General features: G+C 71.9%; 53 protein-coding genes (1 of these 53 only partly in view). 17 read left to right on the top strand and 36 right to left on the bottom strand.

Annotated features, from left to right (window positions below; all coding sequences use genetic code 11):
* The 3 genes in view from AOA12_RS01480 to AOA12_RS01470 are tightly spaced (each overlapping or abutting the next) and all read right to left on the bottom strand, a layout consistent with a single transcriptional unit that may run on beyond the window.
* Positions 1–156, bottom strand: the beginning of a protein-coding gene (locus AOA12_RS01480) for a dipeptide ABC transporter ATP-binding protein (protein WP_054679151.1). The gene continues 1581 nt to the left of window position 1, outside the view; only the first 156 of its 1737 coding nucleotides appear in the window; the start codon lies at positions 154–156; the stop codon falls past the left edge of the window.
* Positions 153–1097 carry an ABC transporter permease gene (locus AOA12_RS01475; RefSeq protein WP_054679148.1) on the bottom strand — a complete coding sequence of 315 codons (945 nt, stop codon included), beginning with the start codon at positions 1095–1097 and terminating at the stop codon, positions 153–155. The genes AOA12_RS01480 and AOA12_RS01475 overlap by 4 nt, the downstream gene beginning before the upstream one ends.
* Positions 1094–2239, bottom strand: coding sequence for an ABC transporter permease (locus tag AOA12_RS01470; protein WP_082405851.1), 1146 nt, complete (start codon positions 2237–2239; stop codon positions 1094–1096). The genes AOA12_RS01475 and AOA12_RS01470 overlap by 4 nt, the downstream gene beginning before the upstream one ends.
* Positions 2240–2481: 242 nt before the next feature.
* Between AOA12_RS01470 and AOA12_RS01465 the strand changes: the two genes are divergently transcribed.
* The 5 genes from AOA12_RS01465 to AOA12_RS01445 all read left to right on the top strand — a co-directional run bounded on the left by AOA12_RS01465 (position 2482) and on the right by AOA12_RS01445 (position 7849).
* Positions 2482–3504: a PLP-dependent cysteine synthase family protein gene (locus AOA12_RS01465; RefSeq protein WP_197281032.1), complete on the top strand. Its 1023-nt coding sequence runs from the start codon at positions 2482–2484 to the stop codon at positions 3502–3504.
* Between the two features lie 14 nt (positions 3505–3518).
* Entirely contained in the window at positions 3519–4580 is a 1062-nt protein-coding gene (locus tag AOA12_RS01460; protein ID WP_054679142.1) for an LLM class flavin-dependent oxidoreductase, read from the top strand.
* A gap of 220 nt (positions 4581–4800) precedes the next feature.
* Positions 4801–6276: a long-chain fatty acid--CoA ligase gene (locus AOA12_RS01455; protein ID WP_054679138.1), complete on the top strand. Its 1476-nt coding sequence runs from the start codon at positions 4801–4803 to the stop codon at positions 6274–6276.
* Positions 6273–7535, top strand: coding sequence for a beta-ketoacyl-[acyl-carrier-protein] synthase family protein (locus tag AOA12_RS01450; protein WP_054679135.1), 1263 nt, complete (start codon positions 6273–6275; stop codon positions 7533–7535). Before AOA12_RS01455 ends, AOA12_RS01450 begins: the two co-directional genes overlap by 4 nt.
* 110 nt (positions 7536–7645) lie before the next feature.
* Complete coding sequence (locus AOA12_RS01445) at positions 7646–7849, top strand: hypothetical protein (protein ID WP_054679132.1); 204 nt, start codon at positions 7646–7648, stop codon at positions 7847–7849.
* 269 nt (positions 7850–8118) lie between these two features.
* Here the strand turns inward: AOA12_RS01445 and AOA12_RS01440 are convergent, their stop codons facing one another.
* The 4 genes from AOA12_RS01440 to AOA12_RS01425 form a co-directional block, all read right to left on the bottom strand.
* Complete coding sequence (locus AOA12_RS01440; protein WP_054679129.1) at positions 8119–9495, bottom strand: FAD-binding oxidoreductase; 1377 nt, start codon at positions 9493–9495, stop codon at positions 8119–8121.
* 78 nt (positions 9496–9573) lie between these two features.
* Positions 9574–10944, bottom strand: a complete 1371-nt coding sequence (locus tag AOA12_RS01435) for an L-serine ammonia-lyase (RefSeq protein ID WP_231637157.1) — start codon at positions 10942–10944, stop codon at positions 9574–9576.
* Positions 10941–12305, bottom strand: coding sequence for a DUF3100 domain-containing protein (locus AOA12_RS01430; protein WP_054679126.1), 1365 nt, complete (start codon positions 12303–12305; stop codon positions 10941–10943). The genes AOA12_RS01435 and AOA12_RS01430 overlap by 4 nt, the downstream gene beginning before the upstream one ends.
* Positions 12306–12347: 42 nt before the next feature.
* Positions 12348–13574 carry an amidohydrolase gene (locus AOA12_RS01425; RefSeq protein WP_054679123.1) on the bottom strand — a complete coding sequence of 409 codons (1227 nt, stop codon included), beginning with the start codon at positions 13572–13574 and terminating at the stop codon, positions 12348–12350.
* Positions 13575–13713: 139 nt separating this feature from the next.
* Here AOA12_RS01425 and AOA12_RS01420 point away from each other — a divergent pair, with 139 nt between their 5' ends.
* Complete coding sequence (locus AOA12_RS01420) at positions 13714–14694, top strand: Lrp/AsnC family transcriptional regulator (RefSeq protein ID WP_054679119.1); 981 nt, start codon at positions 13714–13716, stop codon at positions 14692–14694.
* 129 nt (positions 14695–14823) lie between these two features.
* Here the strand turns inward: AOA12_RS01420 and AOA12_RS01415 are convergent, their stop codons facing one another.
* Positions 14824–15756, bottom strand: a complete 933-nt coding sequence (locus AOA12_RS01415) for an NAD-dependent epimerase/dehydratase family protein (protein WP_054679116.1) — start codon at positions 15754–15756, stop codon at positions 14824–14826.
* Between the two features lie 142 nt (positions 15757–15898).
* A complete protein-coding gene (locus tag AOA12_RS01410; protein WP_054679114.1) occupies positions 15899–16588 on the bottom strand; it encodes a TetR/AcrR family transcriptional regulator in 690 nt (229 codons plus the stop codon).
* Between the two features lie 106 nt (positions 16589–16694).
* Between AOA12_RS01410 and AOA12_RS01405 the strand changes: the two genes are divergently transcribed.
* Positions 16695–17390, top strand: a complete 696-nt coding sequence (locus AOA12_RS01405) for a DUF4386 domain-containing protein (protein ID WP_054679111.1) — start codon at positions 16695–16697, stop codon at positions 17388–17390.
* Positions 17391–17427: 37 nt separating this feature from the next.
* On the opposite strand, the gene AOA12_RS01400 is transcribed toward AOA12_RS01405, so the two are convergent.
* From AOA12_RS01400 to AOA12_RS01380, 5 genes are read right to left on the bottom strand one after another with little or no spacing between them, the layout of a single operon-like run.
* A complete protein-coding gene (locus tag AOA12_RS01400; RefSeq protein ID WP_054679107.1) occupies positions 17428–18516 on the bottom strand; it encodes a trans-sulfuration enzyme family protein in 1089 nt (362 codons plus the stop codon).
* 43 nt (positions 18517–18559) lie between these two features.
* On the bottom strand, positions 18560–19072 hold the full coding sequence (locus AOA12_RS01395; protein WP_054679103.1) for a MaoC family dehydratase: 513 nt from the start codon (positions 19070–19072) through the stop codon (positions 18560–18562).
* A 3-nt stretch (positions 19073–19075) separates the two neighbouring features.
* Positions 19076–20227 (bottom strand): acyl-CoA dehydrogenase family protein, encoded by a 1152-nt coding sequence (locus AOA12_RS01390; RefSeq protein ID WP_054679099.1) that lies wholly within the window; start codon positions 20225–20227, stop codon positions 19076–19078.
* A 33-nt stretch (positions 20228–20260) separates the two neighbouring features.
* The gene (locus tag AOA12_RS01385; RefSeq protein ID WP_082405848.1) at positions 20261–22366 is read right to left on the bottom strand and encodes an ATP-binding protein; all 2106 of its coding nucleotides are present in this window, start codon (positions 22364–22366) and stop codon (positions 20261–20263) included.
* Positions 22367–22370: 4 nt separating this feature from the next.
* The gene (locus AOA12_RS01380) at positions 22371–23975 is read right to left on the bottom strand and encodes a carboxyl transferase domain-containing protein (RefSeq protein WP_197281121.1); all 1605 of its coding nucleotides are present in this window, start codon (positions 23973–23975) and stop codon (positions 22371–22373) included.
* 96 nt (positions 23976–24071) lie between these two features.
* Here AOA12_RS01380 and AOA12_RS01375 point away from each other — a divergent pair, with 96 nt between their 5' ends.
* The 3 genes from AOA12_RS01375 to AOA12_RS01365 all read left to right on the top strand — a co-directional run bounded on the left by AOA12_RS01375 (position 24072) and on the right by AOA12_RS01365 (position 27606).
* Positions 24072–24671, top strand: coding sequence for an SACE_7040 family transcriptional regulator (locus AOA12_RS01375; protein ID WP_054679094.1), 600 nt, complete (start codon positions 24072–24074; stop codon positions 24669–24671).
* Positions 24672–25082: 411 nt separating this feature from the next.
* Positions 25083–25763 (top strand): PhzF family phenazine biosynthesis protein, encoded by a 681-nt coding sequence (locus tag AOA12_RS01370; RefSeq protein WP_054679092.1) that lies wholly within the window; start codon positions 25083–25085, stop codon positions 25761–25763.
* Between the two features lie 109 nt (positions 25764–25872).
* Positions 25873–27606: an ATP-binding protein gene (locus tag AOA12_RS01365; RefSeq protein WP_054679089.1), complete on the top strand. Its 1734-nt coding sequence runs from the start codon at positions 25873–25875 to the stop codon at positions 27604–27606.
* A 22-nt stretch (positions 27607–27628) separates the two neighbouring features.
* On the opposite strand, the gene AOA12_RS01360 is transcribed toward AOA12_RS01365, so the two are convergent.
* The 8 genes from AOA12_RS01360 to AOA12_RS22915 all read right to left on the bottom strand — a co-directional run bounded on the left by AOA12_RS01360 (position 27629) and on the right by AOA12_RS22915 (position 36849).
* Complete coding sequence (locus AOA12_RS01360) at positions 27629–28453, bottom strand: MOSC domain-containing protein (protein ID WP_054679086.1); 825 nt, start codon at positions 28451–28453, stop codon at positions 27629–27631.
* Positions 28454–28859: 406 nt separating this feature from the next.
* Complete coding sequence (locus AOA12_RS01355; RefSeq protein WP_054679083.1) at positions 28860–29573, bottom strand: response regulator; 714 nt, start codon at positions 29571–29573, stop codon at positions 28860–28862.
* Positions 29570–32065 carry an ATP-binding protein gene (locus AOA12_RS01350; protein WP_054679079.1) on the bottom strand — a complete coding sequence of 832 codons (2496 nt, stop codon included), beginning with the start codon at positions 32063–32065 and terminating at the stop codon, positions 29570–29572. The genes AOA12_RS01355 and AOA12_RS01350 overlap by 4 nt, the downstream gene beginning before the upstream one ends.
* Positions 32066–32068: 3 nt before the next feature.
* Complete coding sequence (gene kdpC / locus AOA12_RS01345; RefSeq protein WP_054679076.1) at positions 32069–32683, bottom strand: potassium-transporting ATPase subunit KdpC; 615 nt, start codon at positions 32681–32683, stop codon at positions 32069–32071.
* 38 nt (positions 32684–32721) lie between these two features.
* The gene (gene kdpB / locus AOA12_RS01340; RefSeq protein ID WP_054679073.1) at positions 32722–34884 is read right to left on the bottom strand and encodes a potassium-transporting ATPase subunit KdpB; all 2163 of its coding nucleotides are present in this window, start codon (positions 34882–34884) and stop codon (positions 32722–32724) included.
* Positions 34885–34886: 2 nt separating this feature from the next.
* Positions 34887–36560: a potassium-transporting ATPase subunit KdpA gene (gene kdpA, locus AOA12_RS01335; protein ID WP_054679070.1), complete on the bottom strand. Its 1674-nt coding sequence runs from the start codon at positions 36558–36560 to the stop codon at positions 34887–34889.
* Positions 36560–36649, bottom strand: coding sequence for a potassium-transporting ATPase subunit F (locus tag AOA12_RS22450; protein WP_082405847.1), 90 nt, complete (start codon positions 36647–36649; stop codon positions 36560–36562). The genes kdpA and AOA12_RS22450 overlap by 1 nt, the downstream gene beginning before the upstream one ends.
* Positions 36646–36849: a hypothetical protein gene (locus AOA12_RS22915; protein ID WP_156366345.1), complete on the bottom strand. Its 204-nt coding sequence runs from the start codon at positions 36847–36849 to the stop codon at positions 36646–36648. The genes AOA12_RS22450 and AOA12_RS22915 overlap by 4 nt, the downstream gene beginning before the upstream one ends.
* A gap of 163 nt (positions 36850–37012) precedes the next feature.
* Between AOA12_RS22915 and AOA12_RS01330 the strand changes: the two genes are divergently transcribed.
* The 4 genes from AOA12_RS01330 (at position 37013) to AOA12_RS01315 (ending at position 40770) form a co-directional block, all read left to right on the top strand.
* Entirely contained in the window at positions 37013–38410 is a 1398-nt protein-coding gene (locus AOA12_RS01330; protein ID WP_231637156.1) for a TrkH family potassium uptake protein, read from the top strand.
* A 124-nt stretch (positions 38411–38534) separates the two neighbouring features.
* Positions 38535–39038 (top strand): hypothetical protein, encoded by a 504-nt coding sequence (locus tag AOA12_RS01325; RefSeq protein ID WP_054679063.1) that lies wholly within the window; start codon positions 38535–38537, stop codon positions 39036–39038.
* Positions 39039–39055: 17 nt separating this feature from the next.
* On the top strand, positions 39056–39976 hold the full coding sequence (locus AOA12_RS01320) for an ABC transporter ATP-binding protein (RefSeq protein WP_054679059.1): 921 nt from the start codon (positions 39056–39058) through the stop codon (positions 39974–39976).
* On the top strand, positions 39973–40770 hold the full coding sequence (locus AOA12_RS01315; protein WP_054679056.1) for a hypothetical protein: 798 nt from the start codon (positions 39973–39975) through the stop codon (positions 40768–40770). The genes AOA12_RS01320 and AOA12_RS01315 overlap by 4 nt, the downstream gene beginning before the upstream one ends.
* Before the next feature lie 204 nt (positions 40771–40974).
* Here AOA12_RS01315 and AOA12_RS01310 read toward each other — a convergent pair whose 3' ends face one another.
* From AOA12_RS01310 to AOA12_RS01300, 3 genes are read right to left on the bottom strand one after another with little or no spacing between them, the layout of a single operon-like run.
* The gene (locus tag AOA12_RS01310) at positions 40975–42225 is read right to left on the bottom strand and encodes a DUF3500 domain-containing protein (RefSeq protein ID WP_054679053.1); all 1251 of its coding nucleotides are present in this window, start codon (positions 42223–42225) and stop codon (positions 40975–40977) included.
* Positions 42226–42280: 55 nt separating this feature from the next.
* Positions 42281–43822 carry a sensor histidine kinase gene (locus AOA12_RS01305; RefSeq protein ID WP_054679049.1) on the bottom strand — a complete coding sequence of 514 codons (1542 nt, stop codon included), beginning with the start codon at positions 43820–43822 and terminating at the stop codon, positions 42281–42283.
* Positions 43819–44550, bottom strand: coding sequence for a response regulator transcription factor (locus tag AOA12_RS01300; protein ID WP_156366344.1), 732 nt, complete (start codon positions 44548–44550; stop codon positions 43819–43821). Before AOA12_RS01300 ends, AOA12_RS01305 begins: the two co-directional genes overlap by 4 nt.
* Before the next feature lie 157 nt (positions 44551–44707).
* Here AOA12_RS01300 and pucL point away from each other — a divergent pair, with 157 nt between their 5' ends.
* Complete coding sequence (gene pucL, locus AOA12_RS01295; RefSeq protein WP_054679043.1) at positions 44708–45625, top strand: factor-independent urate hydroxylase; 918 nt, start codon at positions 44708–44710, stop codon at positions 45623–45625.
* 128 nt (positions 45626–45753) lie between these two features.
* On the opposite strand, the gene AOA12_RS01290 is transcribed toward pucL, so the two are convergent.
* From AOA12_RS01290 to AOA12_RS01245, 10 genes are all read right to left on the bottom strand, one after another.
* Entirely contained in the window at positions 45754–46527 is a 774-nt protein-coding gene (locus AOA12_RS01290; RefSeq protein ID WP_054679039.1) for an ABC transporter permease, read from the bottom strand.
* The gene (locus AOA12_RS01285) at positions 46524–47306 is read right to left on the bottom strand and encodes an ABC transporter ATP-binding protein (protein WP_054679036.1); all 783 of its coding nucleotides are present in this window, start codon (positions 47304–47306) and stop codon (positions 46524–46526) included. Before AOA12_RS01285 ends, AOA12_RS01290 begins: the two co-directional genes overlap by 4 nt.
* Entirely contained in the window at positions 47303–47698 is a 396-nt protein-coding gene (locus AOA12_RS01280; RefSeq protein WP_054679033.1) for a DUF1048 domain-containing protein, read from the bottom strand. The genes AOA12_RS01285 and AOA12_RS01280 overlap by 4 nt, the downstream gene beginning before the upstream one ends.
* A complete protein-coding gene (locus AOA12_RS01275) occupies positions 47695–48030 on the bottom strand; it encodes a PadR family transcriptional regulator (protein ID WP_054679030.1) in 336 nt (111 codons plus the stop codon). The genes AOA12_RS01280 and AOA12_RS01275 overlap by 4 nt, the downstream gene beginning before the upstream one ends.
* A 368-nt stretch (positions 48031–48398) precedes the next feature.
* Positions 48399–48656 (bottom strand): hypothetical protein, encoded by a 258-nt coding sequence (locus AOA12_RS01270; RefSeq protein ID WP_054679027.1) that lies wholly within the window; start codon positions 48654–48656, stop codon positions 48399–48401.
* A 121-nt stretch (positions 48657–48777) separates the two neighbouring features.
* The gene (locus tag AOA12_RS01265) at positions 48778–49239 is read right to left on the bottom strand and encodes a YdeI/OmpD-associated family protein (protein ID WP_054679024.1); all 462 of its coding nucleotides are present in this window, start codon (positions 49237–49239) and stop codon (positions 48778–48780) included.
* Positions 49240–49278: 39 nt separating this feature from the next.
* On the bottom strand, positions 49279–49569 hold the full coding sequence (locus tag AOA12_RS01260) for a DUF3303 domain-containing protein (protein ID WP_054679021.1): 291 nt from the start codon (positions 49567–49569) through the stop codon (positions 49279–49281).
* Between the two features lie 166 nt (positions 49570–49735).
* Positions 49736–51184, bottom strand: coding sequence for an amidohydrolase family protein (locus AOA12_RS01255; protein WP_197281031.1), 1449 nt, complete (start codon positions 51182–51184; stop codon positions 49736–49738).
* On the bottom strand, positions 51181–52191 hold the full coding sequence (locus AOA12_RS01250) for a fumarylacetoacetate hydrolase family protein (RefSeq protein ID WP_054679018.1): 1011 nt from the start codon (positions 52189–52191) through the stop codon (positions 51181–51183). Before AOA12_RS01250 ends, AOA12_RS01255 begins: the two co-directional genes overlap by 4 nt.
* Complete coding sequence (locus tag AOA12_RS01245; RefSeq protein WP_197281030.1) at positions 52188–53225, bottom strand: MBL fold metallo-hydrolase; 1038 nt, start codon at positions 53223–53225, stop codon at positions 52188–52190. Before AOA12_RS01245 ends, AOA12_RS01250 begins: the two co-directional genes overlap by 4 nt.
* Before the next feature lie 65 nt (positions 53226–53290).
* Here AOA12_RS01245 and AOA12_RS01240 point away from each other — a divergent pair, with 65 nt between their 5' ends.
* On the top strand, positions 53291–53860 hold the full coding sequence (locus AOA12_RS01240; RefSeq protein ID WP_054679013.1) for a TetR/AcrR family transcriptional regulator: 570 nt from the start codon (positions 53291–53293) through the stop codon (positions 53858–53860).
* Here AOA12_RS01240 and AOA12_RS01235 read toward each other — a convergent pair.
* A complete protein-coding gene (locus AOA12_RS01235; protein WP_054679010.1) occupies positions 53844–54809 on the bottom strand; it encodes an NADP-dependent oxidoreductase in 966 nt (321 codons plus the stop codon). The two genes, AOA12_RS01240 and AOA12_RS01235, sit on opposite strands and share 17 nt — an antisense overlap.
* A 138-nt stretch (positions 54810–54947) precedes the next feature.
* Between AOA12_RS01235 and AOA12_RS01230 the strand changes: the two genes are divergently transcribed.
* Positions 54948–55760, top strand: coding sequence for a 3-keto-5-aminohexanoate cleavage protein (locus tag AOA12_RS01230; RefSeq protein WP_054679006.1), 813 nt, complete (start codon positions 54948–54950; stop codon positions 55758–55760).
* Positions 55761–56065 lie beyond the last annotated feature (305 nt).

Below are 56065 nucleotides of genomic sequence, written 5' to 3'. Positions count from 1 at the left end.
GTGCGCCGTCGTCGACTTGCCCGAGCCCGACTCGCCCACGAGGGCGACGGTCTCGCCGCGCGCCACCTCGAACGAGACGTCCTGCACGGCGTCCACGGATCCGCGCGGCGTGCGGTAGCTGACGCTCAGCCCTTCGACGGTGAGCACGGCGGTCATCGGTCGCTCCGATCGGTGTCGAGGGCGCGGGAGAGGCGGTGGGCGGAGAGCACGGTGAGCGCGATGGCGATGCCCGGGAAGGTGGTGAGCCACCACGCCGAGCGCAGGTGGTCGCGGCCGCCCGAGACGAGCGAGCCCCACTCGGCGAGCGGCGGCTGCGCGCCGTAGCCCAGGAAGCTGAGCGACGACACCGCGAGGATCGCGCCGCCCAGCTCGAGCACCGCGAGCACGAGCACGGGGCCGATCGCGTTCGGCAGCACGTGCCGCAGCAGCACCCGCAGCCAGCGGTTGCCGGAGGTGTAGGCGGCCTCGACGAACGGCGACGAGCGCACGCGCAGCACCTCGGAGCGCATGATGCGCGACACCGAGGCGACGCTCGCGGCGCCCACGGCGATCGCGACATTGACGGTGCCGAAGCCGAGCACCGTGATGATCGCGAGCGAGAGCAGCAGGCCGGGGATCGCGAGCAGCACGTCGGCGAAGCGCATGATGAGGTCGTCGACGCGGCCGCCCGTGAAGCCGGCGACGAGACCGAGGACGGCGCCGACGAGCATGCCGATGCCGACGGCGATCGCCGCGGCCGACAGGGTGAGCGACGCGCCGTGCACGGTGCGGGTGTAGAGGTCGCGGCCGATCTGGTCGGTGCCGAAGAGGTGCTCGGCCGACGGCGGCAGCAGCTTGTCGGCGGGCACGCCGAGCAGCGGGTCGCCGGGGGCGAGCAGCGACGGGGCGATCGCGGCGACGGCGACGATCACGAGCCACACGGCGGCGACCACCACCGTGGGCCGGCGCAGCACGGCGAGCGCACGCGAGGGACGGCGCGTGCCGGTGTCGCCCGCGCGGTCGGCGACGGCGTCGTCGAAGCGGGCGCCCGCGGTCTGCGCGAAGGTGTCCTCCGCCTGCTCGCGCGCGGCGGGAAGGAGCGCTGTGCTGTCGCTCATCGGGTGCCTCCTGCGGTGAGGTGCTTCTCGGGCGCGGACGCCGGGACCTGTGCGGATGCCGAACTCTGCGCGGACGCCGGAGCCTGGGCGGATGCCGCAGCCTGCGGCGCCCCGGACGCCGGAGGCGAGCCGGGACCGGACCCCGGGGACGACGCGGACCCAGATCCCGCCGACGCCCCGGGCGCCCCCGCCGCCGGACCCCGCCCGCGACGGCCCGCGAGCACGATGCGCGGGTCGACGAGCGGGTAGACGAGATCCACGACGAGGTTGGCGAGCACGAAGACGACCGCGGCGAACAGCACGACGCCCTGCACGACCGCGATGTCCTGCTGCTGCACGGCGGCCGCGGTCACCCGGCCCACGCCGGGCCGCGAGAACACCGTCTCGGTCACGACCGTGCCCGAGAGCAGCTGGCCGACGACGAGGCCCGTCATCGTGAGGGCGGGCAACGCCGCGTTGCGCAGGGCGTGCCGCACGTGCACGCGCCATCGGCTCGCGCCCTTCGCCCACGCCGTGTCGATGTACGGCTCGCGCAGCGCGCCGTCGAGGCTCTTCGCGAGCAGCTGCGCGATCGTCGCGCCGGTCGGCACCGCGAGGGTGATCGCGGGGAGCACGATCGCGATGGGACCGCCGTCGCCGACGGCCGGGAACAGCGGGATCGAGAACGAGAACCACTGGATGAGCAGCAGGCCCAGCCAGAACGACGGCACCGCGACGCCCAGCGGCGGCAGGCCGATGAGCACGTTCGCGAGCGCGCGGCTGCGCGTGAACGTCGCGAAGAAGGCGAGGGTGCCGCCGACGAGCACGGCGATCACGAAGCCGACCGCGGCGATCTGCACGGTGGGCCCGATCGCCTCGGCGAGGATCTGCGCCACGGGGCGGCCGCTGACGATCGACGTGCCGAGGTCGCCGCGCAGCACACGGCCGAGCTGTCCGAGATATTGCAGGATGAGCGGCTGGTCGAGTCCGTACCGGGCGCGCAGCTCGTCGAACTGCTCATCCGTGATGTCGGTCGCATCGCCGCCCGCGAGCAGGCGCACGGGGTCGGCGGGCAGCGCGAACAGCACGAGGAACGAGACGGTGTACGCCGCCCAGAGCACGCCGAGTGCCTGCAGCAGTCGCCTGCCGATGTAGCCCGCCATCCGTGTCCTCCGTGCTGTGGTGAATTCGGTGCTGTGGTGAATTCGGGTCGTCGTGAACGTTCGGCGCTCTGCCGCGCCGAGGCCACAGACTCGCAGAGGGCGACGCCCGTGCCTTCCCCGGCATGTCACCCACGGTCACGGCGTGACACGCGGCGTCACGTGAGCGCCGTGCCGGGCCCCACGATGTCGGCATGTTGCGCGGCCGGCGGCGCGGCTCGGGGCGGCGCGCCTACCGTCGGCGCATGACCAGCTACCCCGACGCCGCGCTCAGCCGCACGTACGACAGCGTGCTCGAGCTGATCGGCAACACGCCCCTCGTGCGGCTGAACGTGCTCACGCGCGGCCTGCCGGCATCCGTCTACGTCAAGCTCGACCACTTCAACATCGGCGGCTCGTCGAAGGACCGGATCGCGGTGAACATCCTGCGCGAGGCGGTCGCGAACGGCGAGCTGCAGGGCGGCGCGCGGATCATCGAGACCGGTCAGGGCAACACGTCGATCGCCCTCGCGCTCGCGGGCGTGCTCACGGGGCATCCGTCGACCGTCATCGCCAAGCCCGACCTGTCGCCCGGCAAGCTCAACCTGCTGCGCCTGCTGGGCGTCGACGTCATCCCGGGGCGGTTCGACGTCGACAAGGACGACCCCGAGCACGCGTGGTCGGTCGCCGAGCGCGAGGTCGCCGCGCACGACGACCTGTGGTGGTCGCGCCAGCAGTCGGTGCGGAGCAATCCCGCGGCGCACTACGCGTCGACCGGGCCCGAGCTGTGGCACCAGACCGAGGGGCGCATCACGCACTTCATCGCGGCGATCGCGACGGGCGGCACGGTGAGCGGCACGGGACGCTTCCTGCGCGAGCGCACCCCCGGCATCCAGGTCATCGGCACGACGTTCGACCTGCCCGAACGGCCGTGGGCGGACGCCGCGCTGAACAAGGTGTTCCACCGCGCCCCCGGGCACGAGGAGCTGGAGCAGGACTGGGCCGACAACGTCGACCTCGAGCAGCTCGACGCGCTCGAGGCGCGCACGAAGGGCGAGGTCATCGACTTCGCGTTCCGGCTCGCCCGCACCGAGGGCCTGCTGCTGGGCCTCAGCTCGGTGCTGAGCATCAAGGTCGCGCTCGAGCGCGCCGAGAGCGCGAACCCCGGCGACGTGATCGTCGCGTTCTCCGCCGACCACGCACGCGACTACACGGCCGCGGAGTACGACGAGCAGTGGCTGCGCACGCACGACTTCGGCGACATCGCCGACCGCTGGTTCACGAACTGAGGGAGAGAAAGCACATGGTCACCGTCATCGGACTGGACATCATCGCCAACGGGCCGGGGCCCGACGGGCGCGTCCCCACGCAGAAGGAGCGGCTCGACGGCGTCGTCGAGAACGCCGTGCTGTTCGAGCAGCTGGGCTTCGACGGCTACGCGGTCGGCGAGCGGCACCACGCCCCGTTCATCTCCAGCTCGCCGCCCGTGATCCTCTCGGCGATCGCGCAGCGCACCTCGACGCTGCGCCTGTTCACGGGCGTGACGCTGCTGTCGGTGCTCGACCCCGTGCGCGTCGCCGAGGACTACGCGACCCTCGACGTGCTGTCGGGCGGCCGCGTCGAGCTCATCGTCGGCAAGGGCAACGGCCCCGAGCAGTCGGAGCTGTTCGGCATCGGCCGCGAGGAGGCGTGGGACACACAGCGCGACAACTACCGGCTGCTGCGGCAGCTCTGGTCGGGCGAGCCCGTCGACTGGGACCCGCCGACCGGCCGCCCGCTCATCCGGCACTCGCCGCTGCGGGGCGCGACCGTGCACCCCGCGCCGCTGCAGCCGCGCATCCCCGCATGGCACGGCTCGTCGACCTCGAAGGCGACGGTCGAGCTCGCCGCCGAGTACGGCGACCCCATCTGGGTCGCCAACGCGCAGAAGTCGGTCGAGGGATACCTGCCGCTCGTGCAGCACTACCGCCAGGCCTGGGCGGATGCCGGACGCGATCCCGCCGACGCCCGCGTGGGCGCGGGGTTCAGCGTGTATCTGGCGAAGCGCTCGCAGGACGCGCTCGAGATCGCGCGTGCCGCGTACGACCGGTTCTTCGGCCGCGTCGACACGTTCAACGACTTCGACCCGGCCGTGACCTTCCACTCGTTCGAGGACTGGCTGGAGCGGGGCTCGGCGCTCGTGGGCAGCCCGCAGCAGGCGCTCGACAAGCTGGCCCGCTACCACGAGGCCTACGGCTTCGACGCGATCTCGATCCCCGGCCACCACGACCTCACGCCGCGCACCCAGTGGCTGGAGCAGCTGGAGATCCTGCGCGCCGACGTGCTCCCCGGCCTCCGCGACATCGTCGCCCCGGTCCCGGCGTAGGCCTCGCACCCGCCGGCATCCCTCCTCCCGGCATCCCTCCTCCCGCCATCCTTCCTCCGCCCGACAGCGAGAGTGCATCTGTGCGCCGAGACTGCACGTGGGAACTGCACTCTCGGCGCACAGATGCATTCTCGGCGTGCAGATGCACTCTCGGTGTGCGAGGGGACGCCGCGGGGCGCGCCGCACTACACTGAACGGTGTTCAGGTGGGAGGTGCGCGGATGATCGCGGAGGCCGTGGAACGCGTCGCTGCGGCGCAGCCCGGCCGTGCGGCCATCGTGACGGCCGAGGCGGCGCTGACCTACGGGGAGCTGCGCGAGCGGTCGTGGCGCACCTGGGCGGCGATCGGCGACGGCGTCGCCGCGATCAGCCTCGCGTCGGCGTTCCACACGGCCCGCATCGTCGCCGCGCTCGCGGCGCACGGCGGCATCGTCGCCGCGCTCGATCCCCGCTGGCCGCTCGCGCAGCGCGTGCAGACGATCACGACGTGCGGCGTCGCCGTGCTCGTCACCGACGACGCGGAGCTCGAGCGCGCTCTGCGGGATGCCGCGTGGGCCGGCCGCACGCTCGACCTCGAAGCGCTGGAGCGGACGGAGCGGGCGAGCACCACGGCATCCCGCACCACCGCACCGGGCACCACGGCACCCAGCACCACGGCACCCATCGCCCGGCCGCCGTGCGAGCGCCCCGACGACGAGCCGTTCCTGCTGCTCTTCTCGTCGGGCACGACGGGCGCGCCGAAGGCGTTCCTCAAGACGTGTGGGCAGTACCGGGCCAACGTCGCCGTCTCGCGCCGCCGCCTCGGCGCGCACGACGGCACGGTCACGTTCGCGCCGGGGCCGCTCTCGTCGAGCCTCACGCTGTACACGCTCCTCGAGGCCCTCGCGACGGGCGGCACCGTGCACCTCGCCGACGCCCTCGACGACCTCTGGCTCACGCCGCAGGCGGCAGGCGTCACACGACTCGTGACGATCCCGGCCGCGCTGCACGCCCTCGTGCACGCGGCCCGCCGCGATCCGCACCGGTTCGCGGGCCTCGAGCTCATCGTCACGGGCGGGGCGTCGCTGCCGCCGCCCCTGCACGCCGCGGTCGGCGAGGCGCTGCCCGCCGCGCGGCTCGTCAACTACTACGGGGCCGGCGAGCTCGGCTTCATCGGCAAGACACGGCACGGCGCCGAGCTGCGGCTGTTCGACGGGGTCGAGGCGCAGGTGCGCGACGGCGACGAACGACTGCCAGAGGGCGGGCTCGGCACGCTGTGGATCCGCTCGGCGTCGTGCTCCGACCGCTACCTCGTGCCGCCGCAGCCGATCATGGATGCCGGCGGCTGGGCGACCGTGCACGACCGGGCACGCCTGCGCGGGCGCACGCTCGAGCTCGCCGGCCGCGACGGCGACGTCGTCACGACGGGCGGCCACACCGTGTCGCTGCTGCACGTCGAGCAGGCCTTCGAGGGGATGCCGGGGCTCGGCGCCGTGTGCGCCGTGCCGCTCCCCCACCGCCACCTCGGCATCGCGATCGCACTCGTCGTCGAGGGCGACGCGCCACCGACGCCCGCGCTGCGCTCGTGGGCCGCGGAACGGCTCGCCCCGGCATCCCGTCCCCGGCGATGGCTGCGCGTCGAGCGCCTGCCGCGCACGACGGGCGGCAAGATCCGCCGCGCCGAGACGGCCGCGCTCGTTCGCGAGGAGGCCTCGTGAACGAGGTCGTCGTCACGGGCGTCGGCGCGATCACGCCGAGCGGGCTCAGCGCCGCAGCGTTGTGGGATGCCGTGGTGCGCGGCGAGAGCGCGATCACGGCGCTGCCGGAGCCGGTCGCGGGGGTGAGCGTGGGCGGGGTCGTGCGAGGATTCGTGCCGCCGGAGGCGTCGTTCGGGACCGTCCGCACGGCACGCGGCGGCTCGACCGAGGCCCCGTCGGGCGGGATGCGGCACCTGAGTCCCGTGCAGCTGTGGGCGATCGCGGCGGCCGACGAGGCGATGCCGCCGGAGTCGCCGGCACCGCCGTGGGACCCGCGACGCGTCGCGATCGTCGTCGCGACCGGCTCGGGACCCGTCGACATGCTGCAGCACGCGACGCGCGCGCTCGACGCGCACGGGCCGCGACGCGTGCCGCCGGCACTCAGCGCGTTCGGAACCTCGGATGCCGTCGCCGCCGCGCTCAGCCGGCGCTACGGCACGCGCGGGGCGACGCACGCCGTGTCGGCGGCGTGCGCGAGCGGCGCGGTGGGCATCGGCGAGGGACTGCGCCGCATCCGTCACGGCTACGCCGACGCGGTGCTCGTCGTCGGCATGGAGGACTGCCTCGGGCCGCTGCACCTCGCGGCGGGCGCCAACCTGCGCGCGCTCGCGCCGGGCGATCCCGCGAACCCCGCCGCCGCGAGCCGCCCCTTCGACCGCGGCCGCACGGGATACGTGATGTCGCAGGGCGCCGCCGCGGTGCTGCTGGAGAGCGCCGCGAGCGCGTCCGCGCGGGGCGCTCGCGTGCTCGGGCGCGTCGCCGGATACGGCGAGTCGAGCGACGCGCACCACGCCACGGCCCCCGACCCCGAGGGCGCCGGTGCGGCCGAGGCGATGCGCGCGTGCCTCGCGGATGCCGGTGTCGCGGCGCGCGAGGTCGACCACGTCAACACGCACGGCACGGGGACGGTGCTCGGCGACGCCGCGGAGATCGCGGCGCTCGGAGCCGTGCTCGGTGCGCGCCGCGAGGCCGTGCCGCTCACCGCCACGAAGTCGAGCACGGGGCACCTGCTGGGCGCCGCGGGCGTGGCCGAGGCGATCCTCGCCGTGCAGACGATGCGCGAGGGCCTGATCCCCCCGACCCTCAACCTCGACGACCCCGCGTTCGACGGCTGGGACATCGTCCGCGGCGCCGCCCGCCCCCATCGCTCGGAGCACGTGCTCTCGACGTCCTTCGGCTTCGGCGGCCACAACGCCGCGCTGCTGCTCGCGCGGGCGTAGGGCGGCAGACGCGGGAGGGGATGCCGCTCGACTTGACACGGCGAAATACCCCGGGGAGTATTTACTCATATACCCCCGGGGTATCCCCCCTCAGAGCAAAGGACATCACCATGTGCCGACCCGTGACCTGCCGCGTGTGCGGAAAGACCACCTGGGCGGGCTGCGGCCAGCACGTGCAGTCGGTGCGGCAGAGCGTTCCCGCCGCGCAGTGGTGCAACGGAAAGCACACCCCCGCAGAGATCGCCGAGGCCGAGGCGAACCGCGGCGGCTTCTTCTCGCGCCTCTTCGGCCGCAAGGCCGGCCAGTCCTCCTGACCCCCTTCCCCTTCCCCGCGAGGGTGCCAGTTATCCCCGCGAGGGTGCTGGTTGTCCCCGCGAGGGTGCTGGTTGTCCCCGCGAGGGTGCTGGTTGTTCCCGCGAAGGTGCTTTCGCCTGTGCGGTGGTGACACCCCCGGCGAGACAGCTGGCATCCCCGGCGAGACAAGTGGCACCCTCGCGAGAACTACGAGCACCCTCGGCGAGACAACTGGCACCCTCGCGAGAACTACGAGCACCCTCGCGAGAACAACGGGCACCCTCGCGGGTCACTCCAGGATCGCGCCCGGGTTCAGGATGCCGGCCGGATCGAGCGCCGTCTTGATGCGCCGGGTGAGCTCGAGCACGTCGTCGCCGAGGTAGTCGCGCAGCCAGGGGCGCTTGAGGCGGCCGACGCCGTGCTCGCCCGTGATCGTGCCGCCCAGGGCGATCGCGAGGTCCATCACCTCGCCGTACGCGGTCTCGGCGCGCGCCTGCTGCGCGGCGTCCGCCGGGTCGACGACGAGCAGCGGATGCGTGTTGCCGTCGCCCGCATGCGCGATGACCGCGATCGTCACGTCGCGTCGCTCCGCGATCGCGGCGATGCCGAGCACGAGGTCGGCGAGACGCGGGATCGGCACGCCCACGTCCTCGAGCAGCAGCGTCCCCAGCCGCTCGACCGCGGGGATCGCGACGCGACGCGCGTGCACGAACGCGGCGCCCTCGTCGGGATCGCTCGTCGCGACGCACTCGACCGCGCCGTGCTGCTCGCAGAGGGCCTGGATCGCCGCGATCTCGCGCTCCGCGGCATCCGTCTGCTCGTCGGACTGCACGACGAGCATGGCCTCCGCCGTGCGGTCGAGGCCCATGCGCAGCTCGTCCTCGACGGCGCCGATCGTCACGCGGTCCATGAGCTCGAGCATCGACGGACGGGCCGAGCGCGTGATGTCGATGACCGCCTGCGTCGCCCCCTGCAGCGTCGGGAACGTCGCGACGAGCGTCGTCGGTGGACGCTGCGCGGGCACGAGGCGCAGCACGACCTCGGTGATGATGCCGAGCGTGCCCTCGCTGCCGACGAACAGCTTCGTGAGCGACAGGCCCGCGACGTCCTTCACGCGCGGACCGCCGAGCCGCACGGCCCGCCCGTCGGCGAGCACGACCGTCATCCCGAGCACGTAGTCGGTGGTCACGCCGTACTTGACGCAGCACAGCCCGCCCGCGTTCGTCGCGACGTTGCCCCCGATCGAGCAGAACTCGAACGACGACGGATCGGGCGGATACCAGAGCCCGTGCGCCGCGGCGGCCGCCTTGACCTCGGCGTTGAAGGCCCCCGGCTGCACGGTCGCCATGCGCGTGCCCGTGTCGATCTCGATGCCCCGCATGCGGTCGAGCGACACCACGACGCAGCCGTCGACGGCGGAGCTGCCGCCCGAGAGCCCCGATCCCGCGCCGCGCGGCACGACGGGCGTGCCGGTCGCGGCCGCGAACCGCACCGCCGCCTGCACGTCGTCGGTGCACGTCGCCCGCACGACCGCGAGCGGCACCCCGGCCGCGGGGTCGTTCGCGCGATCCCACCGGTAGGCGTCCATCGACGCGGGATCGGTGATCACGGCTCCCGGCGGCAGGGCGTCGATCAGCTCGTCCAACGTGTGCGGCTCTCGCGTCATGGTGCTCCCCTCGCTGCCGAGACTAGCGCGGCCGTGGCATCCCGCGGCGCGCGGCCGCAGCCGATCAGCCGTCGCCCGTCAGCACTCCACGACGTTGACCGCGAGGCCGCCCTCGCTCGTCTCCTTGTAGCGCTCCGACATGTCGGCACCGGTCTGCCGCATCGTCTCGATCGTCGTGTCGAGGTGCACGATGTGGGTGCCGTCGCCGAGCAGCGCGAGCCGGCTGACGGTGAGCGCCGTCGAGGCGGCCACCGCGTTGCGCTCGATGCACGGGATCTGCACGAGCCCGCCCACGGGGTCGCACGTGAGCCCCAGATGGTGCTCGATCGCGATCTCGGCGGCGTTCTCCACCTGCGCCGGGGTGCCGCCCCGCAGCGCGGTCAACCCGGCGGCGGCCATCGCGCACGCACTGCCGACCTCGGCCTGGCAGCCCGCCTCGGCCCCCGAGATCGACGCGTTCGCCTTGAAGATCGAGCCGACGGCGGTGGCCGTGAGCAGGAAGGTGCGGATGGCATCCGGCGCGAATCCGCCCTGCACGGTCGCGTAGTACAGCACGGCGGGGAGCACCCCGGCGGCGCCGTTGGTGGGCGCCGTGACCACCCGGCCGCCCGCGGCGTTCTCCTCGTTGACGGCGAGCGCGTAGATCGCCAAGGCCTCGTCGGCCGCGGTCGGCTCGCCGCGCTGCGCGATCGCGCGCCAGCCCGCCGCCGCACGACGCGGCACCTTCAGACCGCCGGGCAGCGTGCCCTCGGTGCGCAGGCCGCGCTCGATGCACGCGCGCATGCTCGCCCAGATCGCGGCGATGCCGTCGCGCGCGCGGTCGGCCCCGTGCAGGGCGACCTCGTCGTCCCACGCGACGTCGGCGATCGAGCGGCCCTCGGCGAGGGCCAGCAGCCCGGCCGCGTTGCGGTAGGCGTGCACCGGCGTCGGGCCGGCGCCCCCGGCATCCGTCGCCGGCTCGCCGATGCGCTCGATGAAGCCGCCGCCGATCGACAGGTAGGTCTCCTCCGCGATCGCGGCGGTGTCCGCGTACGCCGTCAGCACCATCGAGTTGGGATGCCCGGCGTGCCGCGACAGCGGGGCGAAGACGATGTCGGCCGCCCGCAGCGGCACGCCGTCGACGAGGAGCACCTCCCCGGCGTCGAGCCGCGCCCAGCGACCGTGCACCTCGTCGGGGTCGACCGTCTCGGGCCGCAGCCCGCGCAGACCGGCGATGACCGCGTCGGGCGTGCCATGACCGATGCCGGTGGCGGCGAGCGACCCCTGCAACCGGCATCCGAAGCGTGTCACCTCGCCGAGCCGGCCGCGCTCGGCGAGCAGATCACGGAAGTCCGCCCCTGCGCGCATGGGGCCGACGGTGTGCGAGCTCGAGGGACCGATGCCGATGGAGAACAGGTCGAGCGCGGAGACGTATATCCCGCGCTCGACCTGGGTGGTGGGGCCTGTCACGCGATGGCCCTCAGAACGAACTCGGCGATCACCGTGGAGGTGAGGAAGGTCGCGCCGATCACGACGATGCCGACGGGGATGATCTTCCAGCCGATCTGACGGAGCATCGGCAGGTCCTTGCCCATGCTGAGCCCGGCGATGGCGAGCATGACGGTGATCATCGCGAGGAAGTCCACGCTCGACGACACCTCGACGAGCCAGCCCGCGACGGGCGAGATCGGCGATGTGAGCAGCATGCCCAGCGTGATCACGACGATGATGGCCGGCAGCTTGCCGCGCGCGAGCTTCGACAGCCCGATGCCGGCCGCGACGAACGCGGCGAGGATGCCGAGGGTGATCACCATGTTCCACGAGAACGAGCGGGTGGCCACGATGACGACGACGAGCGACGCACCGCACAGCACGAGCAGCGAGTTCCACAGCGGGAGCGTGACCTTCGGCACGTCGAGGACGGCGGCCGCGACCGCGGCGGCCTGCGACGTGCCGAGCGTGCCGCTGGGCTTCGCGGCATCCTCCGTGCGCCGCCGGCGCGTGAGCAGCCGGTAGAAGCGGTCGGCGAGGGGCAGTGACACGAGCACGCCGATGTAGACGCCGGCGAGGCCGGCGATGAGGTTGGCCGTCGTGGCGAGCGCGGCGATCTCGTCGGTGGCCTCGGGGTGCGCCGCGGTCACCGCGCCGACGCCCGCCGCCATCATCGAGCCGGAGCCGACGCCGGCGCCCATCGCCAGCGCACGCCAGTCGAAGATGCCGAGCGACGAGGTGAGCGAGGCGATGATGCTGACGATGATCGCGCCGAACACCGAGCCGAAGACGTACATCGACAGCACGCCGCGGTACTGCGGCGAGTTGGAGCCGAAGCGGTCGACGACCATCGCGAACGAGGCCTCGCGGTCGATCGAGAACGTCGCACCCACCGTCGCCGGGCCCATGCGCAGCAGCACGGCGAGCGGCAGAGCGAGGAGGATCGGGCCGAAGAGATTGCCGAGCTCCTGCAGCAGCAGGGCGGGCCCGGCCGCGATGATCGTGGGGATGTTCGGGCCCATCGTGAGCGACATGCGGGCTACGAGCAGCAGCACGGCCACGCTCACCATGACGTTCGCGCTGTGCTGCAGGTCGACCGGCAGAGGCTTCCACCGCTGCCCGGAGACGATCAGCGCGATCAGCACCGCCCAGATCATCGGCAGCAGATCGATCGAGGCAGACCCCAGCGGGATCCTGATCGGTCCGATGGACTGCGCGATGACCGCGATGAGGGTCATCAGGCCGACGAGCAGCCAGAAGCCCTTGTCACGGATGGTGATGGCGAACGTGCGCTGGGCCGTGGGTTCGAGTGGTGCCGTGGTGCGGGACGTGTCGTCCATGAGGGCTCCGTCGGGTTCGAGGGTCGGGGGCAGAGGGGCGGTTCAGGCGAGGAGGGTCTGCTGCGTCGCGCCGGCGGGACGCTCGGCCTTGCGTCGGCGGAAGTCGGCGCGCAGCTCGGCGTCGAGCGCCACGTCGAGCACGGTCGAGGCGAGGATGGCGGCGCCGTCGATCACGGCGTCGTCGGCGGCCGGCGTGGCCGCCGAGAGCGTGAAGGCGGGGTTGTGCGCCGGCCCCGTCTCGCCGAGGAAGGCGATGGTCGGATGGATCGCCGGCACGACCTGCGAGACGTTGCCCATGTCGGTCGACCCGCCGCCAAGGACGGCGTCCGAGATCGTGCGGCCGCGCGCGAGGAGGTTGCGGTTCCACAGTGCGGCGAGCGTCTCGTCGTGCTTGACGGGGGCGTAGGGATGCTCGGTCGCGCACGGCTCCCAGGTGCAGCCGGTGGAGATGGCGGCGCCCTCGAAGCAGGCGAGGACCTTCGCCTTGACCGCGCGCCACACGTCGATCTCGAGGGCGCGGATCTCGACCTGCAGCACCGCGCGGTCGGGGATGATGTTGGTGGCCTCGCCGCCGTGCGAGACGAAGGCGTTGAGGTTGACCTGCTTGGGCAGCTGCTGGCGCAGCAGCGCGATGGCCGTCTGGGCGACGACGGCGGCGGATGCCGCATTGATGCCCTGCTCGGGCATGCCCGCGGCGTGGGCGGTGCGCCCGTGGAAGACGACCTCGAAGCGCTCGACGGCGGTCGCGGCGAAGGCCGTGGCGCTGACGTCCTCACCGGTCATCCCGTGCACCATGAGGGAGAAGTCGGCATCCTCCCACGCTCCCGCCAGCAGCATGGGGACCTTGCCGCCGCCGTGCTCCTCGGCGGGCGTGCCGAGGAGCTTGATGCGCAGTCCGGCGTCGGCGGCCACGGGCGCGAGGGCGAGGGCGGCGCCCACGCCGGCCGACGCGATGACGTTGTGCCCGCAGCCGTGCCCGATGCCCGGCAGCGCGTCGTACTCGGCGCAGATGGCGACGGTGAGGTCGCCATCTCCGTAGACGGCCTCGACGGCGGTCGGCACGCCGAACGCGCCGACCTCGACGCGGAAGCCCGCCTCGTCGAGCGTGCGCCCGACGAGCGCGGCGGCCTCGTGCTCCTGCCACGACAGCTCCGGGTTGGCGTGGATCGCGTGGCTGAGCGCGATCAGCTGCCCGCGGCGCGCCTCGACCTCGTCGATCGCACGCTGCTTGATCGCTGCTGCCGCCGCCGGATCGATGGTGGTGCTCATGTCTGCCTCTCGCGTCGAAATGTCTGCGGGTGAGTGTGTGCGCCGCATGCGTCGCCCGTGTTACAAGGCCGGTATTCTGCGCAAGCCGACGGTGTTATGCTCCATATCCGCGCACGTGCGCGCCGTCCGAGGAGCCTCCGTGCAGACCATCGCCCTCGACCCCGTCGACCGACGACTGCTGCACGCGCTGCAGATCGAGCCCCGCGCGAGCTGGAACGCGCTGGCTCGCGTCGTCGGAGTCGATGCGCGCACGCTCGCCCGCCGCTGGGCGCGGCTGGATGCCGAGGGCGTCGCGTGGATCACCGGGCACACGATGCGGGGGCAGACGGCGCTCATCGAGATCGAGTGCGACCTGCCGGGGATCCGCGGGGTGATCGACGAGCTGAGCCACGACCCCGCGGTGTTCGTGCTCGACTCGAGCGCCGGTTCCCGTGACCTCCTCGCCCTCGTCCGCGCAGCTGATCTCAGCGCCCTCGCGACGTACTCGATCGACCGGCTCGCCCGGCTGCCCGGCGTCCGCGCCATCCGCACGCACGTCATGAACGAGATGCTCCTCGACGCGTCGAGCTGGCGTCTGCGAGAGCTGACGCCCGCGCAGCTGGCCCTGATGCCGCAGCCGGGCGCCCCGCGCGCACGGAGCGCCCGGCAGGTCGCCGACGACGTGGAGGAGGCGATCCTCGCGGCGCTGTGGGCCGACGGCAGGACCCCCGTCGCCGAGATCGCGGAACGCAGCGGCATCTCGCCGCAGCGGATCTCCGACGGCATCGCGATCATGAGACAGGACGGCACGCTCCGCCTCCGCACCGACATCGCCCGCGCCGCATCGGGCTGGCCGGTCTACGCGTGGTACTTCGTGGAGGCGCCTTCGCGGGTGCTGGAGGCGGCGAAGGGCACCATCACGACCGTGCCCGAGGTGCGGCTCGCCTTCACGACGGCGAGCCGCTACAACCTCGTGCTGGCCGTGTGGCTGCGCCGGCTCTCCGACGTCAACCGCTTCGAGATCGCGCTCGAGAACGCGATGACCGGCGCTCGCATCGCCGACCGCGCCGTCGTCCTGCGCATCGAGAAGCACCTGAGCCGCATCGTCGGCCCCGAGACCCTGGCCGTCGGGCCGGCCTGAGCCGCAGCCTCCCGCTTCCTCGCCGAGGGCGCCCCGGCATCCCCCACCGATCTCGGGGAATCACGCCGACCTCGGATGATGCCGGCGAAACCCTCCGAGGTACGCGGGATCGTCCGAGGTTCGTGGCGGTCAGGCGCGCTGTCGCCAGGCGGGCGCGGTCGCGTCGAGCAGGGCGTCCCACGACGTGGGCCGGATGCCGAAGGCCTCCGTCGTCTCGGCGCCGTCGGCGATGAAGGGCGCGTCGAACTGGTAGAGCACGCCGTTCACCTCGCGCAGCATCGGGATCATCGCGCCGCCGGCGCGCAGCACCCAGCGCGGCACGCGCCGCAGGCGCGGTGCGCCGAGGCCGACGCGGGCGCCCAGGTCGGTGAGCACCTGCCGCACGGACTGCGCGGGATTGGACGGCACGATCCACGCCGATCCCCACGCGCGCTCGTCGCCGCCGAGGGTCTGCAGGGTCGCCGCGACATCGTCGACGGCCGACCACGTGTGCGGCTGGTCGGGGTCGGCGAAGACCCAGGCGGGCTTCCCGCGCAGCGTCGCGGCGGCGCTCATCGCGAGCATGCTGTGGCTGACCGGCAGGGTGGGGCCGAAGTAGTCGGACGCGCGCGCCTCGGTCGCCCGCACCCTCCCGGCCTCGTGCGCGGCGAGCGCGTCGTGCCACATCCGCACCCGCAGGGCGCCCTTGTGATCGCTCGGACGCAGCGGGGTGTCGCGCCGCATGGGGCCCGGCACCGGACCGTAGCCGTACAGGTTGCTCATCGTGACGAGCACGGCGCCCGTGCGCTCGGCGGCCGTGAGGATCGAGGCGGCGAGCGGCGGCCATTCGCGCTCCCAGTCGGGATACGACCCGGGGTTCGCGCAGTTGTAGAGCACCTCGGCTCCCGCCGTGCAGCGGGTGAGGTCGTCGGGGTTCGAGGCGTCCACGGCGACGGCCTCGCCCACGCCCGCGTCGCGTCCCGAGCGCGTGATGACGCGCACGCGGTGCCCGTCCGCGTGCAGCCGGGCGGCGAGCGCGCTCCCGACGGGTCCGGCACCGACGATCGCGTGCAACGCAGCCATGCCCCCAGTGTGACAGCCCGCGCGCGGGGGCGGGTCGCCGCGCGGGCTCCCGCGCCAGGCGTCGACGCACGTTCACCGCGGTGTCATCCCTGCGCCTCCGAAGGAGCGCCGACCGGCGCGGATCCCGACCCCGCGCGCGCGATCAGCCCCGCGACGACCAGCCCGCCGCGTGCAGGCGGGTGAAGGCGTCGAGCAGCAGGTCGAGGGTGAAGACGAACTCGGCATCGGCGTCGCAGGCGCCGGAGGGATGCGACGCCGCGGCCTCCTGCGCGATCGCCACGACGTGCGGGAACGCCGCGGCCATGGCGGCGAGCGTCTCGGCATCCGGCCCGTCCGGGGTACCCGGGGTCTCGGGAGCAGCGGATGCCGCGGGAGGCGCGAACGCCTCGGGCGAGAAGCCCCAGATCCGGTGGCCGAGGGCGTGCATCGCGTGGTGCGCGAGGTCGTAGCTCACGCCGCCCGCAGCGAACTCCCCCGCGAGCGCGTTCATGTACGCGAGCACGGCGGGCGTGCGCTGCGTCGCGCCCTCGATCGCGGGGCGCAGCCAGGGATGCGCCCCCAGCGCCTCCCGCGCGGCGAGGATGCGCCAGCGCACGGCATCCGTCCACGGCAGCCCCGCCGGCGGCTGGGGATAGGCGGCCACGACCGCGTCGATCATGCCGCCGACGAGTGCGCTCTTGTCGCTGACGTGCTTGTACAGCGCCATCGGCACGACGCCGAGGCGGGTCGCGACGGCGCGCATGCTGACGGCGTCGAGCCCGCTCGCGTCGGCGATCGCGATCGCCTCGCCGATGACGCGGGCGGGCGTGAGCGTCGCGCGGGTCGCCGCCATGACCGTCGCCTCCCGGGACTCGTTGACACGTGTACGCCGTATACCTTACGCTTCCCTCCAGAGGTGTACACCGTACACCTACGTCGCCATGAACCCAGGGAGCACCATGACCACCGACCGCCGCCTCGCCCTCACGGCAGGGCTGCTCTATCTCGCCACCTTCGCGACATCGTTCCCCGGGCTCGCGTTGAGGACCGCCTTCTTCGACGGGGATGCCGCACCCGCCACCGCAGGGAGCGCGGCGCTCGTCGAGCTGCTGCTCGCCGCCGCGTGCGTCGGCACCGCGCTCGCGCTGTTCCCGATCGCGCGCCGCGTGAGCCTGCCGCTCGCGCTCGGCTTCGTCGTCTCGCGCACGCTGGAGGCCGCCATGATCATGACCGGCGTGCTGGCGCTGCTGGCGACCGCCGCCGTGCGCGCGGCGGGCGGCGGCGACGACGCGCTGGTCGCGCTGCACGACGCCTCGTTCCTCGTCGGGCCCGCGTTCATGAGTGCGACGAACGCCCTGCTGCTCGGCTCCGTGATGTTCCGCGGCCGTCTCGTGCCGCGCGTCATCCCGCTGATCGGGCTGATCGGCGCGCCCCTCCTGCTCGCCTCGTCGATCGGCGTGCTGTTCGGCGCATGGACCCAGACGTCGGCCGTCGGCGCGATCGCCGCGGTGCCCGTGGCGCTGTGGGAGCTCGCCCTCGGCGTGTGGCTCACCGTGCGGGGCGTGGCCCCCGGCATCCCGCGCCCCGCGGATCACGGGCCTCGGGGAATCTCACCTGCCTCGGACGATCGCCATGGAATGACCCGAGGCACATGAGGTCCTCCGAGGTCGATGGGCGCCGCGCAGGGCCCGCTTACGCCCCCGCGAGCGCCTGCGCGAGGTCGGCCCAGAGGTCCTCGACGTCCTCGATGCCGACCGAGAGGCGCACGAGGCTGACCGGGGTGGTCTCGGGCTCCAGGGCGATGCGGCGGCGGCGCTCCAGCTGGCTCTCGACGCCGCCGAGGCTCGTCGAGTGCACCCAGACGCGGGTCGCCGCGCACAGCCGGTCGGCCGCGTCGGCGCCCGCGGCGACGTCGATCGAGACCATCGCCCCGAACCCCGGGTAGCGCACGCGCTCGACGGCCGGGTGCCGCCGCAGGCGCTCCGCGAGCTCGGCGGCGTTGCGGCACGCACGCTCCACGCGCAGGGCGAGGGTGCGGATGCCGCGGAGCGCGAGCCACGTCTCGGTGGGCCCCGGGATCGCGCCGCGCAGGCTGCGGTGCTCGAGCACGCGGGCGGCGAGCGCGCGCCCGTGCTCGGTGTCGGCCGTCACGCACGCGCCCATGATCACGTCGCTGTGCCCCGCGAGGTACTTCGTGACGGAGTGCACGACGACGTCGACGCCGTCTTCGAGCGGGCGCTGCAGCAGCGGGGTCGCGAACGTGTTGTCGCACGCGACGAGCGCGCCCGCGGCGTGCGCGGCGGCCGTGAGCGCGGGGATGTCGGCGACGTCGAGCAGCGGGTTCGTGGGGCTCTCCAGCCACACCAGGTGCGCGCCGTCGCACGCCGCGATCACCTGCGCGGTGTCGGTGACGTCGACGAACCGCACCTCGAGCTCTCCCGCGCGGGCGCGCTGGTCGAGCGTCGCGACGACCCCGTTGTACGCGGATGCCGGGGCCACGACGACCCCGCCGACGGGAACGAGCGACAGCACGGCGTCGACGGCCGCCATCCCGCTCGCGAACGTCGTCGCGAGCCCGCCCTCGAGCGATCCGAGCACCTCCTCGAACGCCGTCCACGTGGGGTTCCCGACGCGCGCGTAGATGACGTCGCCGCCGGCATGGTACGTCGAGCTGAGCACGAGCGGCGCCCCGACCGACCCGCCGGGCGTGCGGGGCTCGCGGCCGGCGGCCACGATGCGGGTTGCGGGAGACAGCTGCGAGACGTCGGCGTGGTGGGTCACGGCACCAGCCTAGAACCGTGCGCGGCCCGAGACGCCGCCGGCCTCATGACGCCGGCGGCGCGTCCTCCTCCTTCGGCAGGCACCACATCAGCGCCGTGCGCTGCGCCGTCGCGACGATCTCGCCGCGCTGGTTGCGCCCCGTGTGCCGCATGGTCACCAGGCCCTGGCCGGGACGCGACGCGGACAGCCGCTTGTCGACGATCTCGGTCTCGGCGTACAGGGTGTCGCCGTGGAACAGCGGCGCGGGGAAGGCGATCTCGCCGAGGCCCACCTGCGCGACGAGAGTGCCCTGCGTGAGCTGCGCGACCGAGAGGCCGACGAGCGTGGAGAGCGTCCACATCGAGTTCATGAGCCGCTGCCCGAACGGCTGGGTCTCGGCGAACGCGGCATCCAGATGCAACGCCTGCGTGTTCATCGTCGACGTCGTGAACGTGACGTTGTCGGCCTCGGTGGCCGTGCGCCCGGGGCGGTGCCTGTAGATCGCGCCGAGCTCGAACTCCTCGAAGTACAGACCGCGCTGGATGTGCTCGCGCGGGCCGGATGCCGGTGCGCCCATCGCTCACACCGCCCCGAGTGCGCGCGCGATGACGAGCAGCTGCACCTCGTTGGTGCCCTCGCCGATCTCCAGGATCTTGGAGTCGCGGTAGTGCCGGGCCACGGGGTACTCGTTCATGAATCCGTTTCCTCCAAAGAGCTGCGTCGCATCGCGCGCATTGTCCATGGCGGCGTCGCTCGCGGTGAGCTTCGCGATCGCCGCCTCCGTCTTGAAGGGCCTGCCCGCGTCGCGCAGGCGCGCCGCATGATGCCAGGCCAGCCGCGCGTTGTGCACGCGCAGCTGCATGCGCGCGAGCGTGAACTGCGCGCTCTGGCGCGTCGAGAGCGCCGCGCCGAACACGGTGCGGGTGCGGGCGTAGTCGAGCGCCGCCTCGAGGCATCCCTCGGCGGCGCCGGTCGCGAGGGCCGCGATCGCGATGCGTCCCTCGTCGAGGATGTGCAGGAAGCCCGCGTAGCCGCGGCCCCGCTCGCCGAGCAGGTTCTGCTCGGGAACGCGCGCGCCGGTGAACGTCAGCGGGTGCGTGTCGGAGGCGTGCCAGCCGACCTTGTCGTACGCGGGCCCGACGACGAACCCCGGGGTGCCGTGCGGCACGATGATCGTCGAGATCTCCCTGCGGCCGTCCTGCTCGCCCGTGACGGCCGTGACCGTGACGAACCGCGTGATGGGCGTGCCGGAGTTGGTGATGAACTGCTTGGCGCCGTCGATCACCCACTCGCCGCCCTCGAGCCGTGCCGTCGTGCGGGTGGCCCCGGCATCCGATCCCGCCTCGGGCTCGGTGAGGCCGAAGCCGGCGAGGGCGCGCCCCGCGAGCAGGTCGGGCAGCAGCTCGTGCTTCTGCGCCTCGGTGCCGAACCGGAAGACGGGCATGGCGCCGAGGCTCACGCCCGCCTCGAGCGTGATCGCAATCGACTGGTCGACGCGGCCGAGCGCCTCGATCGCGAGGCACAGCGCGACGTAGTCGCCGCCCTGCCCGCCGTACTCCTCGGGAAAGGGGAGGCCGAACAGCCCCAGCTCTCCCATCTGCGCGACGACGTCCATCGGCAGGGTCTTCGTGCGGTCGGCCTCGTAGGAGACGGGTGCGACGACCTCGTCGGCGAAGGCGCGCACGGTGCGGGCGAGCTCGCGCTCGTCGTCGGTGAGATCGTGGTGGTCCATCGGATTCCTCGGTTCGTCGTGAGAGGTCGGGAGTCAGCCGTCGCCCGGGGGCGGGTCGGCGACCACGGTCGCGAGCACCTGGTCGCGACGCACCTGGTCGCCCACGGCCGCGGTCACGTGCACGGTGCCGTCGTGCGGCGCGGTCACGGCGTGCTCCATCTTCATCGCCTCGATCGAGACGATGCGGTCGCCCGCGGCGACGTGCGCGCCGTCGGCGACGTGCACCGCGACGACGGCGCCCGGCATGGGCGCCCGCAGCTCGGGCTCGGCGGCACCGCCGGACCGGCCCCGCGCCGCGAGCCGTCGTTCGGCCGCGGCGCGGCGCGTGAGCGGCTGCAGCCGGTGCGTCGCGCCGTCGGCGTGCACCCAGACCGCGCCGTCGGCGTCGATCGCGGCGTCGATGGATGCCGGGGTGGCCGGCCCCGTGGGATCCCGCGTCTCGTCGGTCGGTGCGGTGGCGTCCGATGCGCCGGCGGACGGCACGGCGGCATCCGTCATCGTCGTGATCCGAGCCGCGGCGTCGCCCCGCGCCTCGACGACGGTGCCGTCGGCCGTCGCGAAGCTCTGCGCGGGCGCGGCGGCCGTCGCGCCGATGCGCCATCCCGAGCGCGAGCGCCACAGCGGGCTCGCCGCGCGTGGATACAGCGGGCTCGCCGCGGCAGGCGCCTGCGACCGGTCGTGCACGAGCGCCGCGGCGGCCGCGAGCGCGGCGGGCCCCGGCACCGGCGCGACGAACGGCGGCAGCCGGTCGATGAGACCGGTGTCCAGCTCGCCCGCGCGCACGGCCGGCTCGGCGAGCAGCGCGCGCAGGAAGGCGATGTTCGTGTCGACGCCGAGCACGACGGTGTCGGCGAGCGCCGCATCGAGCGCCCGCAGGGCGGCGGCGCGGTCGGCGCCCGCCGCGATGACCTTCGCGATCATAGGGTCGTAGTCGGCGGTGACGACCGAGCCGGTCTCGACCGCGCCGTCGGTGCGCACGCCGTCGGCGGCCCGCCACCGCAGCACCTCGCCGGTCGCGGGCAGGAAGCCGCGTTCGGGGCTCTCCGCGTACACGCGCGCCTCGATCGCGTGCCCGGTGAGGTGCACGTCGTCCTGCGCGATCCCGAGCCGCTCGCCCGCCGCGATGCGCACCTGCTGCTCGACGAGGTCGACGCCCGTGACGAGCTCGGTCACCGGGTGCTCGACCTGCAGGCGCGTGTTCATCTCGATGAAGAAGAAATCGTCGGGCCGGTCGCCCGCGACCAGGAACTCGACGGTGCCGGCACCCCGGTAGTCGACGGATGCCGCGGCCGCGCACGCGGCGGCGCCGAGGCGCGCCCGGGTCGGGGCGTCGACGACGGGCGAGGGCGCCTCCTCGACGACCTTCTGATGCCGCCGTTGCAGCGTGCACTCGCGCTCGCCCAGGTGCACGACCGTGCCGTGCGCGTCGGCGAGCACCTGCACCTCGATGTGCCGGGGCCGCTCGATGAGCCGCTCGAGCAGCAGCGTGTCGTCGCCGAAGGCGGCCGACGCGACGCGGCGCGCGGTCTGCAGGGCGCCGGCGAGCTCGTCCGCGGTGCGCACGACCTGCATGCCCTTGCCGCCGCCGCCCGCGGAGGGCTTCACGAGCAGCGGAAACCCCGTGCGCTCCGCGGTCGCCGCGATGTCGGCGTCCGCCATGCCCGCGGCGCTGAAGCCGGGCACCGTCGGCACGCCGTGCGCCGCGACGTGCTCCTTGGCGCGGATCTTGTCGCCCATGACCTCGAGGGCGCGCGCGCCGGGCCCGATGAGCACGATGCCGGCATCCGCGCATGCCCGCGCGAACGCGACGTTCTCGGAGAGGAAGCCGTAGCCGGGGTGCACCGCCTGCGCCCCCGTCCCACGCGCGGCGGCGACGACCGCGCCGATGTCGAGGTACGACGCGGTCGCGGCCGCGGGGCCGATGCGCACCGCGACGTCGGCCTCGCGCACGTGCGGGGCTCCCGCGTCGGCGTCGCTGTGCACCGCGACCGAGCGGATGCCGAGGGCGCGGAGCGTGCGGATGACGCGGCGGGCGATCTCGCCGCGATTGGCCACGAGCACGGTGTCGAAGCGGGCGTTGTCGAAGCGGGCGCTGCCGGAGCCGGCGGTGCCGGAGCCGGCGGTGTCGGCGCGGGTCATGGAGTCACATCCGGAAGACGCCGAAGCGGGGCTCGGGGAGGGGCGTGCGGGAGACGACGTCGAGGGCGAGGCCCAGCAGGTCGCGGGTGTCGGCGGGGTCGACGACACCGTCGTCCCACAGCCGCGCCGTCGCGTAGTAGGGGCTGCCCTGCTCGTCGAACCGCGCGCGGATCGGCGCCTCGAACGCCGCCTGGTCCTCGGCGGACCACTGCTCGCCGCGGGCCTCCAGCTGGTCGCGCTTGACCGTCGAGAGCACGGATGCCGCCTGCGGGCCGCCCATGACCGAGATGCGGCTGCTCGGCCACGTCCACAGGAAGCGCGGCGCGTAGGCGCGCCCGCACATCGAGTAGTTGCCGGCGCCGAACGAGCCGCCGATGACGACCGACAGCTTGGGCACGCGGGTCGTCGCGACGGCCGTGACCATCTTGGCGCCGTCCTTCGCGATGCCGCCGGCCTCGGCATCCCTCCCCACCATGAAGCCCGAGATGTTCTGCAGGAACAGCAGCGGGATGCCGCGCTGGTCGCACAGCTCGATGAAATGCGCGCCCTTGAGCGCCGACTCGCCGAACAGCACGCCGTTGTTGGCGACGACGCCGACGGGGTGCCCGTGGATGCGCGCGAAGCCGGTCACGAGCGTCTGGCCGTACTCGCGCTTGAACTCGTGCAGCTCGCTGCCGTCGACGAGGCGCGCGATGACCTCGCGCACGTCGTAGGGCCGGGTGACGTCGACCGGGACGACGCCGTACAGCTCCGACGGATCGACGACGGGCGGAGCGGTCGGATGCACGGCCCATGCCGGCTCGGCGGGCGGCGGGAGGGTCGCGACGATGTCGCGCACGATCTCGAGGGCGTGCTCGTCGTCCTCGGCGAGGTGGTCGACGACGCCCGAGCGGCGCGCGTGCAGCTCGCCGCCGCCGAGCTCCTCGGCCGTGACGACCTCGCCGATCGCGGCCTTCACGAGCGGCGGGCCGCCGAGGAAGATCGTGCCCTGCCCGCGCACGATCACGGTCTCGTCGCTCATCGCGGGCACGTAGGCGCCGCCCGCGGTGCACGAGCCCAGCACGGCGGCGATCTGGGGGATGCCCTCGGCCGACATCCGCGCCTGGTTGAAGAAGATGCGGCCGAAGTGGTCGCGGTCGGGGAACACCTCGTCCTGCATCGGCAGGAACGCGCCGCCCGAGTCGACGAGATACACGCAGGGCAGGCGGTTCTCGCGCGCGATCTCCTGCGCGCGCAGGTGCTTCTTGACCGTCAGCGGGTAGTAGGTGCCGCCCTTGACGGTCGCGTCGTTGCACACGACCATCACGTGGCGGTCGTGGATGAGGCCGATGCCGGCGATCACGCCCGCTCCGGGCGCCTCGCCGTCGTAGAGGCCGTCGGCGGCGAGCGGCGAGACCTCGATGAACGGGCTGCCCTCGTCGAGCACCCGCGTCACGCGGTCGCGGGGCAGCAGCTTGCCGCGGGCGACGTGCCGGTCGCGCGACGCGGGCGGCCCGCCCTGGGCGGCGACGCGCAGCCGGTCGCGCAGATCGGCGGCGAGCGCGGCCTGCGCCGCGCGCGTGCGCTCGAACGCCGCGTCGTGCGGCGTCGCCGTGCCGAGCACGCTCATGTCAATCTCCATCGCTGTCATGATCGGGATGCCGACCCGGGCGCCTACACTTCAGTTAGCGCCCATTAACCCATACGTTAGCGGTGACTAACTGAAATGACAAGCGAGCTCTCCACCGACCGCGGCCGCGCCAAGGCCGACCGCCGTGCGGGCATCCTGCAGGCCGCCGCACGGCTGTTCGCCGAGCGCGGGTACAACGCCGTGAGCCTCGAGGACATCGGCGGCGCCGTCGGCGTGAGCGGACCCGCGATCTACCGGCACTTCGCGAACAAGCAGGCGCTGCTCGGCGCCATCCTGGTGAGCGTGAGCGAGGGCCTGCTCGCAGGCGGCCTCGACGTGCTGGAGCGCGAGTCGTCGCCCCCGCGCCGGCTCGAGGAGCTCGTGCGCTTCCACGTCGACTTCGCCCTCGCCGACGTCGAGGTGATCCGCGTGCAGGACCGGGAGCTGTCGAGCCTCGGCGACGACGACCGGCACACGGTGCGGCGCCTGCAGCGCGAGTACGTCGAGCTGTGGACCGGCGTGCTGCACGCCCTGCGCCCCGACCGCTCCGTCGACGAGCTGCGCGTGCGCGCCCACGCGTGCTTCGGCCTGCTCAACTCGACCCCGCACAGCACGCGCCCCGCCCCCGCCATCCCCGACGACGCCACCGCCCGCCGGGTCCTGGAGCAGATGGCCCTCGCCGCGCTCCGCGCGTGAGCGGGGGTGGGCGGGTACCGGACCGCGGGAGGGGTTCAGGGGCGCCGGACTGTGGGATGGGTTTCGATACGCGCGCTGCGCGCGCTACTCAACCAGCGGGAGGTGTGTGCGGGTGCCTGCCCCTCACCCCGCCGATCACACGACGATGCCCCTCACTCCGCTGGTCGAGTGCTCGCGGCGGAGCCGCGAGTGTATCGAGACCCGTGTAACGGCCCGCGGCAAGGGTTTCGATACGCGCGCTGCGCGCGCTACTCAACCAGCGGGGTGTGCGACCAGCGGGGTGTGCGGGACACGTCTCACCCCGCTGATCGAGTGCCCGCGGCGGAGCCGCGGGCGTATCGAGATCCGTCTCACGGGCCGCCGCCCGCGACCCCGTCACCGAGCGCACGCGAATCCTGCGAGAATCTGCGCGTGAACACCCTCGTGAACGTCGTCAACGTCTTCGTCGATGACGACGACAACCATGGCAACCCGCTCGGCATCGTGTGGGCGTCGCCGTCGACCCGCGGGCAGGAGACGGAGATCGCCGCCGACCTCGGCTTCAGCGAGACGATCTTCATCGACGCCATGGCCGACCACGTCGCGACGGCACGGATCTTCACGCCCGCGGGCGAGCTGCCGTTCGCCGGGCATCCGACGGTCGGACTCGCGGCGTGGCTGCTGCAGGGCGGCGACGAGGTGAAGGCCATCAGGGTTCCCGCGGGCAGTGTGCGGGTGCGCGCCGACGGCGACCTCGTCTACGTCACCGCGATGCCGGACTGGGCGCCGGTGTTCGAGATCGACCGGCTCGACTCGCCCGCCGAGGTCGAGGCCGTCGATCCCGCCGCCTATGCGTTCGGCCTGCACTACGTGTGGGCGTGGATCGACGAGCCCGAGGGCCGCGTGCGCTCGCGGATGTTCGCGCCCGATCTGCGGCTGAGCGAGGACGAGGCGACGGGCTCGGCGGCGGTGCGCCTCACGGCCGCGCTGGGCCGCGACCTGCTGATCGTGCAGGGGCGGGGCTCGGTGCTCCGCACGCACGTGCGCTACCTCGGCCAGCAGATCGAGGTCGGCGGCCGCGTCTCGGAGCCGCGGATCATCGAGCTGCGCTGACCGGGCGGCACCGACCGTCACTTTGCCTCACTCACTCTCACTTCGCTCACTCACCCTCACTCAGGCAAAGTGACGTACACTGAAGCAAACTGAGGAAGAGTGAGGACAAGTGAGCGGCCTGGAGAACGAACCCCTCGTCGAGACTCTCGCACGCCTGCGGCAGCAAGGCACCGATGACGCCCTCGTCGAGGTCAAGGCCAGTACGCGCAAGCTCAGCGCCGACGTGTGGGACAGCGTGAGCGCGTTCGCCAACTCCGCCGGCGGACGCATCCTTCTCGGCCTCTCCGAGGAAGACGGATTCACGCCAGCACAAGGATTCGACATCGACGTCGTACGCGATCAGTTCGTCGAGGGAATCGGTGACGGCGGCGCGCAGGGCGCCAAGCTCACGAATCCGCCCGCCTACGGAATGGTTCGCGCAACGGTTGACGGGCATCCCGTGCTGATCATCACGATCGCCCCCAACCAACCCGGCAACAAGCCGTGCTTCGTCACGGCGAAGGGCCTCCCCGGGGGCGCATACAAACGTGTCGACGACAAGGACATCAAGCTCTCGGCGCCCGAAGTCTTCGAGCTGCAGCACGAACTCGTTCCCTCAGACGCTGATCGGCAGATCGTCGATGACGCGGATGAGACTGACCTCGACCCTCAGGTGCTCGACGATCTCATCGCTCGCCGCACAGGGACCAAAGCGCTCCACGGCGCGCACACACGCAAGGAGCAACTGGTCCGCCTGAACGTGCTCGACAAGCGCGGGCACGTTCGCCTGGCGGGACTCCTCGCCACGGGAACATTCCCGCAACAGTTCTATCCTCGGCTGCTCGTCGACGTCACGGTCCATCCCGGCAATGAAAAATCGCTCCCTACGACTGATCTACGATTCCTCGACCGCGTGGAGTGCGTGGGCAGACTCGCCGACGTGGTCGACGACGCCGTCAGCGCCGTGGTTCGCAATCTGCGCACCTACTCGGTCGTCGACGGCGCGACGCGCCGCGAACTGCCGGAGATACCCGTGAGAGTCCTTCGTGAGGCGATCTCGAATGCCGTCCTGCATCGCGAGTACTCTGCGATGTTCGTCGGCCAGCCCGTGACGATCGATGTCTTCGCCGACCGCGTCGAGATCACGAACCCGGGCGGATTCTGGGGCGGCGTGACGCAGGACAATCTCGGCGACGGAACCTCGCGTTGCCGGAATCAGGTGCTTCTCCCCCTCATGCAGCACGTCGCACCGAGAGGGCAAGCAGGATTCACGGTCGAGGGTCAGGGTGGCGGTGTCCGTCTGATGATCGCCGAAATGGAAGCGCACGCCCTGGAACGCCCCCGCTTCACCGTCGGGCCGGATCAGGTGAAGGTCACACTCCATCGGCACGGCGCCGAGATCCCCGAGCATCGTGCGTGGCTGCGGCAGCTGACAGATCGGGACCTCGACTCACACGAGGACGCCGCCCTGCTCATCGCTCGGCGTGAAGGCAGAGTCTCGGTCAACGGGCTCCGTGATGCACTTCGCATCGATTCCGACGAGGCGCGAAGAATCCTCACCGGGCTGCGCGAAGAGGGCGTGCTCCGTGGCACCGGCACCGAAGGCTTCGTCCTCGCTGCCGGTGCTCCCCTGCCGAGCGATACGGACGCCGCACTCATCCGCGGCCTGGTGGGAAGGGGCCCGCAGAGCGTCCACGACATCGTTGCATGGAGCGGGCTTTCACTCAGTGCCGTGCGCTCGCGGCTGCGGCGGCTCGTCGAAGACGGGTGGGTGCAGGCGACGGCGCCACCGCAGAGCCGGCATCGCAAATACGTCGTGCACGGCGGTCGGACGGGAGCCTCGACGATGGGGCGACCCGCCTGACGGCCCGAACGCGGCTCTAAAGTCAGTGCGACACCCGCTCAGAGGCAGGGGCGAGCGTCACCTCGTCGCCGAGGCGCACCGTGCCCGACTCGCCGGACGCGGGGAGCAGCAGGATGCCGAGGGTCGGCGCCTGCTGGTCGAACTCCTTCGTGAGCACGCGCAGCAGGCGCGCGTCGCGGTCGCCCGTGTCGGGGTTCGCCATGATCGCGGTGCACCGCGCGATGGGCGCCTGCACGTCGAACAGCACGTCGCCGACGCGCACCCGCCCCGACCAGCCGAGCTCGTCCCACGGCGCCGTGCCCGTGACGACGACGTTCGAGCGGAAACGGCGATCGTCGACGGATGCCGGCACCGCGGCATCCAGTGCCTGCACCGACGCCGCGCCGTGCAGCGACACGAATCCGCGCGGCCGGTCCTGGAACCGCGAGGTGCGGCCGTCGCCGACGAGCCGCAGCGGCAGCACGCCCTCGGCGTCGAGCCGGGAGGCCTCGGGCGAGTCCGCGACGAACGCGGTCACGGCATCCTCGAGGCGGCGCCGGCCCTGGTCGTCGAGCGCCGCGTCGACCAGCGTGCGCCCGCCGTCGTCGGTGATCGTCACGCGCAGTGCGGTGTGGTCGTAGCGCACGCGCAGCCGCGCGAGCGACGGGAAGTCCATGAGCGCGAGACCGCGGCTCTTCGGCCAGTAGGCGAGCCCGTCGCGGCTCTCGGGCGTCACGGCGCTCGCGAACCGGAACGCGAGCACGCGGTCGCCCGCGACGCGTCCGTCGGCCTGCACGACGAGCTCGTCGCACGCCTCGGGCGTGAACCCCTTGACCGGATGACGGAAGAGCGCGGAGACCTGCGGCACCGTCTCATGCTCTCATCCCGGGCCGGCGAGGCAGGCACCCACGCATCCTCCACCTCCACTCACTCCCACCCCCGCCGCCGCTGGTTGAGTAGCGCGCGCAGCGCGCGTATCGAAACCCACCCAACGGACCGCTACAAGGGTCTCGATACACTCGCGGCTCCGCCGCGAGCACTCGACCAGCGGGAATGAGATGCAAGCGTCCACACCCCCGCCGCCGCTGGTTGAGTAGCGCGCGCAGCGCGCGTATCGAAACCCACCTAACGGACCGTTACACGGGTCTCGATACACTCGCGGCTCCGCCGCGAGCACTCGACCAGCGGGAATGAGATGCAAGCGTCCACACCCCCCACCCCCGCTGGTTGAGTAGCGCGCGCAGCGCGCGTATCGAAACCCCTCCCACGCACCGTTACCCGGGTCCCGGCGGGGTGGTGGGGGGATCGGGGTGGAGGCGGTAGCCCATGCCGGCCTCGGTGAGGAGGTGGCGGGGGCGCGAGGGGTCGGGCTCGAGCTTCTTGCGCAGCTGCGCCATGTAGAGGCGCAGGTAGCCGCTGTCGGCGACGTGCTCCGAGCCCCAGATCTCGCGGAGCAGGGTCTGGCGGGTGACGAGCCGGCCGGGGTTGCGCACGAGCATCTCCAGGAAGCGCCACTCCGTCGGCGTCAGCCGGACCGTCCTCGCGGAGCCGCCGTCGCCGCGGGTGACGGTGTGATCCGAGAGGTCGACGCGCACGTCGCCGAAGGTCACGACCGGCTCGGCGTCGGCCTGCGGGGTGCGGCGGGTGAGCGCCCGGATGCGGGCGAGCAGCTCGTCGATGGAGAACGGCTTGGTCACGTAGTCGTCGGCGCCCGCGTCGAGGGCCTCGACCTTGTCGGCCGATCCGGTGCGTCCCGAGACGACCAGGATGGGGGCGGCCGACCAGCCGCGGACGGCGTGGATGACCTCCATGCCGTCGAGCCGCGGCATCCCGAGGTCGAGCACGACGAGGTCGGGATGGCGGTCGACGGCGGCCTGGATCGCCTCGGCGCCGTCGGCGGCCGTGACGATCTCGTAGCCCTCGGCGGTGAGGGTGATGCGCAGGGCGCGGAGCAGCTGCGGGTCGTCGTCGGCGATCAGGATCCTCACGGCGTGCTCCTCTCCCGCACGGCGAGCGCGGGCAGCCCGATGACCATCGTGACGCCGCCGCCCGGCGTGTCCTCGGCCGTGAGCGTGCCGTTCATCGCCTCGACGAAGCCCTTCGACAGCGCGAGCCCGAGGCCGAGGCCCGTCGTGTTGTCGGTGTCGCCGAGCCGCTGGAAGGGCAGGAAGACGTCGTCGCGACGATCGGCGGGGATGCCGGGACCGTGGTCGACGATGCGGATCTCCACGCGATCGCCGAACGCGCTCGTCGCGACGCGCACGCGGGATCCGCCGGGCGCGTGGCGGAGCGCGTTGGCGAGCAGGTTCACGAGCGCGCGCTGCAGCAGCACGGGATCGGCGTCGACGGCCGGCACGCCGGGGTCGAGGGCGAGCTCTATCTGATCGGGGCCGATGCCGAGCTCCTCCAGCGCGGGCAGGATCGCCTCGGCGGCGTCGAGCGGCGTCGTCGCGACGGCGAGCGCACCGGCCTGCAGCCGGGTGACGTCGAGCAGGTCGGTGATCAGCGCGGCGAGGGCGTCGAGGCTCTCGGCGGCGGTGGCGAGCAGCTCGTCGCGGTCGCCGGGCGTGAGGTGCCCGCGCGCGGTGCGGAGCCCCGTGACCGCGGCGGTCGCGGCGGCGAGCGGGCGGCGCAGATCGTGGCTGAGGGCCGACAGCAGGGCGGTGCGGAGCCGGTCGGATGCCGCGAGCGGGGCGATCTCGCTGGCGGTGCGCGCCAGGGCGCTGTGCTCGAGCGCCGCGGCGAGCTGTGCGGCGATCGCCTCGAGGAGGCGCTGCTCGGCGGGCCCGAAGGCGCCCCCGTGCAGCTCGAGCACGGCATCCGCGCCGATCGGCATGGTCGTGTGCCGTTCGTCGGCGAGCGGCTCGCCGCTCGTGGCGAGCACGCTCCCGTCGCTCAGCAGCCGCACCCCGGAGAGCCGGAACGACTCGCGCGTGCGGTCGACGAGCGCCTGGATCGCGCCCTGCCCGCGCAGGACGCTGCCGGCCACGGTCGCGAGCAGCTCCGACTCGGCGGCGGCGCGGCGGGCGGAGCGCGTCTGCCGCGCCGCGCGGTCGACGACGAGGCTCACGAGCACGGCCACGACGACGTACAGCACGAGGGCGAGCAGGTGGTGCGGCTCGTCGACCTTGATCTCGTACAGCGGTTCGATGAACAGGAAGTCGAGGGTGAGCCCCGACATGACGGCGGCGAACAGGGCGGGCCAGATGCCGCCGATGATCGCCGCGACCACGACCAGCAGCTGGTAGCTGAGCACGTCGCTCGTGATCGACTCCGGTCCGCGCAGGGTGACGAGCAGCCACGACAGCAGCGGTCCGCAGACGACGGCGAAGGCGAACCCGGCGATGCGGCGCCGCCAGGTGAGCGACCCTCCGATCCGCGGCAGCGCCGAGCGGCCGCCGGCCGCGGAGTGCGTGACGATGTGCACGTCGATGTCGCCCGACTCGCGGATGACGGTCGCGCCGATGCCCGGGCCCGTGAGAGCCGCCGCGATGCGTCCGCGGCGGCTCACCCCGAGCACGAGCTGGGTCGCGTTGACCGAGCGCGCGAACTGCACGAGCGTGCGGGGCACGTCGTCGCCGACGACCTGGTGGTAGGTGCCGCCGAGGGCGTCGACGAGGGCGCGCTGCCGGGCGAGCGACTCCGGGCTCGCGGCGCGCAGCCCGTCCTGGCTCGTGACGTGCACCGCGAGCAGCTGGCCGCCCGTCGTGCGCGCGGCGATACGGGCGCCGCGGCGCAGCAGCGTCTCGCCCTCGGGGCCGCCCGTGAGGGCGACGACGACGCGCTCCCGCGCCTGCCAGGTGCTGTCGATGCCGTGCTCGGTGCGATAGGCGGTGAGCGCCTGGTCGACCTCGTCGGCGAGCCACAGCAGCGCCAGCTCGCGCAGCGCCGTGAGGTTGCCGAGCCGGAAGTAGTTCGACAGCGCGGCGTCGATCCGCTCGGCCGGGTAGACGCGGCCGCTCGCGAGGCGGTCGCGCAGCGCCTGCGGGGCGAGGTCGACGACCTCGATCTGGTCGGCGGCGCGCAGCACCGCGTCGGGGATCGTCTCGCGCTGCGCGACGCCCGTGATCTGCTCCACGACGTCGCCCAGCGACTCGATGTGCTGGATGTTCACGGTCGAGATGACGTCGATCCCCGCGTCGAGGAGCTCCTGCACGTCCTCCCAGCGCTTCTCGTGACGCATCCCGGGGGCGTTGGTGTGGGCGAGCTCGTCGACGAGCGCGACCTGCGGGCGGCGGGCGAGCACGGCATCCAGGTCCATCTCGGTCAGCTCCACGCCGCGGTGCCGCACGGCGCGGCGCGGCAGGATCTGCAGCCCCTCGGTCATCGCGGCGGTCTCGGCACGACCGTGCGTCTCCACGATCGCGACCGTCACGTCGGCGCCCTCGCCGAGGAGGCGCCGGCCCTCCTCGAGCATCGCGCAGGTCTTGCCGACGCCGGGGGCGGCACCCAGCAGCACCCGCAGTCGCCCCCGCGTCATCGCTCACTCCTCCAGCTCGTCCAGTGACAGGTTGAGTTGTAGCACGTTCACCACGGGGTCGCCCAGGTACCCCAGGTCGCGGCCGCTCGTGTGCGCGGCGACGAGCTCGCGCACCCGGTCGGCGTCCAGCCCGCGGGCGGCGCTCACCCGTTCGACCTGGATCGCGGCGTAGGCGGGGCTGATGTGCGGGTCGAGGCCCGAGGCCGACGCCGTGACGGCGTCGGCGGGCACGTCGGCGACGGGCACGCCGTCGAACGCGGCGACCTGCTCCTTGCGCTGCGCGATCTCGGCGATCAGCTCCGCGTCCTCCGGCCCCCGGTTCGAGCCCGAGGAGCTGCCGCCGTCGTAGCCGTCGCCGGCGGCGGAGGGGCGCGGCTGGAAGTACTGCGGCAGCGGATCGCCGTCGGCATCCGCGAAGGACTGCCCGATGAGCGCGGAGCCGACGACCTCGCCGGAGGCGTTCCGCACGAGCGATCCGTTCGCCTGCGCGGGGAACAGCAGCTGCCCGATGCCCGTGAGCGCGAGCGTGTAGCCGACGCCCAGCAGCAGCGTGAACAGCAGCATGGCGCGGGTGGCGACCCAAAGGGTGCGCCCGGTGCTGCGGGTCGTGGTGTTCATGATCCGGTCTCTCCTCTGCGTTCGGAATCCGGGTGCGTTCAGAACCCGGGGATGAGGCGCACGACGAGGTCGATGAGCCAGATCCCGATGAAGGGCACGACGATGCCGCCCAGCCCGTACACGAGCAGGTTGCGGCCGAGGATCTTCGACGCGTTCGCCGGGCGGTACGCGACGCCCCGCAGGGCGAGCGGCACGAGCGCGACGATCACGACGGCGTTGAAGATCACCGCCGACAGCACCGCGGATGCCGGCGAGTGCAGTCCCATGACGTTGAGGGCCCCCAGCCCCGGGAACACGCCCATGAAGATGGCGGGGATGATCGCGAAGTACTTCGCGATGTCGTTCGCGATGGAGAACGTCGTGAGCGCACCGCGCGTGATGAGCAGCTGCTTGCCGATCGCGACGATGTCGATGAGCTTCGTCGGATCGGAGTCGAGGTCGACCATGTTGCCGGCCTCCTTCGCCGCCGACGTGCCCGTGTTCATCGCGACGCCGACGTCGGCCTGTGCGAGCGCGGGCGCGTCGTTGGTGCCGTCGCCGGTCATCGCGACGAGGTTGCCGCCCTCCTGCTCCCGGCGGATGTAGGCGAGCTTGTCCTCGGGGGTCGCCTCGGCGAGCACGTCGTCGACGCCCGCCTCGGCGGCGATCGCCGCGGCGGTGAGCGGGTTGTCGCCCGTGACCATGACGGTGCGGATGCCCATCGCGCGCAGCTCCGCGAACCGGTCGGTCAGGCCCTCCTTGACGATGTCCTTGAGCTGGATCACGCCGAGGACCTCGCTCGCGCCGTCGGCGGCCCGGCGCGCGACGACGAGCGGCGTGCCGCCCGCGCGGGCGATGTGCTCGGTGTGCTCCGCGAGCTCGGCGAGCACGCCGCTCGGCGGCCGGGCGCCCTCCTGCTCCAGCCAGGCGACGACGGCCGACCCGGCGCCCTTGCGGATCTGCGAGCCGTCGGGCAGGTCGATGCCCGACATCCGGGTCTGCGCGGTGAACGGCACGACCTCCCCCGGCGCGTCTCCCGCCGCACCGGATCCGACGTCGACGCCCTCGCGGCGGGCGAGCTCCACGACCGAGGTGCCCTCGGGCGTGGGGTCGGCGAGCGACGACAGCGCGGCGGCGCGGACGAGGTCGTGTTCGGCGACGCCCGCGAGCCGCACGAAGGCGTCGGCGCGCCGGTTGCCGTAGGTGATCGTGCCGGTCTTGTCGAGCAGCAGGGTCGTGACGTCGCCCGCGGCCTCGACCGCGCGGCCCGACATCGCGAGCACGTTGCGCTGCACCAGCCGGTCCATCCCCGCGATCCCGATCGCCGACAGGAGCGCGCCGATGGTCGTGGGGATGAGACACACGAGCAGCGCGACGAGCACGGTCAGGCTCACGGGGCTCGCCGCATAGGAGGCGATCGGGTTGAGGGTGAGCGCGACGGCGACGAACACGATCGACAGCGACGCGAGCAGGATGTTCAGCGCGATCTCGTTCGGGGTCTTCTGCCGCGCCGCGCCCTCGACGAGGGCGATCATCCGGTCGACGAAGGTCTCCCCCGGCTTCGACGTGATGCGCACGACGATCCGGTCGGAGAGCACGCGGGTGCCGCCCGTGACCGCCGACCGGTCGCCGCCGGACTCGCGGACGACGGGGGCCGACTCGCCGGTGATCGCCGACTCGTCGACCGAGGCGATGCCCCAGACGATGTCGCCGTCGCCGGGGATCGGCTCGCCCGCCGAGACCACGACGACGTCGCCGAGACGCAGATCGGCGGAGGAGACGTCGGCGACGTCGGCGCGCTCGGCACCGGCATCCGTCGTCGCGTCGTACTCGGCGACGCGGTGGGCGAGGGTGCTCGTGCGGGTCTTGCGGAGGCTGTCGGCCTGCGCCTTGCCGCGGCCCTCGGCGACCGCCTCGGCGAGGCCGGCGAACAGCACGGTCAGCCACAGCCATGCCGCGATGATCCCCGTGAACGAGGCCGGCACCTCCGCGCCGCCCGAGGCGGCGGGGCCGCCGAGGAACGGCTCGGCGATCGCCAGCGCGGTCGTGAGCACCGCGCCGACCCAGACGAGGAACATGACGGGGTTGCGCCACTGGGCGCGCGGGTCGAGCTTGCGGACGGCGCCCGGGAGCGCGTCGCGCAGCTGCGCGATGCCGAACGCTCCGCTCGGCGACCGGCCCGCGGCGGCGCGGCGCGCGGGAGTGTCGGTGGTCGTGGACATGGTCACATCAGCCCTTCCGCCAGGGGACCCAGCGTGAGAACGGGAAAGAACACCAGAGCGGTCACGAGAACGGCCGTGCCGACGACGAGGCCGACGAACAGCGGCCGGTGGGTGGGGAGGGTGCCCGCGGTCGTGGGCACCCTGTCCTGCGCGGCCAGCGAGCCGGCGAGCGCGAGCACGAGCACGATGGGCACGAAGCGGCCCAGCAGCATCGCGACGCCGAGCGCGGCGGTCAGCCACGGCGTGCTCGCCGTGAGGCCGGCGAACGCGGAGCCGTTGTTGTTCGCGGCGGACGCGAACGCGTAGACGACCTCCGACAGCCCGTGCGGGCCGGTGCCCGCGATCGACTCGCCGATCACGCTGTCGCGCACGCCGGGGATCGCGAAGCCGAGCGCGACGCCGGTGAGCACGAGGAGCGGCATGACGAGGATGTACAGGCTCGCCAGCTTCATCTCCCGCGGGCCGATCTTCTTGCCCAGGTACTCGGGCGTGCGGCCCACGAGGAGGCCGGCGATGAACACCGCGATCACGGCGATGATGAGCATGCCGTACAGGCCGGCGCCGACGCCGCCCGGCGCGATCTCGCCGAGCAGCATGTTGATCATCGGCATCATTCCGCCGAGGGCCGTGTAGGAGTCGTGCATCGAGTTGACCGAGCCGGTGGAGGTCAGCGTCGTCGTGCCGGCGTACAGCACCGACTGCGACAGGCCGAACCGCGCCTCCTTGCCCTCCATCGCGGCGCCGGCCAGCTGCGGGGCCGTGCCGTTGCCGGCGAACTCGAAGGCGGCGAGCGCCGTCATCGACAGCACGTACAGGGTGCCCATGGCGGCGAGGATCGCCAGGCCCTGGCGGTCGTCGCCGACCATCCGGCCGAAGGTGCGCGGCAGCGAGAACGGGATCACGAGGATGAGCAGCACCTGGAACAGGCTCGTCCAGCCGCTGGGGTTCTCGAACGGGTGCGACGCGTTCGCGTTGAAGAACCCGCCGCCGTTGGTGCCGAGCTCCTTGATCGCCTCCTGCGACGCGACCGGGCCGCCGGGCAGGGTCTGCACGCCGCCCGAGACGGTCGTGACCTCGGCGAAGCCGCCGAGGTTCTGGATCACGCCGCCCGCGAGCAGCACGATCGCGGAGATCACCGCCATCGGCAGCAGGATGCGGAACGACGCACGCACCAGGTCGACCCAGAAGTTGCCGATCGTGCCGGTGCGGCGATAGGCGAAGCCGCGCACGAGGGCGATCGCGACGGCGATGCCCGTGGCGGCGGAGACGAAGTTCTGCACCGTGAGGCCGGCGAGCTGCACGGCGTGGCCGAGGGTGAGCTCGGGCGAGTACGCCTGCCAGTTCGTGTTGGTCACGAACGACACGGCCGTGTTGAACGCGATGCCCTCCGGGACGGCGGGCAGGCCGAGCGAGAGCGGCAGCCACTGCTGCACGCGCTGCAGCAGGTACAGCAGCAGCACGCCGACGAGGGCGAACAGCAGCACGCTCCGCAGATACGCCTGCCAGGTCTGCTCGGCCCGGGGGTCGACGCCGATGACGCGGTAGACGCCGCGCTCCAGCAGCGCGTCCCTGCGGGCGCGGAACACCCACGCCATGTAGTCGCCGACCGGCTGATAGAGCACGCCGAGGACGACCACGAGGGTCGCCACGCTGAGGACGAGAAGCAGCCACTCCATCAGAACCGCTCCGGTCTCACGAGGGCGCACACGAGATACACCACGGCGGCCAGGCCGGCGACGGCGGCGATGAGCTCGAAGACCGTCACAGCTTCTCCACCGCCCTCCCGATGAGGCCGACGAGTGCGAACAGGGCGAGCACGCCCAGGACGTAGACGATGTCGAGCACGACCGACTCCGATGAACGAAGGGAACGGGCCGCGATGCGGGCCCGTGCGCCGACCTGCCGGCGCGACTCCTGATCGAACACCCGCCGGCGCCGCCCGTCAGCAGCCCTCACGGAACCCATACGGCGCCATCCGGGATGCTCACGGTTCCCTTACGGCCGGTCCGGGCGGCAGCCGCCGCCCCGCCTGTGCGGGCAGGGGGGCGAGGACTATGCTGGTCGCCGGAGTGCCGGGAAGCCTGGTCGGCAGCGACCGTCTGGTCGTTCGACGAGGCGAGGAGACCCCGTGGCCCGACAGCATCGCAGGGAGAGGCGGCGGCCCGACGTGCTGCTGCGGTTCGGCCGCTACCTGCGCGGGTTGGCGAAGCGCTCGCCCTCGAGGGTGGCGGTGCTCATCTTCGTGCTGTCCGCCGCCGTGTTCTCCGGCCTGCTGATGCTTCCCATCGCGTCATCCGATGGCCGCGCCGCACCGCTCCAGGACGCCGTGTTCACGGCCACGTCTGCCGTCACCGTCACCGGGCTCACGAGCGTCGACACCGCGACGCAGTGGTCGTTCTTCGGCCAGCTCGTGATCCTGGCCGCGATCCAGGCCGGCGGGCTGGGCATCGTGACGATCGCGCTGCTGCTGATGCGAGCCGTCACGCGCCATCTCGGCGTGCGCGGCAAGCTGTTCGCGCAGCAGAGCATCGGCGGGGTCTCCAAGCTCGGAGAGGTGGGCAGCCTGCTGCAGACCGTCGTGGTGACCACCCTGACGATCGAGGCGGTCCTCGTGATCGTGCTCGTCCCGCGATTCCTCATGATCGAGGAGCACTGGTGGGAGGCACTGTGGAACGCGCTGTTCTACGGCATCTCGGCGTTCAACAACGCGGGTTTCTCCCTGCACGAGGGCGGGCTGGCGCCCTTCGAGGGCGATCTGTGGATCCTCGTCCCGCTCATGGTCGGGGTGTTCGTGGGCAGTCTCGGCTTCCCGGTCTTCCTCACGCTGATCGCGTTCCGGTGGAACCGGCAGCGCTGGAGCCTGCACACGAAGCTCACGCTGACCATGACGACCATCCTGTTCGTCGTCGGAGCGATCGCCTGGGGAGCGCTGGAGTGGGGCAACGACCGCACGATCGGCCATCTGAACCCGGCCGAGAAGGTCTTCCACGCCCTGTTCGCGTCGGTGATGATGCGCTCCGGAGGGTTCGCGATCACGGAGACGGATGCCTCGTCCACGGTCACGCTCCTCGTCTCCGACGCGCTGATGTTCATCGGCGGCGGCTCGGTGTCGACCGCCGGCGGCATCAAGGTCGCGACGCTCGCCGTGCTGTTCCTCGGCATCATCGCGGAGGCGCGCGGAGACCGGCACGTCATCGCGGCCGGCCGGCACATCCCCGACGGCACGCTCCGGCTCGCGATCAGCGTCACGTTCCTCGGAGCCACCCTCGTCCTGGTCGCGACGGGCCTCGTGATGTCGGTCAGCAGCGCGCCGCTCGACCGCATCCTCTTCGAGGTGATCTCCGCGTTCGCGACGTGCGGCCTGTCGGTCGGGCTGTCGGCCGAGCTGGAGCCCTTCGGCAAGTACGTGCTCAGCGTTCTCATGCTCGCCGGGCGCATCGGCCCCATCGGCCTGGCCGCCGCGCTCGCCCTGCGACAGCGGAGCCTGCTGTACAGCCTGCCCGAAGAGCGCCCGATCGTCGGATGACCGGGCGGGCTTGACGCGGGCGGGAAGCGGCGTAGGCTGTGCTGGTCGATGATGATGCGTCATCGGCAGGCGCGCCGGGAAGTCTGGTCGGCACTGCGAACACGCATGACCATTCGGAGCGCCCATGACCACCACCGTTGTCGCCCTCGGCGACGCCCTGCCCGTCTTGCAGGCCCTGCCGCGAGCCGATTCCGCCGCGTGCGGCGACGACGACGCGTCGTCCCACGTGCGCACCGTGGTGTGGGGCGCCGACCTCGCCGCGCTCAGCCCCCGCCGCGCGCGCATGCGCCTGAAGCAGGCGGCGGCCGAGGCGCTCGACGCCGTGCTGGATCGGCCCGGCATCTCACGGCTGATCGTCGTCTTCGTCCGCGACGCGCGCGCGTCCGCGATCTGGCGGGTGGGCGAGGCGATCGCGTCGCGGCTCTGTGCGCAGGCGGTGCGGCGGCGAGGCAGGGACTTCGACGTCATCGTCGTCGATGCCTCCGACTGCGACGACGCCGCGCTGCTGTGCGACCGCATCGCGGAGTCCGGCGCGCTGCGCGCGGGAACGATCGGCGACGTCGCGCTGGAGTGGGACGACATCCGCGGTCAGTCCATCCGGCGTGCCGCGGCCGACCACTCGCTGTGAGCAGGAGGGAGACTCCCATGTCTGTCGCGATCCAGGCCCGTGCGCTGGTCAAGCGCTACGGCTCGCATACCGCCGTGCACGGACTCGACCTGACCGTTCGGCCGGGCTCGGTGTTCGGGCTGATCGGCCCGAACGGCGCCGGAAAGACCACGACCCTGCGGATGCTGCTCGACATCATCCGGCCGACGTCGGGCGAGATCAGCGTGCTCGGCGAGACGCCGCGGGCGGGGGGAGCCGCCCTGCGGAGACGCATCGGCTACGTGCCCGGCGAGCTGCGGCTCGAGGGCCGCACGACGGGGCGCGCCCTGCTGCGCAGCCTGGCCGAGATCAGCGGGCCCGTGGCGCCGGGGACGATCGAGCAGCTCGCCGAGCGCCTCGGCCTCGACCTGACCCGCCCCGTGCGCACCCTCTCGAAGGGGAACAGGCAGAAGCTGGGCCTCGTGCAGGCCTTCATGCACCGGCCGGCCCTGCTGGTGCTCGACGAGCCGACGAGCGGTCTCGACCCGCTCGTGCAGCGCGAGTTCCTCGCGATGGTGCGCGAGGCGCGGGATGCCGGACAGACCGTGCTGCTCAGCTCGCACGTGCTCAGCGAGATCCAGCAGGCCGCCGACGACGTGGCCGTGCTCGCGCGCGGACGCATCGTCGCCGAGGGAGCCGTCGAGTCGCTGCGCATCGCGAGCGTGCGCCGCGTGCGCGCCGCCCTGACGGGCGTGGCCGCGGATGCCGTGCAGGCGGCCCTCACGGCGGCGCCCGGCGTCGAGGATGTCGAGGTCGTGGCATCCGGCGACCTCGTGCGCGTCTCGGCGACGGCGCGCGGCGACATCGACCCGGTCGTCCGCGCCCTCACGGCGGGGACGATCCGCGACCTCACGGTCGAGGAGCCCGACCTGGAGGAGTCGGTGCTCGATCTCTACGCCCGCGACGGAGCGACGTCATGACCGCGACGCTGCCCGTGCTGCGGCGCTGGCTCGGCGACGGGTGGCGCGGGACGATCGGATGGTCGGCCGGCATCGCCGCGATCGTCGTTCTCTACCTGCCGCTGTTCCCCGCGATGAAGACGCCGGAGCTGCTCGGGCTGCTCGACTCCCTGCCGCCCGAGCTGGTGCGCACGATCGGCTTCGACGCCATCACGACCGGGGCCGGCTACGTGCAGTCCGCGTTCTTCGGGATGACGGGCTTCATCCTCATCACGATCGCGGCGATCTCGTGGGGCGAGGCGTTCACGGGCGGCGCCGAGCAGTCGGGACGGCTCGAGCTCACGCTCGCGCACGGCGTCGGGCGCGTGCAGTACGCGCTGGAGAGCGCGCTCGCCCTGCTCGTGCGGCTCGCGGCGCTCGGCGTCGTCACCTGGCTGCTGGTCTGGGCGATGAACGGGCCGGGCGAGCTCGATCTCGATGCCGGCCGGCTCGTGGCCGCCGTCGCCGCGTGGGTGGGCGTCGCGCTCTTCTCGGGCTCCGCCGCGTTCGCCGCCGGCGCGCTCACCGGCCGGTCGGCATGGGCGGTGGGCGCCGGGGCGGGCGTCGCCGTCGCCGGCTACGTGCTGCAGGCCGTCGCGAACAACAGCGCCGACCTCGACGGGCTGCGCGTGCTGTCGCCCGTGCACTGGGCCTTCGGCGAGGCCCCGCTCTCGCACGGGTTCGACCTGCCGGGGCTCGCTCTGCTCTGGGGCGGCTCCGCGATGCTCGTCGCACTGGGAACGATCGGACTCGCACGACGCGACATCCTGGGATGACCAGCAGGCCAGCGCGGAGGTCGACGCCGCGCCACCCCCGCCGACCAAGCGCCACCCCGCCCTCGCTGATTGAGTAGCGCGCGCAGCGCGCGTATCGAAATCCGTGTAGCGGTCCGTTACATGGATCTCGATACGCGCGCTGCGCGCGCACTCGATCAGCGGGAAGATATGCACGCGCTTCGCACGCGCTGCGCGCGCACTCGGTCAGCGGGCCGAGGGGCCGCCCATGCCGCCGGAGGCGGCCTGCTGGGTGACGCTGCCGGCGTAGTCGTTCGTGGGGTCGCGGTAGATGGTGTGCACGTGGCCCCAGCCGGAGGTCGTGACGCCGTCGACGTCGGCGCCGGCCGAGCCCTGCTGGGCCTGGAAGGCGACGTAGACGTTCGGGCCCGAGATCGAGAACGAGATGCCGTCGCCCGTGCTCATGTCGTACGTCGTCTCGCCCGACCACGCGACGACGGTGTCGTCGAGGGTCGCCTCGATCTCGGCGAGCGCGGCCGCGGTGGTCTGCTCGTCGGCCATGCCGGCCCAGTTGGCGATGAGCGCGAGCAGCAGCTGCCGCTGCTCGTCGGTGAGGTCGGCGCCCGAGAGCCCCGCGCCGACGGCGAAGTCGCACGTGTCGCCCGGCGCGCACATGCTGACGTCGCCCGACGTGAGGGGGGCCTGCTGCTCGGCGGTGAGGCTGTCGAAGAACGCGAACGCGTCGGTGTAGATGCCGTCGAACGGCTGCACCTCCTCGCCGTCCTCATTCGTGTAGACCGCCGGCTGCACCCCCAGGTGCGTGGGCGCGAAGGTGATCTCGCCGGCCGTGCCGTCGAGGCTCGCGTTGATGCCGAGGTGGTGGCCGCCGAACTGCACCTCCCACGCGCCGGTGTCGGACGGGTCGCCGAAGAAGGCGATGTAGTACTGGCCGAGCGACGACTCGGTGCTCGAGCTGTACTCGCCGATGTACTCGTCGCCGCCGATGATGCCCGTGACGGTCGCGTAGGCCTCGTCGTTCAGCAGGGCCTCGAGCACGGCGAGCGCGGCGGTGCGCTGCTCGTCGGTGAGGTCGGCGAGGTTGAGGCCCGCGCGCTGCACGAACGTGACCGGGAAGTTCGACCACGACGTGGACTTGGTCTCGTCGTCGTACGCGTAGAGCACCTGGGCGCGCTGCTCGTCGGAGAGCGTCGCGAGGAACGCCTCGGCGGCCGCGGCGGTGTCGGTGATCGTGTCGGCCGTGGTGCCGGTGGCGGCCTGTTCCTGCGACGTCGCGCTGTTCGTCGTGGCCGTGGTGGTGCTGGCCGAGCTCGTGGATGCCGTCGACGCGGCCGGCTCCGTGGATGCCGCGCCGACGGCGCAGCCGGTGAGGGCGACGGCCATGAGGGTGACGCCCGCACCGAGGGTGACGAGGGCGCGGGCACGGCGGGGGTTCTCGGCGGAGCGGCGGAAGCGGGTGAAGGGGTTCGTGGTGTGCATGTCTTGATGGTGATCGGCCCGGCCAAACGGGGCCTTCCCCGAACCTTTGACGCACCTATGAGACGGGATGCGCGCGCCGCAGCGGCAGCCGCACCGTGAACACGGTGCGGCCGGGCACGCTCTCGACGTCGAGCGCACCGCCGTGCGCGAGGGTGATCGCGTGCGCGATCGCGAGGCCGAGGCCCGTGCTGCCGGCATCCCGGTTCCTCGCGTGGTCTCCGCGAGCGAAGCGGTCGAACAGGCGATCCGCGACGGCGGGGTCGATGCCCGGCCCCGTGTCGGTCACGCGCAGGATCGCGTGCGTCGCGTCGCGCGTGAGCGACGTGGTGACGATCGTCCCGGGCGGCGTGTGGGTCTGCGCGTTGCGCAGCAGGTTGGCGAGCACCTGCCGCAGGCGGTTCTCGTCGCCGGGAACCGAGACGAGGTCCTCCGAGACGTCGAGCCTCCAGTCGTGCGCGGGGTCGGCGACGTGCGCGTCGCTGACGGCGTCGACCGCGAGCAGTGTGAGCTCGACCTCGTCGTCGCGGAGCGTCTGGCCGGCGTCCAGCCGGGCCAGCAGCAGCAGGTCGTCGACGAGGGCGCCCATCCGCTCGGCCTCCGACGCGATGCGGTCGAGCGCTCGCTGCTGCGTCGCGGTCATCGGTGCCTCCTCGCGGAGCGAGAGCTGCGCATAGCCGCGGATGCTGGCGAGCGGCGTGCGCAGCTCGTGACTGGCATCCGCGATGAAGCGCCGCAGCTGGTCCTCGCTGTGCTGACGGGCGGCGAGGGCCGCCTGGATGTGCCCGAGCAGCTCGTTGAGCGACGTGCCGACGCGGCCGACCTCGGTGTCGGGATCGGTGTCCTTCGCGTCGACGCGCTCGGGGATCTCGACGGCGCCGTCTGCGAGCGGCCGCTGCGACACCCGCTGCGCGACGCCCGCGACCCGGTCGAGCGGCCGCAGGTCGCGGCGCACGAGCAGCGACAGCCCGACGACGGCGAGCAGCAGGGTCACGCCGGCGACGCTCACGACGATGACCGTGAGCGCGGTCGTCGTCGCCGTCACGTCGTCGAGGGAGTGGCCGGCGACGACCGTGCCGTCGTCGGTCGCCTGACCGGCGACGCGGAACGCGCCGAGCCGCGCGCCGAGGTCGACGGTCGCGGGCACGCGGTCGCCCTCCAGCACCGCGGCCAGGATGGCGACCTCGTGATCGGTGAGCTCGATCTCGACGCCGTCCGCCCGCGTGTAGCCGGAGCTGACCGCCGCGCCGTCCTGGTCGAGCACGACCTGCAGCGAGCCCAGCCGGGGCGCGGGCCCCTCGCCGTCGGTGCCGCCCCGCCCACCGGCATCCTCCCCCTCGGAGGAGCCGCCGGGCGCGCCCTCCTGCGGCGGCCCGTTCCCGCGCTCCGGGCCGGCGCCGTCGCCGGAGTCAGAGCCGGGGCCGTCGCCGGGGCCGAGGGCGAAGCCGAGCGACTCGAGCACCTGCTGGTCGAGCCGCTCGAACAGGAACGAGCGCAGCGCGAGCACCGTCGTGAGGCTCGTGACCAGGAACGCGACGGCCACCAGGGCGCTCGTGCCGACGACGAGGGTGCGGCGCAGCGTCCACCGGCGGCGCGTCATGACGCCTTGATCGTGTATCCGACGCCGCGCACCGTGTGGATGAGCGGGTCGCCCAGGGTGTCGATCTTCTTGCGCAGGTAGGAGATGTAGATCTCGACGACGCTCGCGCTGCCGCCGAAGTCGTAGCTCCACACGTGGTCGAGGATCTGTGCCTTGCTGAGCACGCGGCGCGGGTTCTGCATCAGGTACCGCAGCAGCTCGAACTCCTTGGCCGTGAGGGTGACGGGCGTGCCGCCGCGCTCCACCTCGTAGGTCTCCTCGTCGAGCGTGAGGTCGCCCACGCGCAGGCGCGGGTCGCTCTCCGCCACCGCCGCGACGTGGCGGCGCGCCATGCCCCGCAGCCGGGCGATGACCTCCTCCAGGTTGAACGGCTTCGTGACGTAGTCGTCGCCGCCGGCGGAGATGCCGGCGATGCGGTCCTCCACGGCATCCTTCGCGGTGAGGAACAGCACGGGCACGTCGTTGCCCGCGGCGCGGACGCGCTCGAGCACCTGCATGCCGTCGAGCCCGGGCATCATGATGTCGAGCACGAGGATGTCGGGGGCGAACTCCCGGATGAGGTTCAGCGCCTCCTGCCCGTTCGTCGCAGAGCGCGCGTCCCACCCCTCGTGGCCGAGCGCCATGCGCAGCAGCTCGCTGAGGTTGGCCTCGTCGTCGACGACGAGCGCGCGGATGGGCGAGCCGTCGGGGCGGGTGAGCGGCGACGGGCGCGACGATGGCGAGGTCATGCGTCCCAGCATCCCCCTTTCCGGTCCGCGCTTCCAGCAGGAGCGTCGTGCGCGCCGTGACGACATTGGAACAGCACTGTCACGTGATGGCAACGCCGCGCGCACAGTTAAGCAATAGCTTCACAAGCGAAGAGTTCCCCCTCACCTGGAGTCCACCATGACCGAAGTCACCGTAAGCCTCGGAGCCAACAAGTACGGAAAGGCCGAGAACCGCGTCGTGCGGATCGTCCGCGACACCGCCCGCCACGAGATCATCGACCTCAACGTCACGTCGCAACTGCGCGGCGCGGCGCTCATCGACTCGTACCTCACCGGCGACAACAGTCTCGTCGTCGCCACCGACACCCAGAAGAACACCGCCTTCGCGTTCGCGAAGGAGCACGGCATCCCGTCGCCCGAGGAGTACCTGCTGACCCTCGGCGCGCACTTCACCCGCGAGTTCGACTGGATCGAGGGCGGCCTGTGGCAGGCCGAGCAGTACGAGTGGGAGCGCATCGTCGTCGACGGCGCGGAGCACGACCACTCGTTCGTGCGCAAGGGTCAGGGCACGCGCCTCGCGACCGTGCAGATCATCGACGGGGAGACGCACGTCACCGGCGGCGTCAAGGACCTCGTCGTGCTCAAGTCCACCGGCAGCGAGTTCGCCGGCTTCCCGCGCGACCGGTACACGACCCTCGTCGAGACGAACGACCGCATCATGGCGACCTCGGTCACGGGCCGCTGGCGCTTCCTGCCCGAGGCGGTCGAGGCCGGCATCGACTACAACGGCCTGTACGCGGAGGTGAGCCAGATCCTGCTGTCGACCTTCGCCTCGGTGCACTCGCTCGCGCTGCAGCAGACGCAGTTCGCCATGGGCAAGGCCGTCATCGAGGCGCGGCCCGAGATCGCCGAGGTGCGCTTCGCCATGCCGAACAAGCACCACTTCGTCTACGACCTCGCGCCGTTCGGGCTCGAGAACCCGGGCGAGGTCTTCTACGCCGCCGACCGCCCGTACGGGCTCATCGAGGGCACGATCGTGCGCGACGGCGCCGCGCCCGCCCCCGGCGCGTGGACCGACGTGCCGACGTTCGTCTGAGGCGCCGGGGCCGGCGTCCGCTCACCGGCTTCGGAGGATCTGACCGACCTCGGATGATTCCGCGGGGATCATCCGAGCCTCGCGTGATCCTCCGAGGCCGGTGGCGCGGGGCTCGCGCGAGGCGGGGCTCAGCGCACCTTGCGGCGATAGATCGTCGTCGCGACGACGAACGCGACGACGAGGATGCCGGCGCACCAGGCGAGGGCGATCCAGATGTCAGCGCCCACCGGCTGCCCCGCGAGCAGCGCGCGGATCGTGTTCACGATCGACGTCACGGGCTGGTGCTCGGCGAACCAGCGCACGGGGCCGGGCATCGACGCGGTCGGCACGAACGCGGAGCTCAGGAACGGCAGGAAGATCAGCGGGTACGAGAAGGCGCTCGCTCCGTCGACGGATCTCGCGGTCAGGCCGGGGATGACGGCGACCCACGTCAGCGCGAGCGTGAACAGCACGAGGATGCCGGTCACGGCGAGCCACGCGAGCGGACCCGCGCCGGAACGGAAGCCCATGAGCAGGGCGACGCCCACGACGACCAGGAGCGAGGCGAGGATCGCCACGAGCGAGGTGAGCACGTGCGCCCACAGCACGCTCGAGCGGGCGATCGGCATCGAGCGGAAGCGCTCGATGATGCCGCCGGACATGTCGGTGAACAGCCGGAACGCCGTGTACGCGATGCCCGAGGCGACCGTGATGAGCAGGATGCCGGGCAGCAGGTAGCTCACGTAGGACCCGCCGCCGGCCCCCGCGCCGGTGTCGATCGCTCCCCCGAACACGTACACGAACAGCAGCATCATCGCGATCGGCATGAGCGCCGTCGTGATGATCGTGTCGGGGCTGCGCAGGATGTGGCGCAGCGAGCGTCCGGTGAGCACGGCCGTGTCGCCGATGACGTGAGCGGTCATTGCGCGTTCCCTTCCCTGTCGCCGACGACGGCGAGGAAGACCTCTTCGAGCGTCGGCTGCTTCTCCACGTATTCGACCTTCGCGGGCGGCAGCAGCCGCCGCAGCTCGTCGAGGGTGCCGTCGACGATGATGCGCCCGCGGTGCAGGATCGCGATGCGATCGGCGAGCTGCTCGGCCTCCTCGAGGTACTGCGTCGTCAGCAGCACGGTCGTGCCGCTCTCGGCGAGCCGGGTGACCGCCTGCCACACCTCGATGCGCGCCTCGGGGTCGAGGCCCGTGGTCGGCTCGTCGAGGAAGACGACGGGCGGATCGCCGATGAGGCTCATCGCGATGTCCAGGCGCCGGCGCATGCCGCCCGAGTAGGTCGCGACCCGGCGGTCTGCGGCATCCGTCAGCGAGAAGCGGGCGAGCAGCGCGTCGGCGATGCCGCCGGGGTCGGCCAGGTGGCGGAGCCTCGCCATGAGCACGAGGTTCTCGCGACCGGTCAGGATCTCGTCGACCGCGGCGAACTGTCCGGTGAGGCTGATCGACTCGCGCACGCGCTCGGCCTGCGCGACGACGTCGAAGCCGGCGACGGCCGCGGTTCCGGCATCCGCTCTCAGCAGGGTGGACAGGATCCTGACGAGCGTGGTCTTGCCGGCCCCGTTCGAGCCGAGCAGGGCGAGGATGCCGCCCCGGCGCACCTCGAGGTCGACGCCGCGCAGCACGTGCAGATCGCCGTAGGACTTCCGCAGGTCGCGCACGCGGATCGCGGTCTCGGCGACGGATGCCGTCGTCATGAGCGATCGCCGCCGTCGGACCGGTCGTGCTGCTCGCTCTGCTCCCGCTGCTCGGCGCGTGAGACGGCGTCGGCGAGCCGCTGCCGCTCCTTGTTGATCCAGCCCGCCCCGCCGTAGTTCGCCGCGAAGGTCTCGGCGAAGTCCGCGGGATCGCTGCCGACGATCTCGCGGATCGGCGTGCCGTCGGCGGCGGCGCGCTCGAACAGGTCGGCCAGGTCGTCGAAAGCCGAGAGCCAGATGTCGCCGTCGGTCGCGCCGAAGTGCAGCAGATACCGCTCGAGCGCCTCGACGGTCGTGCGGTAGCCGTGCGGCAGTGCCTTGACACGGGCCTTGTACTCGCGCCACCGGCGCTTGTCGCCGAAGTCGCCGACGACCTTCTCGATCAGGTTCATGACCGCTTCCCTCCCTCGCGGAGCTGCTCCAGTCGTTCTGCGAGGAAGCTCCACGTCCTCCAGAACTCGTCGAGGTCTTCCCGGCCTCGCGTGTTGAGCGTGTACACCTTGCGCGGCGGGCCCTTCTCTGAGGGCACCTTCTCCACGTCGACGAGGCCGCGCTGCTCCACACGCACGAGCAGCGCATAGATCGTGCCCTCCGCGATGTCGGAGAAGCCCTCGTCGCGCAGCCGCGCGGTGATCTCGTACCCGTAGGCCGGGCGGACGGCCAGGATCGCCAGGACGATGCCCTCCAGCGTGCCCTTGAGCATCTCCGTCATCTGCCTGCCCACGATGTCTCCTACTTAGCGTTGTTGACTACCGGTATACAGTAACACTGAGTAGTGAAGCCGGCAAGCGCGCCGCTGGGCATCCTCCTCCCGCTGGCTCCTCCCGCTGGTCGAGTGCTCGCGGCAGAGCCGCGAGCGTATCGAGACCCCCGTAACGGACCGTGGGAAGGGTTTCGATACGCCGCCTCCGGCGGCTACTCAACCAGCGGGCGTGAAGCGTGAGAAGGGTGGTGTTCGCTCCGCTGGTCGAGTGCTCGCGGCGCAGCCGCGAGTGTATCGAGACCCGTGTAGCGGACCGTGGGAAGGGTTTCGATACGCCGCCTCCGGCGGCTACTCAACCAGCGGGGGTGGAGGCGTGAGGAGGGTGGTGTTCACTCCTGCTGTTCGAGTCCGTCCGCGTCGGCTCGGCGCCGGTCGGCGTGGGTGTGCTGGCCGCGCTCGTCCTGCGTGCGCAGCTCGACGAACGTGTCGTGCGCCGTCGAGTGGAATCCCTCGTCGAAGGCGGCCATCGCCGCGGCGACCGCCGGGCCCGCGGATCCGCGCCGGCGCACGCGCCGCGCCATCAGCGCGAGGCCGGCCATGCTGCCGCCCAGCAGCACGACGATGCCCACGCCAGCCCACACGTCCATCGGGCCAGTATCGCACCGGACGGCTGGGGAGTGCCGGGATCGTGCGCATGGCATGACCGTCGGAACCGCGATCTCACCGTCGGCAGGCGATGTCACGCTCAGAGAACGCCGGCGCCACGCCCTACGCTTCCCCGCCCGACGGCGCGAGCTCGGCGATGATCTTCGCGATGCGGCGGGCTCTCGTCTCCTCCGTCTTGGCCGACTCCACCTGGAGCACGTGGGCCCGCTGCCTGCTGTACGAGAGGGCGTCGAACGCGGATCGGGCGGCCGGTGACTCCGCGAGCGCCGCGGCGAGCGCCGACGGAACCTCCACCGTGCGGGGCTCGGTGTCGAGCTCGAGGGCGACCTCGACCTCTTCGCCGGCCTCGACCCCCGCCGCCACGCGGTTCTCGGCGCTGAGCGGAATCATGAACTCGCCGCCGTAGACGGCGACCGTGCTGCGGTAGGTGTGGGCGCCGACCGTGACCCGAACGGGCGGCTTCTTGCCCTTTCCGAGAGCTTCGACGACCTCGACGGGAACGGCGAACCCGGTGGCGGTCTTGCCGGCGAGGATGATGACGGTGCGGAAGCGCTGGACGATCATGCGTTGACCCTACCGCCGGCCCCGGCGACGACGAGTGCGCTACGCGTCCCCGGCGGATGCGGGAGATCGACGGGACTGCGCGGTCGCGGAGTCGATCACGGGGAAGCACTCGACGTCCATGACATCCGACCATCGCGAGATCCACAGGTCCAGGGCTTCGCGGTCGGGGGCGCGCATCAGCTGGTAACACGTGCGCGGCTCGGGTTCGTCGACGATCCAGCTGTCGATGAAGCTCACGCCGTCGGGCAGCATGCGCCCCTGGGCCGCGAACCGCTCGTAGACGACGCGCGCGCCGTGGACGTAGTGCTCGATGACCATGAAGAGCGGCATAGGGCATTATTGCCGCAACGCGACCGCGGCACGCCACCCTGTTCGCCTGATGGCAGCGGCCTCGGCCGCTCGCCGATTCAGGCGTGATCGGCGGCGTACCCCGCACCGAGGTCGAGCGTGCCGCCAGAGACGTGGCTGGCCATGTCGGCGGCACCGTGTCGCCCCGTCATCTCAGACTGGCGTCCTCGGCGATGCCCCAGACCGGTTCCCAGGCCCGGCGCATCGCCGTGGCGTCGATCCGCGCGAACCGGTCGTCGATCTTCGTCCGCGCCGACTGCACGCGGTCCCGCAGGCTGCCCCAGGACACTCCCTGAAGCTCGCCACCGCGCTTGCGGGCGACCCCGCCGACCCAGACGTCCTCGACGTCGGAGGCGTTGGCGAAGAACACGAGCGCGGCGACGGGGTCGCGCAGCGCTGCGGTATTCACCGAATCGAGCCGGGTCAGGACGACGTCGGCCTTCTTCCCCACCGTGATGCTGCCGATCTCGTCCTGCAAGCCGACACAGGTCGCGCCGCCGAGAGTGGCGTACTTCAGCATGTCGGCGGCCGCGTACTTCACAGAGCTGGGCAGTCCGCCCGGCACGGTCGCCTCATTGTGGCGGAAACGCATCGCCTGCAGCATCAGGCGCATCTGCGTGAACATGTCGCCCGCGAAACCGGAGACGATGTCGACCCCGAGCGACGGCATCCGGCCCGAGCGCACCACGCGTTCGAGGACGGGGAAGGTTCCCGACATCTGAAGCTCGGTGTCGGGCGTCGTGGAGATCCATCCTCCCTCGCGCGCGATCGTGGCCAGATCCTCGTCCGTCAGGCAGTTGGCGTGCGACATCAGCAGATCATCGCCGAGCGCACCCGCCGCAGAGAGGTCGTTGATGATGTCCACATCGCCGTTGATGCCGATCGCGGCGTGGAACGTGATCCGCGCAGGCTCGAGAGTGCGGCTCCAGGCGAGCTCCTCGAGGATCGGCTCCATGCTCGGAAAGGTGAAGAACTCGCTGCTGGCGATCCCGAAACGCAGGAGGCCGTCGTTCGCGGGGAAGTACTTCTCGCGAACGCGCTCGGCGTTGCGCCGGTGGAACGTCTCGATCGGACCTGCGATCTCCACGATGAGAGCAGACGGGTCGATCTGCTCCCCCGGGACGTACCGCGGGTTGCGGTACACGCCGTAGCCGAAGATGCCGCGGATGCCGGCATCCTTCAGTCCCTCGACCAGTGCGTCGGAGTGCTGCTCCGAGATCTGCAGGTGGGAGTGGTCGACGACCGTCGTGACACCGGCGTTGAGCGCCTCCCAGGCGCCGTAGTGATTTCCGAGGTAGGCCTCCTCCACGCCGTAGCAGACGGGGTACATCGTACGCATCTCGACCATGTACTGGAACAGGCTCCAGTCGACGGCGACGCCGCGCAGCAGCGACTGCCAGACGTGCCTGTGGGTGTCGACGAATCCGGGGCTCGCGACCATTCCGCTCGCGTCGACCACCTCGGCGTCGTCGACGTGGATCTCGGGCGCGAGCTGCGCGATCCGATCGTCGACGAGGAGGATGTCGCCGCTTCGCAGATCCTCCGTCGCCGGGTCCATCGTCACGAGCAGTGCGTTCTTGATCAGGGTCTTCGTCAACTCTCTGCCTTCCTTTCGGGTCGGACGGCCTCCCGAGCGGGAGCCGTCCAGGTGCGGGGGCGCCGGTGGAGCGGCGGGCGTGCGCGCGGAATGGAGACGGGCTCGACGCCGGACACGACCGTCGTGGACAGTTCTCCTATGCCTTCGACGACGAGCGTCACGACGTCGCCGGCACGCAGAGGCGGCGGCACCTCCGAGCCCGTGTGTCCCCAGTACTCCAGGAGCGATCCGCCCCCGCACGTCCCGGCGGCGAGCACGTCGCCGACGACGAGGTCGGCGCCGCGTGACGCATAGGCCGCCATCTCCTCGAACGACCACGACATGTTGACCGAGTTGTCGCCTCCCGCAGGCAGAGGCACTCCGTTGACCTCGGCGTGCATCTCCAGGGCGATACGACCGTCGCGGCGATACGGCTCGAGCTCGTCCGCGGTCACGATCCACGGGCCGATCGTGTTGGCGAAGTCCTTGCCCTTGACCGGGCCGACGCCGATCGGAATGACGGATGCCATCAGGTCGCGAGCCGACCAGTCGTTGAAGATCGTGTAGCCGGCGATGTGCTCCATCGCCTCGTCGGGGCGAAGGTCGCGGCCGGGCCGTCCGATCACGGCGGCGAGTTCGAGCTCGAAGTCGAAGCGGATGCACCCCGGGGGGATCGCAACAGGCTCGCTGGGGCCGACGACGGCGTTGGTGTTGCAGAAGAAGAAGACCGGCTGCTCGTACCAGACGGCGGGAGGCGAGATTCCGAGTCCCTTCAGGCTGCCCTCCAGGTGTTCCTCGTAGGTGATGTAGTCGCGAAGGGTCGGCGGAAGGATCGGGGCAAGAAGCCGGACCTCGGACAGGTGTCTCTGGGGTCCGGCCGCCGATGCCTCGACAAGTCGCTCTCGCTCCTCCGGCGATGCGCACAGGAGCTGTTCCACCGTCAGTGCGTGCGCGAGGGGCTGGATGCGGTCTTCGGTGACGACCGCCGCGCGCGGGCCGGCGGGGTCGGCGATCCGGGCGATCTTCATCCGCCGATCTCCTCGGCTGCCGTCGTCAGCTGGGCGTGGGCGCTGTGGGCGCGCGCCATGCTGCCGAAGAGATCCACGCGTGTCGCCCGCGGACGGGAGGGATCGAGGGTCTCGTACACGTTCTCCACGTTGGCGACGAGGCGTTCGTGCTCGACCATGTCGGAGAAGCGCGACAGATCGATCGAGGCCGCGGCTTCGTCCACGGTCATCCCGGCCGTGAAGCAGAGGGATGCCTCGTCCTCCACGTACACGAGGTAGTCCCTCACGCGAACGACTCCCGACCGGTCCGTGATCGGCCCGTGGCCGGGGACGAAGGTGCCGACGTCCAGGCCCAGCAAGAGGTCGCAGGCGGCGATGCTGCGAGAGATCGGCCCGGCCCAGACGAGCGGCGCGGTGCCGACGAAGAGGATGTCGCCCGCGTAGACCACCTTCGCGTCTGGCACATGCACGATGACGTCTCCCGCCGTGTGCGCCGGTCCCACCTCGATCAGCTCGACGGTCCGGCCGCCTACGCGGAGCTCGATCGTCCCGGAGAACGTTCGAGTCGGTGGCGTCGGTCGGATGCCGGAAGGATCGAAGCCGCCGGCGACCGTGCGCACATAGTCACCGATCTGGTCTTCCCGCTCCCACAGCGATGCCAGGGAGCGCGCTGCGTCTTCGGTCATGAGCGCCGCGGCCGCGACGGACGCGATGATCTCGACATCCGCCCCCGCAACGAGTTCGTTGCCGAACCAGTGATCGCCATCGGAGTGGGTGTTGACGATCGTCCGGATGGGATGCTCGCGCACGAGCATGTCGATGCCGGCGAGCATGGCCCCGGTGTGGGCGAGATCGAGAAAGGTGTCGACGAGGAGCGACTCGCCCGCATCCCGGATCAGCCCCGAATTGCTCTGGCCCCATCTGCCTCGGGGCTGCAGCCAGGCATGGCATCCACCGCCCAGGTCGTGCGGCCCATGGGTATAGCTGATCATGACGGTCGTCCTCCTCGACGATTGCGATCGCGCATCCCTACACTGGAGTGCAATCCAGTTCATCTTGCACTCGAGTGCAAGTTTCGTCAAGCATCCCGACGAGATCCCGTTCAGAAAGGTATCCACACATGGAACGAGCCTCGGTCACTGCCACACGTGAGCGGCTGTACCAGGCGGCGGCCGCGCTCTTCGCGGAACGGGGCTACGAGAACACGACCATGGCCGACATCGCCGAGCGCGCCGGCACGTCACGCAGGACGGCCTTCAACTACTTCCCCAACAAGAGCGACATCCCGATGTTCTGGACTCGGCGCCTGGCCGATCGCTCACTCATCGACGCAGGGGACGCGCAGTCGCTTCCCACCGAGCAGCGCGTGCGCGACTACCTGCGCGGGATCACGCGGGTAGTCGAAGCGGAGCCCGAGATCTCACGGCAGATGATGTCCGGATGGGCTGCCGCCAAGGGACCGATCATCTACGAGTCCACCCTCCTCCCCGACCTCGAGCTCATCCTTCAAGCCGGTGTGGATGCGGGTTCGATCGACTCCGATACCGACATCGTTCTCGCTGCGCGGACGATCAGCGACGCACTGATGGGCGCCACCTTCCGATGGGTGCGCGAGGCGAGAACGTCCTACGTCGACGCCGTCGATGCCGCCGCGGATCTGATCCTGCGTGCACTCAGACCAGCGCAGTGACGGTTTCCCCGCCGATGGACAAGAGGATCTTCCCCGCCACACCGCCCGCTTCGATCATGCGATGGGCGGTGGCGACCTCATCGAGCTCGTACTCGAGCGAGATGTGAGGATGCAGACCGCCATCGGAGAGAAGGCGGGTGAGACGAGCCATCCGTGAGGGTGTCGCTTCGAAGAAGCGATACTCGAGAACCTGGCCGCGCCGCGCGAATGCGTCGGACTGCGCGGGGTGCACGCATGACGCGATGCGGCCACCCTCTCGCACCAGCCGGGAGAGCAGGAGCTGCGACTCACCGCCGACCGTGTCGATCGCCGCGTCGACACCACCGGGCGCGACACCCGTGACGATCGCGGGAAGAGAGGGGTCACGGTAGTCGATCGCGTGCGCGGCACCCAGCGAGCGCATCAGCCGATGATGTTCGGAACGCGCGACCGCGATCACCTCGGCCCCCGCCGCGGCGGCGAGCTGGACCGCGAAATGCCCAACGCCACCCGAAGCGCCTGCCACGAGGACGCGGCTGCCCGAAGCGACCTGCGCCAGCTCTTCGACGAGCACCATCGCCGTGCCGCCTGCGCAGGCAACGGCTGCAGCATCGCGCATGCTCACACCCGCCGGCACCGGAGCGAGGCGGGAAGATCGAGTCGAGGCGTACTCCGCATACGTGCCGTCACCGACGTAGTCGTGCAGAAAGAACCCGTACACGGCTTGCCCCACAGAGAACGGCGAGCCTGAAGCGCCCACCTGTTCCACGACCCCGGATCCGTCCAGCCCGAGGACGAGCGGGAAGTGATGCCGCGCCCTCCCCGAGAACGATCCTCGCCTGAGCCGGGTGTCGCCAGGGTTGACGCTTGCATACGCCATCCTGACCAGCACCCCCTGCGGCCCGACGGGCGGGAGCTCCACATCGGTCTCGTACACGACATCGGGATCGCCGAAACCGTCGCACGCCATCGCTCGCATTGTCGACCCTTCCCTCCGGAGCGTGACGAGCGGGGTAAGTGGCGCCCGCCGTCACCACTTGCTATCTTGCACTCAAGTGCAAATTTCATGCAAGCCTGCGGCAAAGATCCCGCAGCGAAGGAGCTCGCGATGTCCGTCATCCTCACCGTCGCCACCACCGGTCCGATCGCCACGACCTCTGACAACCCAAGCCTGCCGACGCAGCCACAGGAGATCGCGGATGCCGTCGTCGAGGCATACGAGCTCGGCGCCGCCGTCGCGCATCTCCACTTCCGCGACGAAGACGGGGCGCCGACCGCAGACCTGGCCATCGCGGAGCGGACGATATCGCTCATCCGTGACGCGTGCCCGATCCTCATCCAGGTCTCCACCGGGGTCGGGCTCGGCGTCGAGTTCGCCGACAGGGCGCGCCTCGTGGAGCTGCAGCCGCAGATGGCGACGCTCAATCCGTGCAGCATGAGCTTCGGGGGCGGCGAGTTCCGCAATCCGCCCACAGACGTACGGCGCCTCGCCGCCCGGATGCAGGAACTCGGCGTGAAACCCGAGATGGAGATCTACGACACCGGCCACCTCGACATGTGCCTTCGACTCATCGACGAGGGCCTCATCACCGGACAGCCCCAGTTCAGCATCGTGCTCGGCGTGTCGGGCGGCGCGGCCGCGACACCAGAGAACCTGCTGACGCTCGCACGCCGCCTCCCCGCCGACGCGATCTGGCAGATCATCGCCGTCGGTCGCGCCAACCTCCGGCTCACCGCGATGGGACTCGCGATGGGCGCCAACGCCCGCGCCGGCCTGGAGGACACGCTCTACCTGCGGCGAGGCGAACTCGCCGTGGGAAACGGGCCCCTCGTGCGTCGCACGATCGCCCTCGCCGACGCCTTGGATCTACAGATCGCGAGCGTCGACGAAACCGTCGGCCGCCTTGGCCTCCGCGCGTAAGAAGTCTGCCGAGGGCTTCATCGCTGCCGGCTCCACATACAGCGATGGCTGCTGCGGGGGGCACGACAGGCTGGAAGATGTGGCGCTGCACCCGGGCGATGTCGCTCTCGGACACGTTCAGAAATCGATCGCGCTGACCGTGCAGTTACGCGGTCCGCGTTCGTCGTGCCCGGCAGTCACGACCGCGACTTGAGGGCGACACCATCCGCGCGGACGGCCAAAGGAATCGCATCGCTGCATGAGGCAACGGGACGAACGGTCCTTCCCGAGATCATCGCAGACGCCCGACACGGCTATCGGGTCCT

This window comes from Microbacterium sp. No. 7 (assembly GCF_001314225.1).
Lineage (GTDB): Bacteria > Actinomycetota > Actinomycetes > Actinomycetales > Microbacteriaceae > Microbacterium.
Note: the sequence above shows the minus strand (reverse complement) of the source record. Positions and strands in the feature narration are given on the sequence as shown.

Excerpts from the sequence above, each read along its gene's own strand:
- AOA12_RS01405 (WP_054679111.1), top strand. The coding sequence starts at position 16,695 with ATGACCACCGACCGCCGCCTCGCCCTCACGGCAGGGCTGCTCTATCTC.
- AOA12_RS01475 (WP_054679148.1), bottom strand. The coding sequence starts at position 1,097 with ATGAGCGACAGCACAGCGCTCCTTCCCGCCGCGCGCGAGCAGGCGGAG.
- AOA12_RS01325 (WP_054679063.1), top strand. The coding sequence starts at position 38,535 with ATGACCACCACCGTTGTCGCCCTCGGCGACGCCCTGCCCGTCTTGCAG.
- AOA12_RS01455 (WP_054679138.1), top strand. The coding sequence starts at position 4,801 with ATGATCGCGGAGGCCGTGGAACGCGTCGCTGCGGCGCAGCCCGGCCGT.
- AOA12_RS01395 (WP_054679103.1), bottom strand. The coding sequence starts at position 19,072 with ATGGGCGCACCGGCATCCGGCCCGCGCGAGCACATCCAGCGCGGTCTG.
- AOA12_RS01270 (WP_054679027.1), bottom strand. The coding sequence starts at position 48,656 with ATGGACGTGTGGGCTGGCGTGGGCATCGTCGTGCTGCTGGGCGGCAGC.
- kdpC (WP_054679076.1), bottom strand. The coding sequence starts at position 32,683 with ATGAACACCACGACCCGCAGCACCGGGCGCACCCTTTGGGTCGCCACC.
- AOA12_RS01310 (WP_054679053.1), bottom strand. The coding sequence starts at position 42,225 with ATGCACACCACGAACCCCTTCACCCGCTTCCGCCGCTCCGCCGAGAAC.
- AOA12_RS01445 (WP_054679132.1), top strand. The coding sequence starts at position 7,646 with ATGTGCCGACCCGTGACCTGCCGCGTGTGCGGAAAGACCACCTGGGCG.
- AOA12_RS01410 (WP_054679114.1), bottom strand. The coding sequence starts at position 16,588 with ATGGCGGCGACCCGCGCGACGCTCACGCCCGCCCGCGTCATCGGCGAG.
- AOA12_RS01245 (WP_197281030.1), bottom strand. The coding sequence starts at position 53,225 with ATGAACTGGATTGCACTCCAGTGTAGGGATGCGCGATCGCAATCGTCG.
- AOA12_RS01320 (WP_054679059.1), top strand. The coding sequence starts at position 39,056 with ATGTCTGTCGCGATCCAGGCCCGTGCGCTGGTCAAGCGCTACGGCTCG.
- AOA12_RS01300 (WP_156366344.1), bottom strand. The coding sequence starts at position 44,550 with ATGACCTCGCCATCGTCGCGCCCGTCGCCGCTCACCCGCCCCGACGGC.
- AOA12_RS01290 (WP_054679039.1), bottom strand. The coding sequence starts at position 46,527 with ATGACCGCTCACGTCATCGGCGACACGGCCGTGCTCACCGGACGCTCG.
- AOA12_RS01385 (WP_082405848.1), bottom strand. The coding sequence starts at position 22,366 with ATGACCCGCGCCGACACCGCCGGCTCCGGCACCGCCGGCTCCGGCAGC.
- AOA12_RS01430 (WP_054679126.1), bottom strand. The coding sequence starts at position 12,305 with ATGGACGACACGTCCCGCACCACGGCACCACTCGAACCCACGGCCCAG.
- kdpB (WP_054679073.1), bottom strand. The coding sequence starts at position 34,884 with ATGTCCACGACCACCGACACTCCCGCGCGCCGCGCCGCCGCGGGCCGG.
- AOA12_RS01230 (WP_054679006.1), top strand. The coding sequence starts at position 54,948 with ATGTCCGTCATCCTCACCGTCGCCACCACCGGTCCGATCGCCACGACC.
- AOA12_RS01350 (WP_054679079.1), bottom strand. The coding sequence starts at position 32,065 with ATGACGCGGGGGCGACTGCGGGTGCTGCTGGGTGCCGCCCCCGGCGTC.
- AOA12_RS01240 (WP_054679013.1), top strand. The coding sequence starts at position 53,291 with ATGGAACGAGCCTCGGTCACTGCCACACGTGAGCGGCTGTACCAGGCG.
- AOA12_RS22915 (WP_156366345.1), bottom strand. The coding sequence starts at position 36,849 with ATGGGTTCCGTGAGGGCTGCTGACGGGCGGCGCCGGCGGGTGTTCGAT.
- AOA12_RS01285 (WP_054679036.1), bottom strand. The coding sequence starts at position 47,306 with ATGACGACGGCATCCGTCGCCGAGACCGCGATCCGCGTGCGCGACCTG.
- AOA12_RS01460 (WP_054679142.1), top strand. The coding sequence starts at position 3,519 with ATGGTCACCGTCATCGGACTGGACATCATCGCCAACGGGCCGGGGCCC.
- kdpA (WP_054679070.1), bottom strand. The coding sequence starts at position 36,560 with ATGGAGTGGCTGCTTCTCGTCCTCAGCGTGGCGACCCTCGTGGTCGTC.
- AOA12_RS01305 (WP_054679049.1), bottom strand. The coding sequence starts at position 43,822 with ATGACGCGCCGCCGGTGGACGCTGCGCCGCACCCTCGTCGTCGGCACG.
- AOA12_RS01315 (WP_054679056.1), top strand. The coding sequence starts at position 39,973 with ATGACCGCGACGCTGCCCGTGCTGCGGCGCTGGCTCGGCGACGGGTGG.
- AOA12_RS01390 (WP_054679099.1), bottom strand. The coding sequence starts at position 20,227 with ATGGACCACCACGATCTCACCGACGACGAGCGCGAGCTCGCCCGCACC.
- AOA12_RS01415 (WP_054679116.1), bottom strand. The coding sequence starts at position 15,756 with ATGGCTGCGTTGCACGCGATCGTCGGTGCCGGACCCGTCGGGAGCGCG.
- AOA12_RS01425 (WP_054679123.1), bottom strand. The coding sequence starts at position 13,574 with ATGAGCACCACCATCGATCCGGCGGCGGCAGCAGCGATCAAGCAGCGT.
- AOA12_RS01235 (WP_054679010.1), bottom strand. The coding sequence starts at position 54,809 with ATGGCGTGCGACGGTTTCGGCGATCCCGATGTCGTGTACGAGACCGAT.
- AOA12_RS01265 (WP_054679024.1), bottom strand. The coding sequence starts at position 49,239 with ATGATCGTCCAGCGCTTCCGCACCGTCATCATCCTCGCCGGCAAGACC.
- AOA12_RS01250 (WP_054679018.1), bottom strand. The coding sequence starts at position 52,191 with ATGAAGATCGCCCGGATCGCCGACCCCGCCGGCCCGCGCGCGGCGGTC.
- AOA12_RS01260 (WP_054679021.1), bottom strand. The coding sequence starts at position 49,569 with ATGCCGCTCTTCATGGTCATCGAGCACTACGTCCACGGCGCGCGCGTC.
- AOA12_RS01280 (WP_054679033.1), bottom strand. The coding sequence starts at position 47,698 with ATGAACCTGATCGAGAAGGTCGTCGGCGACTTCGGCGACAAGCGCCGG.
- AOA12_RS01465 (WP_197281032.1), top strand. The coding sequence starts at position 2,482 with ATGACCAGCTACCCCGACGCCGCGCTCAGCCGCACGTACGACAGCGTG.
- AOA12_RS01470 (WP_082405851.1), bottom strand. The coding sequence starts at position 2,239 with ATGGCGGGCTACATCGGCAGGCGACTGCTGCAGGCACTCGGCGTGCTC.
- AOA12_RS01375 (WP_054679094.1), top strand. The coding sequence starts at position 24,072 with ATGACAAGCGAGCTCTCCACCGACCGCGGCCGCGCCAAGGCCGACCGC.
- AOA12_RS01440 (WP_054679129.1), bottom strand. The coding sequence starts at position 9,495 with ATGACGCGAGAGCCGCACACGTTGGACGAGCTGATCGACGCCCTGCCG.
- AOA12_RS01380 (WP_197281121.1), bottom strand. The coding sequence starts at position 23,975 with ATGAGCGTGCTCGGCACGGCGACGCCGCACGACGCGGCGTTCGAGCGC.
- pucL (WP_054679043.1), top strand. The coding sequence starts at position 44,708 with ATGACCGAAGTCACCGTAAGCCTCGGAGCCAACAAGTACGGAAAGGCC.